35 protein-coding genes and 2 pseudogenes are annotated in these 47,885 nt (G+C 71.2%); 14 read left to right on the plus strand and 23 right to left on the minus strand.

The genetic code is table 11. The annotated features are described in order from the left end of the window. The 8 genes and pseudogenes from ACFSL4_RS24835 to ACFSL4_RS24870 form a co-directional block, all read left to right on the plus strand. Positions 1 to 1,430 (plus strand): annotated as a pseudogene (locus ACFSL4_RS24835) (nitrate- and nitrite sensing domain-containing protein); the annotation flags it as partial. 9 nt (positions 1,431 to 1,439) lie between these two features. After that, positions 1,440 to 1,853 (plus strand): roadblock/LC7 domain-containing protein, encoded by a 414-nt coding sequence (locus ACFSL4_RS24840; RefSeq protein ID WP_030382516.1) that lies wholly within the window; start codon positions 1,440 to 1,442, stop codon positions 1,851 to 1,853. A 111-nt stretch (positions 1,854 to 1,964) separates the two neighbouring features. Next, the gene (locus tag ACFSL4_RS24845) at positions 1,965 to 2,363 is read left to right on the plus strand and encodes a DUF742 domain-containing protein (RefSeq protein ID WP_381087049.1); all 399 of its coding nucleotides are present in this window, start codon (positions 1,965 to 1,967) and stop codon (positions 2,361 to 2,363) included. After that, a complete protein-coding gene (locus tag ACFSL4_RS24850) occupies positions 2,344 to 2,919 on the plus strand; it encodes a GTP-binding protein (protein WP_381087052.1) in 576 nt (191 codons plus the stop codon). The genes ACFSL4_RS24845 and ACFSL4_RS24850 overlap by 20 nt, the downstream gene beginning before the upstream one ends. 366 nt (positions 2,920 to 3,285) lie before the next feature. After that, positions 3,286 to 6,573: a sensor histidine kinase gene (locus ACFSL4_RS24855; protein WP_381087055.1), complete on the plus strand. Its 3,288-nt coding sequence runs from the start codon at positions 3,286 to 3,288 to the stop codon at positions 6,571 to 6,573. Between the two features lie 10 nt (positions 6,574 to 6,583). Further along, complete coding sequence (locus ACFSL4_RS24860) at positions 6,584 to 6,997, plus strand: roadblock/LC7 domain-containing protein (RefSeq protein ID WP_004983065.1); 414 nt, start codon at positions 6,584 to 6,586, stop codon at positions 6,995 to 6,997. Positions 6,998 to 7,091: 94 nt separating this feature from the next. After that, positions 7,092 to 7,655, plus strand: coding sequence for a DUF742 domain-containing protein (locus tag ACFSL4_RS24865; RefSeq protein ID WP_381087058.1), 564 nt, complete (start codon positions 7,092 to 7,094; stop codon positions 7,653 to 7,655). Continuing rightward, positions 7,636 to 8,217 (plus strand): GTP-binding protein, encoded by a 582-nt coding sequence (locus ACFSL4_RS24870; protein WP_121406158.1) that lies wholly within the window; start codon positions 7,636 to 7,638, stop codon positions 8,215 to 8,217. Before ACFSL4_RS24865 ends, ACFSL4_RS24870 begins: the two co-directional genes overlap by 20 nt. Positions 8,218 to 8,369: 152 nt before the next feature. Here the strand turns inward: ACFSL4_RS24870 and ACFSL4_RS24875 are convergent, their stop codons facing one another. The 4 genes from ACFSL4_RS24875 to ACFSL4_RS24890 form a co-directional block, all read right to left on the minus strand. Beyond that, on the minus strand, positions 8,370 to 8,567 hold the full coding sequence (locus ACFSL4_RS24875; protein WP_381087061.1) for an acyl-CoA carboxylase subunit epsilon: 198 nt from the start codon (positions 8,565 to 8,567) through the stop codon (positions 8,370 to 8,372). Positions 8,568 to 8,623: 56 nt separating this feature from the next. Then, positions 8,624 to 10,216 (minus strand): acyl-CoA carboxylase subunit beta, encoded by a 1,593-nt coding sequence (locus tag ACFSL4_RS24880; RefSeq protein WP_381087064.1) that lies wholly within the window; start codon positions 10,214 to 10,216, stop codon positions 8,624 to 8,626. A gap of 406 nt (positions 10,217 to 10,622) precedes the next feature. Beyond that, positions 10,623 to 10,835, minus strand: a complete 213-nt coding sequence (locus tag ACFSL4_RS24885; RefSeq protein ID WP_381087067.1) for a hypothetical protein — start codon at positions 10,833 to 10,835, stop codon at positions 10,623 to 10,625. Positions 10,836 to 11,007: 172 nt separating this feature from the next. Next, positions 11,008 to 11,286: a hypothetical protein gene (locus tag ACFSL4_RS24890; RefSeq protein WP_381087070.1), complete on the minus strand. Its 279-nt coding sequence runs from the start codon at positions 11,284 to 11,286 to the stop codon at positions 11,008 to 11,010. A gap of 206 nt (positions 11,287 to 11,492) precedes the next feature. Between ACFSL4_RS24890 and ACFSL4_RS24895 the strand changes: the two genes are divergently transcribed. Further along, positions 11,493 to 12,095 carry a YceI family protein gene (locus tag ACFSL4_RS24895; RefSeq protein WP_381087073.1) on the plus strand — a complete coding sequence of 201 codons (603 nt, stop codon included), beginning with the start codon at positions 11,493 to 11,495 and terminating at the stop codon, positions 12,093 to 12,095. Positions 12,096 to 12,177: 82 nt separating this feature from the next. On the opposite strand, the pseudogene ACFSL4_RS24900 reads toward ACFSL4_RS24895, so the two are convergent. The 3 genes and pseudogenes from ACFSL4_RS24900 to ACFSL4_RS24910 all read right to left on the minus strand — a co-directional run. Then, positions 12,178 to 12,441: pseudogene (locus ACFSL4_RS24900) on the minus strand (ATP-binding protein); the annotation flags it as partial. 349 nt (positions 12,442 to 12,790) lie between these two features. Beyond that, complete coding sequence (locus ACFSL4_RS24905; protein WP_381087076.1) at positions 12,791 to 14,110, minus strand: hypothetical protein; 1,320 nt, start codon at positions 14,108 to 14,110, stop codon at positions 12,791 to 12,793. 115 nt (positions 14,111 to 14,225) lie between these two features. Beyond that, the gene (locus tag ACFSL4_RS24910) at positions 14,226 to 17,252 is read right to left on the minus strand and encodes a glycoside hydrolase family 3 protein (protein ID WP_381087079.1); all 3,027 of its coding nucleotides are present in this window, start codon (positions 17,250 to 17,252) and stop codon (positions 14,226 to 14,228) included. A gap of 250 nt (positions 17,253 to 17,502) precedes the next feature. On the opposite strand from ACFSL4_RS24910, the gene ACFSL4_RS24915 reads away from it, so the two are divergent. Then, positions 17,503 to 19,371 (plus strand): lectin, encoded by a 1,869-nt coding sequence (locus ACFSL4_RS24915; protein ID WP_381087082.1) that lies wholly within the window; start codon positions 17,503 to 17,505, stop codon positions 19,369 to 19,371. Positions 19,372 to 19,450: 79 nt separating this feature from the next. Here the strand turns inward: ACFSL4_RS24915 and cimA are convergent, their stop codons facing one another. From cimA to ACFSL4_RS24950, 7 genes are all read right to left on the minus strand, one after another. Continuing rightward, positions 19,451 to 21,055, minus strand: coding sequence for a citramalate synthase (gene cimA / locus ACFSL4_RS24920; RefSeq protein WP_381087085.1), 1,605 nt, complete (start codon positions 21,053 to 21,055; stop codon positions 19,451 to 19,453). 577 nt (positions 21,056 to 21,632) lie between these two features. Beyond that, positions 21,633 to 22,721: a branched-chain amino acid aminotransferase gene (locus ACFSL4_RS24925; RefSeq protein ID WP_381087088.1), complete on the minus strand. Its 1,089-nt coding sequence runs from the start codon at positions 22,719 to 22,721 to the stop codon at positions 21,633 to 21,635. Between the two features lie 265 nt (positions 22,722 to 22,986). Further along, a complete protein-coding gene (locus ACFSL4_RS24930) occupies positions 22,987 to 24,030 on the minus strand; it encodes a 3-isopropylmalate dehydrogenase (RefSeq protein WP_381087090.1) in 1,044 nt (347 codons plus the stop codon). 85 nt (positions 24,031 to 24,115) lie between these two features. Beyond that, complete coding sequence (locus tag ACFSL4_RS24935; protein ID WP_381087093.1) at positions 24,116 to 24,247, minus strand: hypothetical protein; 132 nt, start codon at positions 24,245 to 24,247, stop codon at positions 24,116 to 24,118. A 293-nt stretch (positions 24,248 to 24,540) separates the two neighbouring features. Then, positions 24,541 to 25,080, minus strand: coding sequence for a GNAT family N-acetyltransferase (locus ACFSL4_RS24940; protein ID WP_381087095.1), 540 nt, complete (start codon positions 25,078 to 25,080; stop codon positions 24,541 to 24,543). Between the two features lie 105 nt (positions 25,081 to 25,185). After that, positions 25,186 to 26,817 (minus strand): L-glutamate gamma-semialdehyde dehydrogenase, encoded by a 1,632-nt coding sequence (gene pruA, locus ACFSL4_RS24945; protein ID WP_381087098.1) that lies wholly within the window; start codon positions 26,815 to 26,817, stop codon positions 25,186 to 25,188. Positions 26,818 to 27,055: 238 nt separating this feature from the next. Next, on the minus strand, positions 27,056 to 27,982 hold the full coding sequence (locus ACFSL4_RS24950) for a proline dehydrogenase family protein (protein ID WP_381087101.1): 927 nt from the start codon (positions 27,980 to 27,982) through the stop codon (positions 27,056 to 27,058). Positions 27,983 to 28,143: 161 nt separating this feature from the next. On the opposite strand from ACFSL4_RS24950, the gene ACFSL4_RS24955 reads away from it, so the two are divergent. Then, positions 28,144 to 29,403 carry a PucR family transcriptional regulator gene (locus ACFSL4_RS24955; protein ID WP_381087103.1) on the plus strand — a complete coding sequence of 420 codons (1,260 nt, stop codon included), beginning with the start codon at positions 28,144 to 28,146 and terminating at the stop codon, positions 29,401 to 29,403. Between the two features lie 214 nt (positions 29,404 to 29,617). Here the strand turns inward: ACFSL4_RS24955 and ACFSL4_RS24960 are convergent, their stop codons facing one another. Beyond that, entirely contained in the window at positions 29,618 to 30,220 is a 603-nt protein-coding gene (locus ACFSL4_RS24960; protein WP_381087106.1) for a TetR/AcrR family transcriptional regulator, read from the minus strand. 108 nt (positions 30,221 to 30,328) lie between these two features. On the opposite strand from ACFSL4_RS24960, the gene ACFSL4_RS24965 reads away from it, so the two are divergent. Then, a complete protein-coding gene (locus tag ACFSL4_RS24965) occupies positions 30,329 to 31,873 on the plus strand; it encodes an MFS transporter (protein ID WP_381087109.1) in 1,545 nt (514 codons plus the stop codon). A gap of 84 nt (positions 31,874 to 31,957) precedes the next feature. Here ACFSL4_RS24965 and serA read toward each other — a convergent pair whose 3' ends face one another. From serA to ACFSL4_RS24995, 6 genes are all read right to left on the minus strand, one after another. Further along, entirely contained in the window at positions 31,958 to 33,547 is a 1,590-nt protein-coding gene (serA, locus tag ACFSL4_RS24970; RefSeq protein ID WP_381087111.1) for a phosphoglycerate dehydrogenase, read from the minus strand. Between the two features lie 311 nt (positions 33,548 to 33,858). Then, positions 33,859 to 34,857 (minus strand): ketol-acid reductoisomerase, encoded by a 999-nt coding sequence (ilvC, locus tag ACFSL4_RS24975; RefSeq protein WP_381087114.1) that lies wholly within the window; start codon positions 34,855 to 34,857, stop codon positions 33,859 to 33,861. 144 nt (positions 34,858 to 35,001) lie between these two features. Then, entirely contained in the window at positions 35,002 to 35,526 is a 525-nt protein-coding gene (gene ilvN, locus ACFSL4_RS24980; RefSeq protein ID WP_381087117.1) for an acetolactate synthase small subunit, read from the minus strand. A gap of 20 nt (positions 35,527 to 35,546) precedes the next feature. Continuing rightward, positions 35,547 to 37,397 (minus strand): acetolactate synthase large subunit, encoded by a 1,851-nt coding sequence (locus ACFSL4_RS24985; protein ID WP_381087120.1) that lies wholly within the window; start codon positions 37,395 to 37,397, stop codon positions 35,547 to 35,549. A 230-nt stretch (positions 37,398 to 37,627) separates the two neighbouring features. Beyond that, positions 37,628 to 40,801 carry a putative bifunctional diguanylate cyclase/phosphodiesterase gene (locus tag ACFSL4_RS24990; RefSeq protein WP_381087123.1) on the minus strand — a complete coding sequence of 1,058 codons (3,174 nt, stop codon included), beginning with the start codon at positions 40,799 to 40,801 and terminating at the stop codon, positions 37,628 to 37,630. A gap of 344 nt (positions 40,802 to 41,145) precedes the next feature. Continuing rightward, positions 41,146 to 42,087 carry a 2-hydroxyacid dehydrogenase gene (locus tag ACFSL4_RS24995; protein ID WP_381087125.1) on the minus strand — a complete coding sequence of 314 codons (942 nt, stop codon included), beginning with the start codon at positions 42,085 to 42,087 and terminating at the stop codon, positions 41,146 to 41,148. A gap of 76 nt (positions 42,088 to 42,163) precedes the next feature. On the opposite strand from ACFSL4_RS24995, the gene ACFSL4_RS25000 reads away from it, so the two are divergent. Beyond that, complete coding sequence (locus tag ACFSL4_RS25000; RefSeq protein ID WP_381087128.1) at positions 42,164 to 43,162, plus strand: aldo/keto reductase; 999 nt, start codon at positions 42,164 to 42,166, stop codon at positions 43,160 to 43,162. 107 nt (positions 43,163 to 43,269) lie between these two features. Beyond that, a complete protein-coding gene (locus ACFSL4_RS25005; RefSeq protein ID WP_381087131.1) occupies positions 43,270 to 44,433 on the plus strand; it encodes a PQQ-dependent sugar dehydrogenase in 1,164 nt (387 codons plus the stop codon). 15 nt (positions 44,434 to 44,448) lie between these two features. Here ACFSL4_RS25005 and ACFSL4_RS25010 read toward each other — a convergent pair whose 3' ends face one another. Further along, positions 44,449 to 44,643, minus strand: coding sequence for a DUF6191 domain-containing protein (locus ACFSL4_RS25010; protein ID WP_381087134.1), 195 nt, complete (start codon positions 44,641 to 44,643; stop codon positions 44,449 to 44,451). Positions 44,644 to 44,679: 36 nt separating this feature from the next. After that, positions 44,680 to 47,757, minus strand: a complete 3,078-nt coding sequence (locus tag ACFSL4_RS25015; protein WP_381087137.1) for a helix-turn-helix transcriptional regulator — start codon at positions 47,755 to 47,757, stop codon at positions 44,680 to 44,682. Positions 47,758 to 47,885 lie beyond the last annotated feature (128 nt).

Consider the following 47,885-nt stretch of genomic DNA (forward strand, 5'->3'; position numbering starts at 1 on the left):
CGGGTGCGGGTACCGGCGCCTTCGGCCAGGGCGCGCCCGGCGCGCCGCAGGGACTGCAGTCGGCCCAGGCCTTCCAGGGGCCGGGCTCCCGCCAGGGCGGCTTCGGCGACGGCGGCTCGGGCATGCGCCCGGTCGGCTTCGGTGATGACGCGCCCGCGGCGGCACCGCAGCAGGGGACCCAGCAGCAGGCACCGCAGCAGCAGCCCAAGGGGCGCATCGGCCGCCGTCGGCCGCAGCTGCCCGGGCGCGGCGGTCCGCGTGCCGAGCTGCCCGGTGCCGGCCCGCAGCAGCAGCGCACGCCGAGCTGGAGCGACGAGAACGCGCAGCCGCCGGTGCCGCGCGCCTCGCTGGACGCTCCGCGCGGCCACGAGGAGCCGGACGCCCTGTCCGCGACCTCGCCGATGCCCCGCGTCGACGACCGCCAGGGACCCGGCTCGACCGCGGAGATCCCGCGCGTCGACGACCGCCAGGGGCCCGGCTCCACCGGCGGGTTCCACCGACCGGACTTCAACGCCCCGCGCCCCGGCGCGGCGGCGCCGAACAACGGAGGGCCGTTCGTCCGCTCGGACGTCTTCGGCGGCGCGGGCGGCGGAACGGGCCAGTTCCCGCCCGGCCGCGGTCAGGACACGGGTGGCTTCCCGGCACCCGGCCGTGCCCAGGACCCGTCTTCCACGGGACAGTTCGCCTCGCAGGGCTACGACAACTCCTCCACCGGCCAGTTCGCCGCCCCCGGCTACGACAACTCCTCCACCGGCCAGTTCGCCGCCCCGGGCTACGACGCCTCCTCGACGGGACAGTTCGCCGCCCCCGGCTACGACAACTCCTCCACGGGACAGTTCGCCTCGCAGGGGTACGGAGGCGGCCAGGACCCCGCCTCCACGGGCCAGTTCGAGCGCCCGCAGCCGGCCGGCGACGGCTACGGCGGCTACCGGCCGCCGGCCCAGCAGCAGCCCCCGCGCCGTCAGGAGTCCGAGGCCCTGCCGCCGGCGGGCCCCGGCGACGGGCGTACCCCGCTGTACGACACGCTGGAGACCAACTGGTTCCGCGGCGACCGGCGGCAGAACAACGGCTCCGCGGCGCCGTCGGCCCAGCAGCAGCCCTCCGGGGCGCCCCAGCGTCCGGCCTCCCCGCCTTCCCCGGCCTGGCGCAGCTCACCGAACGACGAGCTCGTCCGCCAGGCCGAGCGCGTACGGCAGCCCGCCGCCGGAGGCGTGACCACCTCCGGCCTGCCGCGCCGCGTCCCGCGCGCGAATCTCGTGCCGGGCACGGCCCAGCAGCAACAGCACCACAGTGGTCCGCAGGTCTCGCGTGCGCCCGACGACGTGCGCGGTCGGCTGACCAATCTCCGACGGGGCATCGCACAGGGTCGCCAGGCCGGTGGCCCCCAGACCGGCAGCTTCCCCAGCCCCTCTCACCAGCAGGAGCGTTAGTTGAGCCAGATGAGCCAGGCGGCACAGAATCTCAACTGGTTGATCACCAACTTCGTGGACAACACCCCCGGGGTGTCCCACACCGTCGTCGTGTCCGCCGACGGTCTCCTTCTGGCCATGTCGGAAGGCTTTCCACGCGACCGTGCCGACCAGCTCGCGGCGGTGGCCTCCGGGCTCACCTCGCTGACGGCCGGCGCCTCCCGGATCTTCGAGGGGGGCAACGTGGCACAGACCGTCGTCGAGATGGAACGTGGCTTCCTCTTCCTGATGTCCATCTCCGACGGATCCTCACTCGCCGTGCTCGCCCATCCCGAGTGCGACATCGGCCTCGTCGGCTACGAGATGGCCCTTCTGGTCGACCGCGCGGGAGCGGTGCTCACGCCCGACCTGCGCGCCGAACTCCAGGGCAGTCTCCTCCACTGATCGGCTCCGGTACCACCCACCTCACCAAATCACCGTCCGGCCGCCACAATCCCCCCACCGGCCCCGTCCGACGGCACGACTGACCGACTTGCTGTCCCGCCCGGAGGATTCATGACCCCGCCCACCGCCTCTCACGATCCGTACGCAGAGCCGTACGGGGACGAGGGCGACCAGCCGCTCGTACGTCCGTACGCGATGACGGGCGGCCGGACCCGGCCGCGCTACCAGCTCGCGATAGAGGCGCTGATCAGCACGACGGCCGATCCGGCCCAGCTGATGGGACTGCTCCCGGAGCACCAGCGGATCTGCCACCTGTGCCGCGAGGTGAAGTCGGTGGCGGAGGTGTCGGCGCTGCTGGGCATGCCGCTCGGCGTGGCACGGATCCTCGTCGCGGACCTCGCCGAGGCCGGACTTGTCGCGATCCACCAGCCGGGTGGCGACGAGAACAACGGCGGCGCGCCGGATGTGACACTGCTCGAAAGGGTGCTCAGTGGACTTCGCAAGCTCTGACGGAGGTCGGGCGACCACCTCCGCGAAGATCGTGGTGGCGGGCGGCTTCGGCGTGGGCAAGACCACGTTCGTCGGCGCCGTCTCGGAGATCAACCCGCTGCGCACGGAGGCCGTCATGACGTCTGCTTCGGCAGGCATCGACGACCTCACCCACACCGGGGACAAGACCACCACGACCGTGGCCATGGACTTCGGCCGCATCACCCTGGACCAGGACCTGATCCTGTACCTGTTCGGCACGCCCGGCCAGGACCGCTTCTGGTTCATGTGGGACGACCTGGTCCGCGGCGCGATCGGCGCAGTGGTACTCGTGGACACCCGGCGCCTGGCCGACTGCTTCCCCGCGGTCGACTACTTCGAGAACAGCGGCCTGCCCTTCGTCATCGCCCTCAACGGCTTCGACGGGCACCAGCCCTACGCGCCCGACGAGGTGCGCGAGGCACTCCAGATCGGCCCCGACACCCCGATCATCACCACCGACGCCCGCCACCGCGCCGACGCCAAGAGTGCGCTGATCACGCTGGTGGAGCACGCCCTCATGGCACGCCTGCGGTAGGGCAAGTCGGCGGAGCCATACGGAAGTTGTCGTAGATCCCGGGGAGCCGGCTGTGGCGTTTGACACGGTCGGCCCCGGTGTTCATAACGTTTCGACAGAGAAATCCGATGGTACCGCCACGCGTCGCGGTCGACCGGTGCCGCTGCGCTCACAAATGCCCCGCCTTTTGGCGGGGCTCGCTCTTTATGACCGATTTATCTGGGGCTTACATCGACGGAACCACCGCTTCCGAGTGTTTGGAATCGTGCAGGCTGACGTGCTGGAATGCCTGAACTGCCCAATCGTCAGAGACGTACTGGTCGGGGACAAGGCCCTGGAGACACCGCGGCACGACGTAGGTGCCGTCGCCGAGAGGTTGTTGGTCGAGTGAGGCGAAGCAAGAACGGTCCCGAGCCGTCGGCACGGGGCAACTTCACCCCGCCGCCGCGCGGAGCGGCACCGGCGCACGTGCCCGGCCCGGAGGCAACGGCTCTCCCGCCGGGCGGCGGCCGCTTCTCCCCGCGCAACTGGCGCGTGCCGACCAGACTGAACGCCATCCTGCTCATACCCGTGCTGGTCGGCCTGGTCATGGGCGGCTTCCAGGTGAAGAGCTCCATCGACACCTGGAAGCAGGCACGGGACGCGGAGAGCACCGCGCGTCTCGTGCAGGCGTCCCTGACCTACGCCGACCGGCTCTACCAGGAGCGCGACGCCTCCGCCGCCCCTCTGCTGTCCGGCAAGGGCGACAAGAACTCCATGGTCGTCCAGGTCCGCGCCGCCACCGACGAGGCCGCCAACGCCTTCGACCGGGCCGCGCAGAACATGCCGGACACCGCGAGCCTGCAGCGCCGCCTCGCCATCTTCCGCAAGGCCGAGACCAAGCTGCCGACGCTGCGCCAGGTCGCGTACACCTCCCGGCTGACCGGTGTGCAGACCGAGGAGGGCTATGTCGAGGTCGCCCACCCGCTGATGGAGTTCGCCAACGAGCTCGGACTCGGTACCAGCAACATCACCAGCTACGGCCGCACCGTCTACGCCATCTCGCTCACCAAGGCCGCGCTCTCCCTGGAGCGCTCGATCGGCATGCACATGCTGGTCAAGCCCGGCCCCGACGACACGAGCCTCGCCAAGCAGCGCGTCGCCCTCTCCTCGTACGCCTACCTCGAGGGCGTCGCCGTCGAGGAGTACCTCAGCGGTGGCACCCCGGAGGACGCCGCCAAGCTGGAGGCGGCCAAGAAGAAACTCAAGACCGACGGCGCCGCCGAGGCGGAGAAGGCCGCCGCGCGGGCGAAGGCCCAGGGCAAGACGTACGTGCCGCCGCCGTCCGACCCCACCAAGATGGTCACGGCCGTGGCCACGCTGCAGTCCACCGACGACGCCGCCCGCGCCGAGATCGCCCAGCAGGGCGTCACCCCGCAGAACTGGTGGGCGGTGAACACCCTCAAGTACGACGCCTACCGCACGATCGAGTCGGACATGGCGGACAAGGCCGTGGCGGAGGCGTCGAAGATCGCCGACGACGCCAAGCAGTCCGCGTTCGTCACCGGTGCCGCCGTCCTCGTCGCCCTGCTCGCCGCGTTCGTCCTGGCCGGCCTCATGGCCCGCCAGATGAGCCGCTCGATGCGCCGGCTGCGCAACGCCGCCTTCGGTATCGCCGAGCAGCGCCTGCCGATGCTGGTCGACCAGCTCTCGCGTACCGACCCCGGCCGCGTCGACACCCGTGTGGCACCCATCCCGATCTCCTCCACCGACGAGATCGGCGAGGTCGCCCGCGCCTTCGACCAGGTTCACCGCGAGGCTGTCCGGCTCGCCGCCGAGCAGGCCCTGCTGCGGGGCAACATCAACGCGATCTTCACCAACCTCTCGCGCCGCAACCAGTCGCTGATCGAGGGCCAGCTGACCCTGATCACCGACCTGGAGAACAACGAGGCCGACCCGGACCAGCTGGAGAACCTCTTCAGGCTGGACCACCTCGCGACCCGTATGCGCCGCAACGGCGAGAACCTCCTGATCCTCGCCGGCGAGGAGCCCGGCCGCCGCTGGGACCAGCCGGTCCCGCTGGTCGACGTGCTGCGCGCCGCCTCCTCCGAGGTGGAGCAGTACGAGCGCATCGAGCTGTCGGGCGTCCCGGAGGCCGACATCCACGGCCGCGCCGTGACCGACCTCGTGCACCTGCTGGCCGAGCTGCTGGAGAACGCCACCACGTTCTCCTCCCCGCAGACAAAGGTCCGTGTGACCGCCACTCGGCTGCCCGACGGCCGGATCATGATCGAGATCCATGACAAGGGCATCGGCCTGACGGCCGAGGACTTCGCGGACATCAACCACAAGCTGGCCAATCCGCCGACCGTCGACGTCGCGATCTCGCAGCGCATGGGCCTGTTCGTGGTCGGCCGGCTGGCCGACCGGCACGGCATCCGGGTCCAGCTGCGCCCCTCCGGCGAGCAGGCCGGCACCACCTCGCTGGTCATGCTGCCCGACGCCATCACCCACGGCGGTGGCGGCGAGCAGTCGCCGGAGCGCGACGACTTCACCGTCTCGCAGATCATCCCGGAGCAGCAGCCGTTCCAGGGGGAGAGCTTCGAGGAACCGTCGGCTCTGACGGCGGCGGACTTCGGCTTCGACGACAGCCGCTATGCCGACGTCCCGGACGACATACGGGAGTTGGACCCCGTCGGCCGCTCGCTGATGCGTGAGGGCCGCCGTGCGGCCCTGGAGGCCCAGACCCAGGAACAGGACCACAGCCGGCCGGAGGAGGAGGCCCAGGAGCCCGCCGCCGCGTCGTACCAGGACGAGTTCCAGGCGCAGCAGCCCGCCTTCGACAACGGTCAGGGTGCCTACGACGGCGGACAGCCCGTCTACGACAACGGACAGGTCGCCTACGACAACGGGCAGAGCCCGTACGAGGAGCAGCAGGCGTCGTACGACCAGCAGACGGCGTACGGGGAACCGCAGCAGCCGGCTTACGAGGAGACGTACCTCCCGTCGGGCGGCGGTCTGCCGCAAGGCGACGGCTTCCCGTCCGGCGGCTACCCGGAGTCCGGCTATGCGGAGCCCGCGCAGGACAACCGCGCCGCGGCCCAGGCCACCGCCTCGGAGACGTTCCCTGCCTTCGACGAACAGCCTTACCAGGGGGACTGGCCCCAGCAGGACGGCTACCAGAACCCCTACCACTCCGAGTACGCTCCCGAAGCGGAATCCGTGCAGGCCGCTGACGTGGAACAGGGGGACCGCGTAGGCTTCGACCGTCCGGGACCGGCCCCGTCCGCCGTCCACGAGCTGACGGACGCCGGACTGCCCCGCCGCGGCACCTCCGCGAAGGACGCCACCGGCCGGCCGCAGGCCGTGGCCCCGGACGCGCCGGCGGCCACGGAGACGGGCGACGACTGGCGCTCCGCCAACGACCAGCGGTGGCAGCAGGCGTCGCAGCTCCGGAAGCCCAAGGCAGGCGGGGTCACCTCCTCCGGTCTGCCTCGGCGGGTCCCCAAGGCGAACCTGATGGAGGGCGCCGCGGAGACCACCCCGCAGGGAGGCCCACAGGTCTCCCGTGCCCCGGAGGACGTCCGGGGCCGGCTGAGCAACCTGCGTCAAGGCGTCCAACGCGGACGCAGCGCAGGCAGTGAATCGAACGGCCAGGGCTTCGGTCCTGACAGCACCTACAACCAGGAGCGTTAGTGTGAGCCCGATGAGCCAGGCGGCACAGAACCTGAACTGGTTGATCACCAACTTCGTGGACAACACCCCGGGGGTGTCCCACACGGTGGTGGTCTCCGCCGACGGACTCCTTCTGGCGATGTCCGAAGGCTTTCCGCGCGACCGCGCCGACCAGCTGGCGGCCGTCGCGTCCGGTCTGACCTCACTGACCGCGGGTGCGTCCCGCATCTTCGAGGGCGGCAGTGTGAATCAGACGGTTGTGGAGATGGAGCGGGGATTCCTCTTCATCATGTCCATCTCCGACGGTTCATCGCTCGCGGTTCTCGCACACCCCGAGGCGGACATCGGCCTCATTGGGTACGAGATGGCCCTCCTGGTGGACCGTGCCGGTACGGTCCTGACCCCCGACCTCCGGGCGGAACTCCAAGGGAGCCTTCTCAACTAGAAGACGGACGGTGCAGGCCCGCGTTCCGGGGTCGTAAGGTTTCGGGACGCGGCGTCCAGCGATGGTGCCCGGCACAGTCGGAGGAGGAGAGAACATGGCGACACCCCCAGGCGGTTCGTCTGCCGGTAACTGGTCCTATGGCCCTGACCAGGGTGAGCAGAACCGGTACAACTTCCCCTCCGTACCCGGCCACCGGCGTCAGCCCCAGGGCCCTCAGGGTCCCGGTGCGTCCCCCTACGACCAGCCGCCGGCGCCGCGCATCCAGCCCGTGCAGCCGCAGCGCCACGCTCCCGAGCCGGCGCCCGCGGGGTCGTCGCACAACCCTCTGGTGCGTCCGTACGCCATGACGGGCGGCCGCACCAGGCCGCGCTACCAGCTCGCCATCGAGGCGCTGGTGCACACCACCGCGCAGCCGCACCAGATGCAGGGCCAGTTGCCCGAGCATCAGCGGATCTGCCATCTGTGCCGGGAAATCAAGTCGGTGGCCGAGATCTCGGCGCTCCTGACGATCCCTCTCGGCGTGGCCAGGATCCTCGTCGCCGACTTGGCGGAGGCGGGCCTGGTCGCCATCCATCAGCCCGGCGGCGACGAGAACGCCGGCGGCCAGCCAGACGTGACACTGCTCGAAAGGGTGCTCAGTGGACTTCGCAAGCTCTAGCGGCGGTCCTTCCCGCTCCACCACCTCCGCGAAGATCGTGGTGGCGGGCGGCTTCGGCGTGGGCAAGACCACGTTCGTCGGCGCCGTCTCGGAGATCAACCCGCTGCGCACGGAGGCCGTCATGACGTCTGCTTCGGCAGGCATCGACGACCTCACCCACACCGGGGACAAGACCACCACGACCGTGGCCATGGACTTCGGCCGCATCACCCTGGACCAGGACCTGATCCTGTACCTGTTCGGCACGCCCGGCCAGGACCGCTTCTGGTTCATGTGGGACGACCTGGTCCGCGGCGCGATCGGCGCAGTGGTACTCGTGGACACCCGGCGCCTGGCCGACTGCTTCCCCGCGGTCGACTACTTCGAAAACAGCGGCCTGCCCTTCGTCATCGCCCTCAACGGCTTCGACGGCAACCAGCCCTACGGCCCCGACGAGGTGCGCGAGGCACTCCAGATCGGCCCCGACACCCCGATCATCACCACCGACGCCCGCCACCGCGCCGACGCCAAGTCCACGCTCATCACGCTGGTGGAGCACGCGCTGATGGCCCGGCTCCGTTAGGCGCCGGCCGCCGCTCGCCCGGTACCCCGCGTCCCCGTCACGGGGCGCGGGGTTCTTCTTTCGCCGGGGCCGCCGCTCTCCCCGTGCGTGCGCACCACGAAGGGCCCCTCTTCGGCAGAGGGGCCCTTCGGCGAACGGGGGTGCGGCGCGCCCTAGCCGTGCCAGCTGTGCGGTGCCCGGAAACCGGGTTCGCGCTCCAGGCGACGCCAGCCGGCCTTCGGGCGGCCCCGGTGGGGGTGGGCGGTGGCGGGCGACTGGGCCGCCGCGCGGGCCAGGAGGATGGCCGTGATGGCGGCCACTTCCTCGGGCTCGGCGTGGCCCTTCTCGACGCGGATGTCAGGGGTGCTCATGGGATCAGTCTCCGTGAGAGAGGGGTCCGCGGGGTTGCCGCGGCGGGTCCGCTCGGTTACTGCGGGGGGTTGCCGTGCTTGCGGGAGGGCAGGTCCGCATGCTTGGACTGCAGCATCGCAAGTGACTTGATCAGGACCTCACGGGTCTCCGCGGGATCGATGACGTCGTCGACCAGGCCGCGCTCGGCCGCGTAGTAGGGGTGCATCAGCTCGGACTTGTATTCCTTGACCATCTTCTGCCGCATGGCCTCGGGGTCCTCCGCCTGGGCGATCTGACGGCGGAAGATGACGTTGGCGGCGCCCTCCGCGCCCATCACGGCGATCTCGTTGGTCGGCCAGGCGTAGGTGAGGTCGGCCCCGATGGACTGGCTGTCCATCACGATGTACGCGCCGCCGTACGCCTTGCGCAGGATCAGGGAGATCCGCGGCACCGTCGCGTTGCAGTACGCGTACAGCAGCTTCGCGCCGTGCCTGATGATCCCGCCGTGCTCCTGGTCGACACCGGGAAGGAACCCCGGCACATCCAGGAAGGTCACCAGCGGGATATTAAAAGCGTCACACATCTGAACAAAGCGCGCAGCTTTTTCCGACGCCTCGATGTCCAGGACCCCCGCGAGGGTCTGCGGCTGGTTGGCGATGATGCCCACCACCTGCCCGTCCAGACGGGCCAGGGCGCAGATGATGTTGCGGGCCCAGCGTTCGTGGACCTCCAGGTACTCGCCGTCGTCGACGATCTCCTCGATGACCTTGGCCATGTCGTAGGGCCGGTTGCCATCGGCCGGAACCAGGTCCAGCAGGGCCTCGCCGCGGCGGTCCACCGGGTCCGTGCACTCCACCCGCGGCGGGTTCTCCCGGTTGTTCTGCGGCAGCAGCGACAGCAGGTAGCGCACATCGGCGATGCACGTCTCCTCGTCGTCGTACGCGAAGTGGCACACGCCGCTGGTCTCCGCGTGGACGTCCGCGCCACCCAGGCCGTTCTGCGTGATCTCCTCACCGGTGACGGCCTTGACCACGTCCGGCCCGGTGATGAACATCTGCGACGTCTGACGGACCATGAACACGAAGTCCGTCAGCGCCGGGCTGTAGGCCGCTCCCCCCGCGCACGGACCGAGCATGACGCTGATCTGCGGGATGACGCCCGAGGCCCTGGTGTTGCGCTGGAAGATGCCCCCGTATCCGGCCAGCGCGCACACGCCCTCCTGGATGCGGGCCCCCGCGCCGTCGTTCAGCGACACCAGCGGCGCTCCGGCCGCGATGGCCATGTCCATGATCTTGTGGATCTTCGTGGCGTGGGCCTCGCCCAGCGCGCCGCCGAAAATACGGAAGTCATGGGCGTAGACGAAGACCGTACGGCCCTCCACCGTGCCCCATCCGGTGATCACCCCGTCGGTGTACGGCTTCTTGGCCTCCAGGCCGAACCCCGTCGCCCGGTGCCGGCGCAGCTGCTCGACCTCCTGGAACGACCCCGCATCCAGCAGCAGCTCGATGCGCTCCCGGGCGGTCAGCTTCCCCTTGGCGTGCTGCGCCTCGGTCGCCTTCTCGCCCGGACCCGCCAACGCCCGCGCACGGATCTCGTGCAGTTCGGCGACCCGTCCGCGCGCGTCCGTGGGCTCGCTCCCGGAATCTACAGCCTCGTCCAAAACGGTCATGTAGCGACCTTACGAAGTCCAACGAGGAAAGCGGGCCGTCGACTCCGTACAGTCTCCGGGCCGTTTTCCTGGTGCCACTGAACAGAATCCTGTCCCGTAGCAGCCCATCTGACTGCTCAAGGGGGCTGGGGATTGTAGGTGCCTGACAAAGTGGCCAGGTGAGAGCCACCCCACATTGACGGGTCGCACATGCCATCCCTGGGGTGACACGGAACCCCGAACGGCCGCCCCACGACACGACGTCGACGGTCGGGTCGGGGTGGAGGACGGCCCCCGCCGGGCGGTCCCAGACGATCTCCAGGCACTCCCCCGTTCGGAGCGGCTCGCTCACGCAGATCGTCGCCGTGCGCCGCCGGCGGCGCACGGGCACGCCTGCCCCCGTCGATGCCGTCAGCCCGTCAGCCCGTCAGCCCGTCAGCCCGTCAACCGTACCGGCCACCCGGAAGTTGACCGCCGTCAGGCCCAGGGAGGGCGCGCGGACCGCCTGGCGCCGGGCGTCGTCGGCCGGCACCGCGCACCACCGGTGGTCGGCGGCACGGGCGGCGACCTGCCGGCGCGACTCCACGCCCTTCAGGTGCCGGCCGACGGCCGCGTACGTGCCGTCGGTGGTGCCGCCCACCCACCGCACGTCCGGCTTCGGCTCGCCCCACTCGCCGCCCGCCCGGTCGGCGAGTGACTGCGGCGGACATGCCCTCGTCGCCGGTCGAGCCGGTGCCGTCCTGGACGTAGGCGCGGGTCATCGTCCACAGCCGGTCGAGACTCTGGGTGATACCGGCGGGCGGGGCGGAGGGTCACTGCGGCCGCAGCGAGCCGGGCGCCGCGGTCATGGTCGCGCGAAAGCCGCGGGCGAGGCCGCCGGTGCGGGCGAGGCGGGCGGCGCAGGGCTCGGCGGCCGGGTCGTAGCCTGCGCCCAGGGCCAGGGTGGGCCAGCGGCGGCGCAGGGTGTCGAACTCGTCGATGGTGGACGGGACTTCGCCGACCGGGGCGAGGACGAGGACAGGGACGGGGACGACTCCGGCAGCGGTCGCCGAGAGGGTCGCGGCGAGGAACGTACGGCGGTCGGACGCCATGGGCGAACCTCGCTTTCCGCGAGGCGGCCGCGCCGAGGCCACACCGGCTACGCACTGCAATGGAGCCGACACTCTATGGATGATGTTGAAACTTGAATGGAATAGGGCTACGGTCACTCCCGTTCACCTCGTTGAACGTTAAACAGTTGTGCGGCCTCCGGCGGCTCCCGCCGCAGTCCGCGCACCCGTCCTCCAAGGAGCACCCCATGGGCATCTTCGGCCGCAAGACCGACACCGACACCGCCGCGGCCACCGGCGTGAGCCCCGGCCTCGCCGAGCTGACCGGCGACTACACGCTGGACCCCGCGCACACCACCATCGGCTTCGTGGCCCGCCACGCGATGGTCACCAACGTCAAGGGCAGCTTCCAGACCTTCGAGGGCACGCTGCACCTGGACGGCTCCGACCCCTCGAAGTCGACCGCCTCGATCGACGTCACGATGGACAGCATCGACACCGGGAACTCCGACCGCGACGGGCACCTCAAGAGCGCGGACTTCTTCAAGACGGACGAGTTCCCCACCATGACCTTCCGCTCGACCGAGGCCGAGGCCCTGGGCGGCGACGACTACCGCATCACCGGCGACCTGAGCATCCTCGGCGTCACCAAACCGCTCACCATCGACCTGGAGTTCAACGGCGCCGCGAAGGACCCCTTCGGCAACGAGCGCGTCGGCTTCGAGGGCAAGGCGGAGATCCTGCGCTCAGCCTGGGGCCTGACCTGGAACGCGGCACTGGAGACGGGCGGCGTGCTGGTCTCCGACAAGATCAAGCTGGTGTTCGACGTCTCGGCGGTCAAAAAGGCGTGACCCCGGCCCCGGGGAGGGCGCCGGTGCGCCGGGAGTCACCGGCTTCCCCGCACGTCGAACTCTCACCACACGGCCTTGCCGGGGTCCCGCCGTCGTGCACCTCGACGCGCAGGACCCCGTCGCCGTACAGGCGCAGATACAGGGCGAAGCCCCGGCCCGGCGGGACGCCATGGAGCAGCGCGTTGGTGGCCAGTTCGCTCGCACAGAGCAGTACGTCCTCGGGGTGGGGGCCGGCGGCCCAGTCGGCGAGGGCGTTGCGCGTGAACTCACGGGCGAGACGGATCGACCTGCGGTCCCGGCGGTAGAACGCCTCGCGGGTGCGGGGGTGTTGGGGTTGTGCCTTCACGAGGCGACTGTCACACCGCACGCTTGCCTCGACGGCCCCATGGTGCTGCTGGAGACGCCCTGGCACGAGGCCGCCTCCTCCGCCCGCCGGGTCGGCCCAGTGGTCGATCTGCATCCGCTCGGAGTGCTGCCGGGCCGCGCCCTCCTTGAGCTGCTCCCACTCGTCCCACACCATCAGCGCTTTCCTCCTCCTGCCTGTGGTGGCGATGCGGCGTGTGCCGTGTCGAACCGTGCCGCTGCGGAGGCCGCCCCATGGGGGCGGCTCAGGGAGCACATGAGTGCGGGTCCTCAACTCCCGCCCCTGGTACCCGCGTCGGCCGGTGCACTGAGGCTGGAGTCGCGCGGCGGGGTCAGAACCCGCCGCCGAAGTCCCCTCCCCCGCCGTCCCCGAAGCCGCCGCCGAAGTCCCCGGGGTCGAAGTCGGCGCCCGACACGTCCCCGCCCTCGTGACCGCCGAAGTCGCCGTAGCCCGCGCCGTAGCCGGCCGCGTACGACGGGGTGGCCATCATGCTGCCGAGCAGCGTGCCGACCAGCAGGCCGGGCAGGATGCCGCCGCCGAAGTAGCCGCCCGCCCAGGGGCCGTAGGCGGGGCCCGCCTCCCAGTACGGGCGGCGGCCGTGGTCCGTGTCCACCTCGCGGACCAGCGGGTCGCGGCCGTCGGCCAGCCGGGCCCGGTCCGCCGCGCACACCGGGACCTCGCGCGGGGTGCCGCCCGCGGGCGTCCAGGTCGCGTCGGCGACGGACGGGCCGTGGCGCGGGTCGAAGAAGCAGGGCGGCCTGCGCTCGGGCAGCGGCCGGTGCTCGCGGCGGGCGGCGAGCAGGGCCAGCGAGAAGCGTCCGTCCTCCAGGGCCTGGGTCACCGCCTTGACGTCCTCGGGGCGCCGGGCGGCCGCCATGGACGACTTCGCCTGTTCGTACGCGTCCAGCGCCCGCTCGTAGTCCGCGCGCATCGCCTCGTCCGCGCCCGGTTCCGCGGGGTGGAAGTCGAGGCGGTCCAGTTCCTCACCGAAGGCGGTGATGTCCTCGTCGACCACGACCCGCAGCCTCTCCAGCGCGGCCCGCTGCTCCTCCTCCCGCCGGCGCCGGCCCCGTCGTACGAGCGCGAAGGTGCCCACGCCTGCGGCCAGCAGCACCGCGCCGGCCGTGATCAGCCCGGTGTACGAGACGCCGCCCGAGGTGCCCCAGGTGGACGGGGCGTGGCCGCCGACATCGGCCAGGGCGCGGTCGGTGAAGTCGTTCAACTGGGCGGTGGCGCTCTCCCCCTGAACGCTGGAGACCAGGTTCCGGACGGCGGTGCGGGGCATGACCGAGGAGTCGGCCCTGGCGTCGAAGCGGTCGCCGAGGCGGATCGCGTACAGGCCGGTGATGCCGGTGGCCGTGCGCAGATCGGAGAAGAGGTTCCGGGTCGGGTAGCCGGCGGGCAGGACCGTGATGAAGACCGGCTTGCCGGCGTCCTTGATCTTCTTCGCGAGGGCGTCGGCGTCCCGCGCGGACACCTGCCCGGAGGCGGCCGGATCGACGTACACGGGATCCTTGCGCAGCGCCTCGGCGATCACCGAGACGTCCGTGACCGCGTGGGCGCGGGGCGCGCCCACGGACAGCACCGTCAGGGCCGCCGTGACCAGGGCGATCAGCGGAACGGCGATTCCTCGGACCAGCACGGCCTTCATACGTCGAAACTACCCGAAACTATGTGAAACCGGCCATCACGCCTGATATACGTACATTCGGCGGGTGGTGCGTATCGTGCGCACGCACCACCCGCCGGGATCGGCCCCCGGAGCGTCACGCCGCCCGGTATGCCTCCGTCAGCTTCGCCACCGCCGCCGCGTACCTCCCCGTCAGCAGCAGATGGTCCGCGTCCGCGAACGGTCCCGCGAACGCCTCCGTCATGGCGGAGCCCGCCTTCCGCTGGACGATCAGCCGGGCCCGGGTCACGATCGCCCGCCCCGCGCGTGCCGATCCCGTCCGCTCGGCCGCGGCGGCCGCGCGCGCGAGTGCCTTGAGCGTCGCCGTGCCGCCCTGCGGGACCCCGGTGAGCGTGGTGAGGCCCCAGCCGTAAGGGAACTGAGGGTCGTAGGAGGCGTCGCCGACGTTGATCGGCAGCTGGTCCTGCGACCTGGGCCAGGTGACGGGGAGCTGGCCGGTGAAGGGACGCCTGCCGTACAGGACGTCCGCCACGCCGTCGCCCTCGGTGCCCGGCAGCCAGGAGGCCACGAGCGCGTCGATGCCGCCGAGCCGGTCGCCGATGAGCTGCGGGCGCCCGGAGACGATCAGCACGGCGCACCGCATGGCGCCGCACACCCGGTCCACGGCGGCCTTGTCGGCGGCGGACAGCTCCAGGTCGTTGCCGTTGCCGACGTCGCCGACGCCCTCGGCGTACGGGGTCTCCCCGACGACGACCACCCCGACGTCGTAGCCGTCCAGCGGCGCCGAGGCGTCCTTGGAGTAGGTGATCGTCGCGTCCGGGGCCGCCTTGCGCATGCCCTGGAGGACGGTCGTGCCCTGGGTGTGGGTGCCGGAGGCGCCCTGCCAGGTGATGGTCCAGCCGCCGGTCTGGTTGCCGAGGTCGTCGGCGTTGGACCCCGCGACGTACACCTTCTGGTCCTTCTTCAGCGGCAGCACGCCGTGCGCGTTCTTCAGCAGCACCTGGGACTCGGCGGCCGCCCGGCGGGCCACGGCCCGGTGCGCCGGGGAGCCGATCCGCGCGGCCCCGCTCGTGTCGGCGTAGGGGTGCTCGAAGAGTCCCAGCCGGAACTTCTGCGTGAGGATGCGGGAGACGGCGTCGTCGATCCGCCGCTCGCTGATGCGGCCCGCCTTCACCTCGTCGGTCAGGGTCGTCAGGAAGTCCTTGTACGCGTACGGGACCATGATCATGTCGAGGCCCGCGCCGACGGACGTGCGGACGTCGCTCGCGTAGTCGCCCGGGAGCTGGTCGATGGCCGCCCAGTCGCTGATGACGAAGCCGTCGAAGCCCATGCGGCCCTTGAGCACGCCGTTGATCATGTCGGCGCGGGCGTGCATCTTCACCGGGCCCCGGCCGTCGCCGAGGACGTCGAGGGACGAGTACGACGGCATGACCGAGCCGATGCCGCGGTCGACGGCCGTCCGGTAGGGCGCCAGGTGGACGGCCTCCAACTGCTGCCGGGTCACCTTGGTGACGCCCTGGTCGATGGTGTACGAGCCGGTGGTGGAGGAGCCGTACTCCGTTCCGCCGTCGCCGACGAAGTGCTTGGCGGTGGCGAGGACCTTGTCGTCGCGGCTCAGGTCCTTGCCGTTCGCGCGCCCCTGGAGGCCCTGGATGATCGTCTCCATCGACTCCACGAGGGCCGGGTCCTCGCCGAAGGACTCGTAGCTGCGGCCCCAGCGCTCGTCCCGCGAGACGCACAGGCAGGGTGCGAAGTCCCAGGGGACACCGGTGGCGCGGACCTCACTGGCCGTCACCTCTCCGGTCTGCTCGGCGAGCCGGGGATCCCTCGTGGCCCCGATGCCGATGTTGTGCGGCATGATCGTGGCGCCGGCGAGGTTGTTGTGGCCGTGGACCGCGTCGACGCCGTAGATCAGCGGGATCTGGAAGCGGGTCGCCCGCGTCCTCAGCTGGAACGAGTCGACCATCTTCGCCCATGCCTCGGGGGTGTTGGGCGTCGGGGTCGAACCGCCGCCGGACAGGAGCGAGCCGAGGCCGTAGGCCGCGATGTCGCCCTGTGAGGTGAGGGCGGCGCGCTCGGCCTGGGTCATCTGGCCGGCCTTCTCCTCCAGGGACATGCGGGACAGGAGGTCGGCGACGCGCTTGCGCACCGGAAGCCTGCTGTCGAGGTACGGCAGTCCGTGGGCGTCGATGACGGCCTGTGGGATCTCGGCGGGGGCCTTGGCGCCGGTGACGGTCAGCTTCAGCGGGACCGTCTCGGCGGGTTCGGCGGCCTTGTCCCGCAGGGTGGGAACCTCGACGGTGTGGGTGGTCCCGGAGGCCGTACCTGCCGGGAAGGTGAGGGTTCCGTCGACGGGGGTGTAGTCCGTGCCCGGCTCCGCGGTGCCGCCGGCCGTGGCGTAGGTGACGGTGACCGGCTCGTCGAGGGGGACGTTGCCGGTGGTGGCGACGGTGACCTTCACCTGCGCCGTGCCGCCCTCCTCCACCGGGTAGACGGCGGAGTCCGTGGTGACCGAGGCCCGCAGGGACTGGTCGGCCCTCCCGTACAGCTCGACGTCGTCCATGGCGAAGCGGCCCTTGACGCCGACGGGCAGGGTGACGGCATAGCCCCACATCTCCGTGAGGCCGAGGACGTGGTCGATGCCGCCGACGGGCTGGTAGTCCGTGCGATACGTGAAGTCGGTGAAGGGGATCTCGATCTGTTTCCAGCCGGTGAAGTCGTCGGTGAAGGAGGTCGTCCACAGCTCCGACGCCTCACCGTTCGCGCCGCCGTCCTTGATCTCGAAGGCGATCTCCTTGCCGTTGTCCTGGCCGTCCCACCACAAGCGGATGCCCTTGTGGGCGGACCAGTCGTGGGCGGGCCGGTCGGCCGCGAAGTCGTGGGTGAAGCCGCCGTAGCCGCTGATGTCGTAGCTGCCGCTGAGGACCTTGGCGCCCTCGGGGGCGTCCGCGCGGTCGGCGAGCTGCAGCGCGGGCGGGTCGTCAGCGTCTCCGCCCCAGGTGAAGATGCCCTCGGCGGGCTGGCCGGCGAAGGGCACCTCTCCCTCGAAGCGGTCGACCGGGGCGGGGGGCGGGTCGTCGGCACCGGACGCGGTGGCGGCGGTGGTGAGCGGGAGCAGGGCGGTGAGCAGGGCGGCGGAGGCGAGCAGGGCGGTTCTTCGCATGGGCCTTCCCTTTGGCTGTCGTGGTCCACATGCTTGACTTACGACTTAGATCACGGCGTGAGTTAACTGGGGGCCCTCGAAGCCGTCAAGACTTCACGTCAGAACAGGTACAGAGTCAAGTTCCGGCAGGAACGGGACTGTTGTCCCTTCGGAAGCTGAACGCGCACCCTCTTGACGCCGTGTCGGTGCCGTCATTCACTCACGCACCTCGCACGCCTCCCGACCCCCACCCCCAGAAGGGCGGCGCACCATGAAAAGGCCCCTCCGCGCGGTCCGTGCGCTCCTCGCCGGACTGCTGACCACCGCCGGGCTCACCGCCGCAGGCAGCCTGCCCGCGCACGCCGCCGGCGAGCAGATCACCGCCTGGCTGACCACGACCGACGACGCCGGCGGGCGCCATGTCGTGCGCGGTCTCCAGGCTCAGGCCCCGTTCGCCTTCCAGCCGGGAACCGGCGGCGACGGCGAGTACATCACGGTCGACGAGAACACCCGGTACCAGACCTTCACCGGCGGCGGGGCGTCCTTCACGGACACCGCGGCCTGGCTGATGAACGGCAGCGGGGCGCTCTCGCAGGCGACCCGGGACGCGACCATGCGGAAACTGTTCTCGCCGGCGGACGGGATCGGGCTGTCGTTCCTGCGCAACCCGATGGGCGCCTCCGACCTGGCGCGGTACGGCTACACGTACGACGACGTGCCGGCCGGGCAGAGCGACCCGGGCCTGACGCGGTTCTCGATCGGGCACGATCTGGCGGACGTGGTGCCGCTGACGCGGCAGGCACTCCAGCTCAACCCCTCGCTCACAGTGATGGCCACGCCCTGGACGGCGCCGGCCTGGATGAAGGACAGCGGACAGCTGAACGGGGGCTGGCTGAAGGCGGAGGACTACGGTGCCTACGCGTCGTACTTCGTGAAGTACCTCCAGGCGTACCGGGACCAGGGCATCCCGGTTGCCTACGTCACGGCCCAGAACGAGCCGACGTGCTGCTCGGGCTATCCGTCCATGAGCTGGAACGCCTCCGGGCTCGCGTACTTCACCAAGAACGAACTGCTGCCGAAGCTGCAGACGGCGGGCCTGGCGACGAAGGTGCTGGCGCACGACTGGAACTGGGACACCTACGACTCCTACGCGGCGCAGACGGTAGACGACGCGGCGATCCGTTCGCACCCGAACTTCGGCGGGATCGCCTGGCACGGCTACGGCGGCGACGTGACGAAGCAGTCGGCCGTGCACGACCGGTACCCGGTGCTGGACGCGTTCGGCACGGAGCACTCGGGCGGCACCTGGATCGCGAACCAGCAGCGCGAGGACATGATCGACATCGTCGACTACACGCGGAACTGGGCGAAGTCGGTGACGAAGTGGTCGCTGGCGGTGGACCAGGACATGGGCCCGCACAACGGCGGGTGCGGCACCTGCACCGGACTGATCACCGTCCACAACGGGGACGGGGCCGGCGGGACGGTCGACTACACGATCGAGTACTACACGATGGGCCATCTGACGAAGTTCGTCCGGCCGGGCGCGCAGCGCATCGCGTCGACCGCGAGTTCGGCGGTGCCGAACGTGGCGTGGCGCAATCCCGACGGTTCGAAGGCCCTGATCGCCTACAACGACGCGTCATCGGCGAAGACGGTGACGATCGGCTGGGGCGGGCAGCACGCGACGTACACGCTGCCCGGTAAGACGTCGGCGACGTTCACATGGTCGGGCACGCAGTCGGGCGGCGGTGACCGGTCGGGGGCGTTCATGGGTCTCGCGGACAAGTGCCTGGACGTGGCCGGGGCGTCGAGCGCGAACGGGACGGCGGTGCAGCTGTACGACTGCAACGGCACGGACGCCCAGCGGTGGACGGTGAAGGCCGACGGGTCGGTCCAGGCGCTCGGGAAGTGCCTGGACGTTTCGGGGGGTTCGACGGCGGACGGGGCGAAGGTGCAGCTGTACGACTGCAACGGGACGGAGGCACAGCGGTGGTCGTACAGCACTTCGACCGGTGACGTGGTCGACCTCGCGGCGGACAAGTGCCTCGATGTGACGGACGGGTCGTCGGCGAACGGGGCGCGGGCGCAGATCTGGTCGTGCACGGGGGCGGCCAACCAGAAGTGGCGGCTGCAGTAGTCCGTCGCCGGGGGCCGGGTCGCGGGGGCGGTGTCCCGTCCGGTGAACCGGCCCCCGGCGACCCTGGCCGCACGGGTGGCTACTCCGCCGGTTCCACGCCCGCGCGCAGCAGCCCGTATGTGTAGGCGTCCTCCAGCGCCTGCCACGACGCCGCGATCACGTTCTCCGCCACGCCGACCGTGGACCACTCGGCCTTGCCGTCCGACGTGGAGATCAGGACGCGGGTCGTGGACTGCGTGCCGTGCCTGCCCTCCAGGATGCGGACCTTGTAGTCGACCAGGTCGAGGGCGGCGAGCTGCGGGTAGATCTTCTCCAGGGCGACGCGCAGGGCGCGGTCCAGGGCGTTCACCGGGCCGTTGCCCTCCGCCGTCGCGACGATGCGTTCGCTCTTCGCCCACAGCTTGACCGTCGCCTCGTTGGCGTGGGTGCCGTCGGGGCGGTCCTCCACGATCGCCCGCCAGGACTCCGTGCGGAAGTAGCGCAGCGGCCGGCCCGCCGCCTCCTCGCGCAGCAGCAGTTCGAAGGACGCGTCCGCCGCCTCGTAGGTGTAGCCCTTGAGTTCGCGTTCCTTGACGCGTTCGACCACCCTGCTGACCAGCTCGCGGTCGCCGCCCAGGTCGACGCCCAGTTCCTTGCCCTTGAGCTCCACGGAGGCGCGGCCCGCCATGTCGGAGACCAGCATCCGCATGGTGTTGCCCACCAGTTCGGGGTCGATGTGCTGGTACAGGTCGGGGTCCACCTTGATCGCGGACGCGTGCAGACCCGCCTTGTGGGCGAAGGCGGACACGCCCACGTACGGCTGGTGCGTGGAAGGGATGAGGTTGACCACCTCCGCGATCGCGTGGGAGATGCGCGTCATCTCGCGGAGCCTGCCCTCGGGCAGCACCTTCTTGCCGTACTTCAGTTCCAGGGCCGCCACCACCGGGAACAGGTTCGCGTTGCCCACCCGCTCGCCATAGCCGTTGGCGGTGCACTGCACATGCGTTGCGCCGGCGTCGACCGCGGCGAGGGTGTTCGCGACCGCGCAGCCCGTGTCGTCCTGTGCGTGGATGCCGAGGCGGGCACCCGTGTCCGCCAGCACCGTGGAGACGACCGCCTGCACCTGCGCGGGAAGCATGCCGCCGTTCGTGTCACAGAGGACGACCACGTCCGCGCCCGCCTGCGCCGCCGCGCGGACCACCGACTTCGCGTACTGGGGGTTCGCCCGGTAGCCGTCGAAGAAGTGCTCGCAGTCGACGAAGACCCGGCGGCCCTGTGCCCGCAGGTGGGACACCGTGTCGCGGATCATCTCCAGGTTCTCGTCGAGGGTGGTGCGCAGGGCCAGCTCGACATGGCGGTCGTGGGACTTGGCGACCAGGGTGATCACCGGCGCGCCCGAGTCGAGCAGTGCCTTGACCTGCGGGTCCTGGGCCGCGTTGCCGCCCGCCCGGCGGGTGGCGCCGAAGGCGACCAGCTGGGCGTGCTTGAACTCGATCTCCTGTTGCGCGCGGGCGAAGAACTCGGTGTCCCTCGGGTTGGCGCCGGGCCAGCCGCCCTCGATGAAGCCCACGCCGAAGTCGTCCAGGTGCCGCGCGATGGCCAGCTTGTCCGCAACGGTGAGGTTGATGCCCTCGCGCTGCGCGCCGTCACGGAGCGTGGTGTCGAAGACGTGGAACGAATCGTCGAGCTCGCTGGATGCGGTCATGGTCTCAAGGCTCCTGTGTTGAATCTCGGTCTTACCGGAATGACCGGCTCCACCGTCCCTCCAATGGTCCCTCGCGCTTCCCTCCTGGCGTGGGGTGGTCCAGGAAAACGAAAAACCTCTCGCGGGTGCGAGAGGTCTGCGCGCGGGTCGAGGACGACGGTGGCCGCCCGTACCTGGTCGTACGTGGCGGTCACTGCGGACCGGCGCGCCTGCTGCCAATAATCATGACGAACGAGAGCACGGGGACAGTCTGGCACAATCCGCCCCCGCGCTCACAGCCGTCTCAGGATGCGGTCGTCGACGCCGCGTTCCGCCGTGCCGTCCCAGAGCGCGCAGCGTGCCGCGCCCCTCACCGCCGCGCCGGCCGGTGAAGGCGGCCGGCGAACGGGGCCGGGCGGGGTGTCCGGCCGTCCCGGCACGGGATCCGGGGCGGCCCCGACGGTGTCCGGGGTCCAGTGCCCCGGCAGGCGACGTCTGCCCGTCGAGGAGCGGTGTCGTGGGGGCACCGCCCGCGCGAACGGAGCCGAGAGCACGCACCGGACACCGCGGGCACCGCACAGGACTTTCGAAACACCCCCTAGCCCAGCCGGTGCATCCAGCCGTGCGTGTCCTCGCGGGTGCCGCGCTGGAGGTCCAGGAGGGCCTCGCGGAGCCTGAGGGTGACCTTGCCCGGCCCGCCGTCCGCCTGCTTCCATTCGGCGCCCGTGCGCTTGACGGTGCCGACCGGGGTGATGACCGCCGCCGTGCCGCAGGCGAAGACCTCGGTGAGGGAGCCGTTCTCGGAGTCGGCCTGCCACTGGTCGACGGAGACGCGGCCCTCCTCCGCCTCGTAGCCCAGGTCGCGGGCGACCGTCAGCAGGGAGTCACGGGTGACGCCCTCCAGGATGGAGCCCGTCAGTGACGGGGTGACGATCCTGTTCCCGTACACGAAGTACAGGTTCATGCCGCCGAGTTCCTCGACCCACTTGTGCTCCACGGCGTCGAGGTAGCAGACCTGGTCGCAGCCCTTGGCCGCGGCCTCTGCCTGGGCGAGCAGGGAGGCCGCGTAGTTGCCGCCCGTCTTGGCGTCGCCCATGCCGCCGGGGACGGCGCGGACGCGGTCCTCGGAGAGCCAGATGGAGACCGGCTTGACGCCGCCCGCGAAGTAGGCGCCGGCCGGGGAGGCGATCACCAGGAAGAGGTACTCGTTGGCCGGCTTCACCCCGAGGCCGACCTCGGTGGCGATCATGAACGGGCGCAGATAGAGCGACTCCTCGCCCCCGTGCGCCGGGACCCACGCCTTGTCCTGCCGGACGAGCGCATCGCACGCCTCGATGAACGTCTCGACCGGCAGCTCCGGCATGGCCAGGCGGTGGGCGGAGCGCTGGAAGCGCCGGGCGTTCATCTCCGGGCGGAACGTGGCGACCGAGCCGTCGGGCTGCCGGTACGCCTTGAGTCCCTCGAAGATCTCCTGCGCGTAGTGCAGGGTCATGTTGGCGGGATCCAGGGAGAGCGGGCCGTACGGGACGAGCTGGCCGTCGTGCCAGCCCCGGCCCTCGGTCCACTTGATCGTCACCATGTGGTCGGTGAAGTGGCGGCCGAACCCGGGGTTGGCCAGGACCGCCTCCCGCTCGGCGTCGGAGAGCGGGTGGGCGGAGGGCTTCAGCTCGATCGTGGGCGTCGTCATGAATGGTTGTCCTTCACCGGTTGTTGTGACGGGCCGCGCTCACGCCCGTACTGTCAGTGGCCAGTGCTAGGACGTCCGAGCATTCCCTCATTCCGCGGCTCCGCGCTCGATTATCGCAAGCGGGGGGCAGCCGGAGAAACAGTGTGAATGCGGCCCTTGGTTGCGCAGGGGTGGGTTGATGGTGACACCCGGCGAGGGCATGGGAAAGCCGCCGGGTGCGGATGGCGACCCGGCGGCCTTCTCAGGAGGGGTGAGCGGCGCGGGGTCAGCCGGCTACTCGTACGGCGAGGGCGTCGCCGATCTCGTCGGTGGTGCGGGCGGGCCCGCCCACGCGCTCCGCGAGGTCCGCGGAGACGGCCTCCTCGATGCGCGCCGCCTCGGCCTCGTAGCCGAGGTGGCGCAGCAGGAGGGCGACGGACAGGACGGTGGCCGACGGGTCGGCCTTGCTCTGGCCCGCGATGTCGGGCGCCGAACCGTGCACGGGCTCGAACATCGACGGGAACGCGCCGGAGGGGTTGATGTTGCCGGAGGCGGCCACGCCGATGCCGCCGGAGATGGCGGCGGCCAGGTCGGTGATGATGTCGCCGAAGAGGTTGTCGGTGACGATCACGTCGAAGCGCTCGGGCTGTGTGACGAGGTAGATGGTCGCCGCGTCCACGTGCATGTACTCGGTGGTGACCTCGGGGAACTCCTCGCCGACCTTCTCGAAGATGTCCGTCCACAGGTGACCGGCGTGCACCAGCACGTTGTTCTTGTGGACGAGGGCCAGCTTCTTGCGGGGACGGGCCTGCGCGCGGGCGTAGGCGTCGCGCACGACGCGCTCGATGCCGAAGGCGGTGTTCAGCGAGACCTCGGTGGCGACCGCGTGCGGGGTGCCGGTGCGGATGGTGCCGCCGTTGCCGGTGTACGGGCCCTCGGTGCCCTCGCGGACCACGACGAAATCGATCTCGGGCTCGCCCGCGAGAGGGGTCTCGACACCCGGGAGCAGCTTGGAGGGCCGCAGGTTGACGTGGTGGTCGAAGGCGAAGCGGAGCTTGAGCAGGAAACCGCGCTCCAGGACACCCGACGGGACCGACGGATCACCGATCGCGCCGAGGAGGATGGCGTCGTGCTGCTTGAGCTGCTCCAGGTCGGCGTCGGTGAGGGTCTCGCCGGTGGCGTGGTAGCGCCGGGCGCCGAAGTCGTACTCCTTGGTCTCCAGCTTCACATCCTGCGGGAGAACGGCGGAGAGGACCTTGAGCCCCTGGGTCACGACCTCCTGGCCGATGCCGTCACCGGGAATCACTGCGAGATTGATGCTGCGAGACATGACGGCACCGTACTCCTTGTCCCATGGGATGACACGAGGCGTCCGGGATACGGACATGCCCCGGTCATCCGGATGAGGGTACGGCTCAGTGGCCCGTCTCGCCGCCGTTGTCCCGGCGGTCGAGGGCGCGCTGGAGGGCGGCGGCGGCGTTCTTGCGGTCGGACTCACTCGTCCGGGAAACACGACGGACTCGGCGGCGGGCGGTCGTCTCGGCCATGGGGGGATCGACTCCTTCGACAATCCTGGAGTGCGGGAAAAGAGGGGGGTGTGAGACTCCCCCACTGCCTGATGGGCGTGGGCGGTGCCCTCAAAGAGGCGGGGAGCGGTGCCGCAGGGGTGGCCTGCGCGGGGCCCGGCTCACGACCGCCATTCGCTTGGTCGAGCGAGACGTTCGGCTCCTACAAAGCTAAGCGAGGACCGCGTCCGTGTCTCCACAATTACTCGGACTTCCTACTATCTGAGACAGCCGATCCGGTCACACCGCCGTGAACTGCGGAAACTTCGGGACCGTCAGAGGACGTCCCCGTCCCTCCAGTCGAAGACCAGCTCGTGCGCCGGGTCGAGGGGACACCCGGGCGTGGTGCGTACGAAGGTGCAGTCCTCCTCCTCGGGGAGGCGCACCACACCGCCGGGGCCGAGGGCGCAGACGCGGCCGCGCCACAGCCGCCAGCCGCGGGCGTGGTACAGGGCGGCACCGTCGTCGCTGGCGGAGAGCGCGCCGAGGTCGTAGGCGCGCTCGGTGATGCGCTCCAGCTCGGTCATGACGCGTCCGCCGAGTCCCCGGCGCCGCACGTCGGCGCGGACGCCCACGGCCTCGACGTGTCCGACGCGCAGCCACCGCCCCCGGTGACCGGCACGGCGCTGGACCACCGATCCATGGGCGGCGAGCCCCCGCTCGTCGTGCACGAGCACATGCAGCCCGCCCAGTGCGTGCTCCCAGTCCGGGTCGCCGAAGTCCCCCTCGAACACGGCGTCGAGAAGGTCACGGGCGGCCCGGAGCTCGGCGCGGTCGAGGTCGGCGGTGTGGACGGTACGGACCCGGACGGTCATCGGCCCAGTGTTCCGCACCGGAATGCCCCTCGTCGCCGGTGCGGCGCCGCCCCCGGCCCGGAGGGGAGTCCGGGGCGGGGGCGGGGCTTCACGGTCCGCTGGGTGTCAGCCCATGTGCGGGTACGTGTAGTCCGTCGGCGGGACCAGCGTCTCCTTGATGGCGCGGGTCAGGGTCCAGCGCAGCAGGTTCTGCGGGGCGCCCGCCTTGTCGTTGGTGCCGGAGGCACGGCCGCCGCCGAAGGGCTGCTGGCCGACCACGGCACCGGTCGACTTGTCGTTGATGTAGAAGTTGCCGGCCGCGTAGCGCAGCTTCTGAGCCGTGTACGCCGCCGCGGCGCGGTCGTTGGCGATGACCGAGCCGGTCAGCGCGTAGTCGGACACCGACTCCATCTGGGTCAGCATCTCGTCGTAGCGCGCGTCCTCGTAGACGTGCACCGCGAGGATCGGGCCGAAGTACTCGGTCCGGAAGACGTCGTTCTCCGGGTCGGCGCACTCGATGACGGTCGGGCGCACGAAGTAGCCGGCCGAGTCGTCGTAGGTGCCGCCCGCGACGATCGTGCAGGCCGGGTCCTCCTTGGCGCGGTCGATCGCCGCCTTGTTCTTCGCGAAGGCGCGCTCGTCGATGACCGCGCCGATGAAGTTCGACAGGTCGGTCACGTCGCCCATGGTCAGGTAGTCGACCTCGGCCGCGAACTCCTCCTTGAAACCGGAGTTCCAGAGGGACGCCGGGATGTACGCCCGGGAGGTCGCCGAGCACTTCTGGCCCTGGTACTCGAAGGCACCGCGGGTCAGCGCCGTCTTGAGGACCGCCCGGTCCGCGCTCGGATGCGCGACGAGGAAGTCCTTGCCGCCGGTCTCGCCGACCAGACGCGGGTACGAACGGTACTTCTCGATGTTCTGGCCGACCGTCTTCCACAGGTACTGGAAGGTCTTCGTCGAACCGGTGAAGTGGATGCCCGCGAGGTCGCGGTGGACCAGGGCGACCTTGGAGACCTCGATGCCGTCACCGGTCAGCAGGTTGACGACGCCCTTCGGCAGGCCCGCCTCCTCCAGCAGCCGCATCAGCAGCACAGCGGCGTGGGTCTGGGTCGGGGACGGCTTCCAGACCACCACGTTGCCCATGAGGGCAGGGGCGGTGGGCAGGTTGCCCGCGATCGCCGTGAAGTTGAACGGGGTGATCGCGTAGACGAAGCCCTCCAGCGGGCGGTGGTCGAGGCGGTTCCACACCCCCGGGGAGTTGGCCGGGGGCTGCTCGGCCAGGATCTGGCGGGCGTAGTGGACGTTGAAGCGCCAGAAGTCGACCAGCTCGCAGGGGCTGTCGATCTCCGCCTGCTGGGCCGTCTTGGACTGGCCGAGCATGGTGGAGGCGGCGATGGTCTCACGCCACGGTCCGGCCAGCAGCTCGGCGGCGCGCAGGAAGATCGCGGCGCGGTCGTCGAACGGCATCGCGCGCCAGGCGGGCGCGGCGGCCAGGGCCGCGTCGATGGCGTCCCGCGCGTCCTGCTGGGTGGCGTTGCGGTACGTGCCGAGGACCGCCGAGTGGTGGTGCGGCTGCACGACCTGGAAGGGCTCACCGCCGCCCATGCGCTTCTCGCCGCCGATGGTGCACGGCAGGTCGACCGGGTTGTCGGCCAGCTCCTTGAGGCGGGCCTCCAGCCGGGCACGTTCGGGCGAGCCGGGGGCATAGCCGTGCACCGGCTCGTTGACGGGGGTGGGGACCTGGGTCACAGCGTCCATCAGCTACCTCTTCCGAGTGAATCCCTGGCTTCAGCCCGGGAGAGCCGAAGCCGTGTGCGTATGTTGGGCGGCGGTCAGGGCTTGACCGTCACCAGCTCGCCACGGCGAGCGAGTGAGAAGCCCCCACGGGGGCGGAGTCACGGGTTCCGTAACTCCTTCCGGAACCGGGCCGGCTCAGCCGGCCGAGGGGCGGTAGCTGCCGACACCCAGGATGCGCTCGGATGCCGACAGCTACCGCTCACCCTTTGCCGACCATCGAGCGGGCGAAGAAACGAAGGTTGGCCGGCTTCTCCGCGAGGCGCCGCATGAAGTAGCCGTACCAGTCGGTGCCGTACGCCGTGTAGACGCGCATGCGATGGCCCTCGGCGGCCAGTCGCAGGTGCTCCTCGCTGCGAATGCCGTACAGCATCTGGAACTCGTACTCGTCGGGCTTGCGCCCGGCACGCCGGGCGAGCTCCTGCGCGATGGAGACGATCCGCGGGTCGTGGGAGCCGATCATCGGGTACCCCTCGCCCTCCATGAGGGTCTTCAGGATGCGGACGTACGCCCTGTCGATCTCGTGCTTGGTCTGGTACGCGACCGACGCGGGTTCCTTGTACGCCCCCTTCACGATACGCACCCGGCTGCCGTCGGCGGCCAGCCGCCGGGCATCGGCCTCGGTGCGGAGGAGATACGCCTGGATCACACAGCCGGTCCGCGGGAAGTCCTTCCGCAGCTCCTCGTGGATGGCGAACATCGAGTCGAGGGTGGTGTGGTCCTCGGCGTCCAGCGTGACCGTGGTGCCGATCGAGGCCGCGGCCTCGACGACCGGGCGCACATGGGCGAGTGCCAGCTCGTGTCCGTGCTCCAGCGCCTGGCCGAACATCGACAGCTTCACGGACATCTCGACTCTCGGGCCGAGTTCGAGGTCCTTGATGCGGTCGATCAGCTCCAGGTACGCGTCGCGGGCGATGGTGGCCTGGCCGGGGGTGGTGATGTCCTCGCCGACCACGTCCATGGTCAGCTCCAGGCCCTTGCCGGTGAGGTCCTCGATCACGGGGACGATGTCATCCACCGTCTCGCCGGGGATGAAGCGGTCGACGACCCGCTTGGTCACCGGGGCCGCCGAGATCAGGCGGCGCATCCGGTCACTGCGCGACGCGGCGAGAATCACGGGACCCAGCACGGGGCACCTCCACAAGGGCGACGGGAGGCCGAATCCCGACCACGCGGGTACGGCACGCAGAACCACCGTGAAACCTAGGGATCCCTCCGATCGTCGGCCATCGACAGCTGTCACGCATCCGTGCCCGGGATCTCAGACATCTGTATGAACGGGTGGGGATCGTGCGGGAGAATGGCCGTGTGGCGGATGTTTTCACGGCGGGGCGGGGCGACTACCAGGAACTCGTCGACGAGATCTCGGCCCTGCTCGGCGCCCCGGCGACCCTGGAGAACCGGGACTTCGAGCTGATCGCCTTCGCCGCGTACGACAGCGACGGCGAGTTCGACGAGGCGTCCCTCGACCCCGTCCGCACCCGCTCGATCCTCACGCGTCGCTCCACGGCCGCGGTGCGCACGTGGTTCGAGGGCTTCGGCATCGCGCGTGCCACCGGCCCCGTGCGTATTCCGGCCACTCCGGAGGCGGGCGTCTACCGGGGGAGGATCTGTCTGCCGGTACGCCATCGGGGTGTCGTCCTCGGGTATGTGTGGTTGCTGGCCGACGAGCCGGGCCCGACCGAGCGGCAGCTCTCGGCCGCGATGGAGGTCACCACCCGCATCGGGGCGCTGCTCGCGGACGAGGCGCAGGCGGGCGCGGACCTGACGCGCGAACTGCGGGCGGTCCTCGTCGCCCGGAGCGGCTGGCAGCGGGACATGGCGCTGGCCGAGCTGCGCATGGCGCTGGGGCCGAGGGGCGACGGCCTCCACACGGTGGTCTGCGTCGCCCCCTGGCCCTCGGCCGATCCGGACGACGCCCCCTCGGTCCGCACCCTGCCGGCGGCCACCGCGCTGTGCACCGTGCCGTGGGACGGGGGCGCATCCCCCGCCCCTGAGGCGGTGGCGGAGCCGGGCCAGAGCCTGGCCCTGCTGGTGCGGCTGCGCTCGACGGACGTCCTGGCCCCGGCGCTGACGGCGGCCACGCGCCTGCTGCGGGAGGCGGAGGGACGCGGAGGGCGCGGGCGGGCGGCGGCCGGGGTGGCGGGCGCGCGCCATGGTCTCGCGGAACTGGGCACCGCCTGGCAGGAGGCGTCCGCGGCGGCCCGCGCGGCCCTGGCGGAGGCCCGGCTCGGCCGGGTCGCACAGTGGTCTGCCATCGGGCCGTACCGCCTGCTGACGTCACTGCCGCCGCGGGCGGCCCACGATCCGGCCGTGCGCGCCCTCCTGTCCCCCGCCCACCACGAACTGGCCCACACGGCCGAGGTGTTCCTCGACTGCGCGGGCCAGGCCGGGCGGACGGCGTCCGAGCTGGGCATCCACCGCCAGACGCTGTACTACCGCCTGTCCCGGGTCGAGCAGCTCACGGGGCTGGACCTGGACGACGGGGAGGACAGGCTGCTGCTGCACATGGCGCTGAAGGGGGCACGGCTGCACGGGGCCTGGGGCTAGCCAGGGCCTGTTCCGAGTTCCCCGTCGTCCACGCGGAGCGCGGGCGCGGCGGCGTCGTGGGGGCACCGCCCGCACGAGCGCGGCCGCGCATGGGGGAGCGTGCGATCGGCGTGCGGCGCCGCAGGTCACGTGGCGCAGCCACCTGTCCTGCGGCACCGTGCGGCGAGCGTGCGTGCCGGGCGCCGGGGCGCAGGCGGGGAACTCGGAACAGGCCCTAAGGTGCCCCGGTACCCTCCGCGGCTCCCGCGATCACCCGGCGCAGCCCCTCGGTGAGTTGCGCCGCGTCGGTCGCCGCGTCGGCGTCGAAGACCCACTGGACCATCAGTCCCTGCAGAAGGGTCTGGTAGAAGCGGCCCTCGGTGTCGATGGCCTCCTTGGTCTGCGCCTCTTCCGGGATGTCGTTGAACAGGGGCAGTAGCCCCGAGCGGCCCTGCTCCTCGGCCTCGCCGAGCATGCGGCGCACCTCCGGGAGACGGTCGCCCTGGAGGACCAGCTCGAAGCTCAGCAGCCAGATCGCCCGGGACTCGGGCAGCGAACGGATGATGTTCGCCCACACCTCCTGGAAGCGCTCCAGCGAGCCCGCCGGCGACCGTGTCCCGCCACCGGCGCCCCAGCCGGGGGCGAAACGGTCGCCCATCCCTTCGATCAGCGAGACGTACGCCTGCACCAGCAGGGCGTCCTTCGAACCGTAGTGGTAGCCGATCGACGCCAGGTTGGTCCCCGACTCCTTGACGATGTCGCGCGCCGTCGTGCGCAGGAAGCCCTTCTCCAGCAGGCAGCGCTTGGCGCCCTCGAGCAGATCCTCACGGTGTCCCATGACGTCACCCTACCCGGATTTAGACGGACGTCCCATACGCATGATTTACACGCTCGTCATATACGTCCGTCCTAGACAGATGTTTAATACGTGCGTACAGTCGCTGCCATGACGAACCCGACGAGCACGAACGATCACCGGGGCGCGCACCGCGCCCCCGCCCCGGCTCGCGCCGGCCGCCGCGAATGGACGGCCCTGGGCGTTCTGGTGCTTCCGCTGCTGCTGGTCTCAATGGACGTCTCGGTCCTCTACTTCGCGATCCCCGCGATCACCGCGGACCTGGAGCCGAGCAGCACCCAGCAGCTGTGGATCTTCGACATCTACGCCTTCGTCCTCGCCGGACTGCTGATGACCACGGGCTCGCTCGGCGACCGCATCGGCCGCCGCAGGCTGCTGCTGATCGGGGCGGCGGCCTTCGGGACGGCCTCGCTGGTGGCGGCGTACGCAACCAGTGCCGAGACCCTGATCGCGGCCCGCGCCGTCCTCGGCATCGGCGGCGCGACCCTCATGCCGTCGACGATGGCACTGATCCGCACCATGTTCACGGACCCGGGCCAGCGGGCGAAGGCGATCGGGCTGTGGTCCGGCGTCATGACGGCCGGCATCGCGCTCGGCTCGGTGATGAGCGGGGTCCTCGTCGAGTACTTCTGGTGGGGCTCGGTGTTCCTGGTCAACCTGCCCGCGATGGTCCTGCTCCTGGTGCTCGGCCCCTTCCTGCTCCCGGAGTCGAGGAACCCCCGGCCCGGCCGCTTCGACCTGATCAGCGTGCCGCTGTCGATGGCGGGGGTGCTGCCGGTGATCTACGGCCTGAAGGAGATCCCGTCGCAGGGCTGGAACATCCGCTATGTGATGGCGGTGACGGTGGGCCTGCTGTTCGCGGCGCTGTTCGTGCACCGGCAGCGCACGGCGGCCTCCCCGCTGATCTCACCGGCCCTGTTCCGCGCCCGGGGCTTCACGCCCGCGCTCGTCCTCAACCTCATCTCGTCCTTCGCCATGCTGGGCTCCGCGTACTTCACCACGCAGTACCTGCAGTCGGTCCTGGGCAAGAGCGCGCTGGAGGCCGCCCTGTGGGCCCTGCTGCCGTCGGTGCTGATCGGCTTCGCCGCACCGTTGACGACCCAGCTGGTGCAGAAGGGTGTGAACAGGACCTACGTGGTCATGGGCGGCTTCGTGGTCGCGGCCTGCGGCTACGGCATGCCGGCGCTCGCCGGAACGGACTCGATGTGGCTGGTGCTGGCCGGGGCCGGCGTGCTGGCCTCCGGCATCGTCACCGTGATCTCGCAGACGACGGACCTCGCGATGGGCGCCGCGCCGGTGGAGAAGGCGGGCGCCGCGTCCTCCCTCATGGAGACCGGCGGCGAGTTCGGCGGTGCGCTCGGCATGGCGGTCCTCGGCTCCGTCGGCACGGCGGTCTACCGCCATGGCATCCCCGCCCCGGCCCCGGCCCCGGCGCACGAGACCCTGGGCGGAGCGCTCGCGGTGGCCCACGGGATGCCCGGGCGGGCGGCGGCCGAGCTGCTGGCCACGGCCCGCGAGGCGTTCACCCACGGCATGCAGGCGGCGGCCGTGACCGGAGCGGTCCTGCTGCTGGCCTCGGCGGCACTGGCCGGGGCGAGCCTGCGGGCCGTACGGGTGCGGGAGACCCGGGAGTAGGACGACGGACGGACGAGCGGGGCCCGGCCACCCCAGGTGGCCGGGCCCGACTGCCGTGTAGCCGTGTAGCCGGACGAACCGGACTCAGGCGAGGTTCACCGAGCGTGCCGAGGTCGCGCCGATCTCCTCGGCCACCTCCGTCAGGACGCTCTGCGACACCGTGTCGTCGACGGTGAGGACCGCGAGGGCCTCGCCGCCGGCGATCGCGCGGGAGACCTGCATGCCCGCGATGTTGATGCCCGCCTCGCCAAGAATGCGGCCCAGCGTGCCGACCACGCCCGGGCGGTCGGTGTAGCGCAGCACGACCATGTGGTCGGCCAGCGCCAGGTCCACGTCGTACTCACCGACGGCCACGATCTTCTGGTGGTGCTTCGGGCCGGCCAGCGTGCCGGACACCGAGACGTCCTCCCCGCCCGCCAGCGTGCCGCGCACGGTGACGACGTTGCGGTGGTCGGTGGACTCCGAGCTGGTGGTGAGGCGCACCTCGACGCCGCGCTCCTGGGCGAAGAGCGGGGCGTTGACGTACGAGACCGTCTCGTCCACCACGTCCTCGAAGACACCCTTGAGCGCGGACAGCTCCAGCACCTTCACATCGTGCTGGGTGATCTCGCCGTACACCTCGACATCGAGCCGGACCGCGACCTCGCCGGCGAGCGCGGTGAAGATCCGGCCGAGCTTCTCGGCGAGCGGCAGGCCCGGCTTGACGTCCTCGGCGATCACACCGCCCTGGACGTTCACCGCGTCCGGCACCAGCTCACCGGCGAGGGCGAGGCGCACGGACCTGGCGACGGCGATGCCGGCCTTCTCCTGCGCCTCGTCGGTCGAGGCGCCCAGATGGGGGGTGCACACGACCTCGTCCAGCTCGAACAGCGGGGAGTCCGTGCACGGCTCCTTCGCGTACACGTCCAGGCCCGCGCCGGCCACCCGGCCCTCCTTGAGGGCCGAGTACAGCGCCTCCTCGTCGATGACCCCGCCGCGCGCGGCGTTGACGATGCGGACGCCCGGCTTGACCTTGTGCAGCGCCTCGGTACCGATCAGGTTGACCGTCTCGGGGGTCTTCGGGAGGTGGACGGTGATGAAGTCGGAGACTTCCAGCAGCTCGTCCAGCGACAGCATCTTGACACCCATCTGCGCGGCCCGCGCGGGCTGCACGTAGGGGTCGTAGGCGACGACCTTCATGCCGAAGGCGGACATGCGCTGCGCGACCAGGGCGCCGATGCGGCCGAGGCCGACCACGCCGAGGGTCTTCTCGGCGAGCTCGACGCCCGTGTACTTGCTGCGCTTCCACTCGCCGTTCTTCAGCGCGGCGTTGGCCTGCGGGATGTGGCGGGCGGTGGCGACGAGCAGACCGCAGGCCAGTTCGGCGGCGGTCACGATGTTCGAGGTGGGGGCGTTGACGACCATCACGCCGGCCTTGGTGGCGGCGGAGACGTCCACGTTGTCCAGGCCGACGCCGGCTCGTGCGACGACCTTCAGCTTGCCCGCAGCCGCGATGGCCTCGGCGTCCACCTTCGTGGCGGAGCGGATCAGGATGGCGTCGACGTCGGCGATCGCCGGCAGCAGCTCCGCGCGGTCCGCGCCGTTGCAGTGCCGGATCTCGAAGTCGGGGCCGAGGGCGTCGACGGTCGCCGGCGACAGCTCTTCAGCGATGAGTACGACGGGTTTCGAGCTCACGTGAGTCCTCACATGTCCAATGCGGACGGCCGTCCCGACGGCCGCAGGCGGTGGAGGGGAGTGACACCGGGGCGGCGCGGGGCGTGCCTGCACTTCCTCGGTGTCGCTTAGCCGCGTGGAAGACGCACGACGCTGTGGGCCTGACGCGTTCTTAGTGCAGCAGTGTAGTGGCGTCGCACGCGTCGTTTTACGCCGCTGCGGAAGGATCACCCGTCCGTGATGGACGGGCTGGACAACGCCCGTCTCCAGGCGTTGTCCACAGTTCCCCGAAGGGGCCGGAGCGTTCGGCTCCGGCCCCTCGGGCGCAAGGCTTACGCCTCCTCGTTGACCCAGCTCATGAGCTTGCGCAGCTCCTTGCCGGTGGTCTCCAGCAGGTGCTCGGAGTCCTGCTTCTTGTACTCGTTGTACTTCTTCAGACCGCCGTGGTACTCGTCCATCCAGTTCTGGGCGAACGAGCCGTCCTGGATCTCCGCGAGGACCTTCTTCATCTCGGCCTTGGTGGCGTCCGTGATGATGCGCGGGCCGGTGACGTAGTCGCCCCACTCGGCGGTCTCGGAGATCGACCAGCGCATCTTCTCCAGGCCGCCCTCGTACATGAGGTCCACGATCAGCTTCAGCTCGTGCAGGCACTCGAAGTAGGCGATCTCCGGCTGGTAGCCCGCCTCGACCAGGGTCTCGAAGCCGGCCTTGACCAGCGCCGAGGTGCCACCGCACAGCACGGCCTGCTCGCCGAACAGGTCGGTCTCGGTCTCCTCGGTGAAGGTCGTCTTGATGACACCGGCCCGGGTGCCGCCGATGCCCTTGGCGTACGACAGCGCCAGCGCGAACCCGTTGCCGGAGGCGTCCTGCTCGACGGCCACGATGCAGGGAACACCGCGACCCTCCTCGTACTGGCGGCGCACCAGGTGGCCCGGGCCCTTCGGGGCGACCATGCAGACGTCCACGCCGGCCGGGGGCTTGATGAAGCCGAAGCGGATGTTGAAGCCGTGGCCGAAGAACAGGGCGTCGCCGTCCTTCAGGTTCGGCGCGATGGACTCCTCGTACACCTGGGCCTGCACCGGGTCCGGCACCAGGATCATGATCACGTCCGCCTCGGCGGCGGCCTCCGCCGGGGTCACCACGCGCAGCCCCTGCTCCTCCGCCTTCGCCTTCGACTTGGAGCCCTCGGGCAGACCCACCCGGACGTCGACGCCCGAGTCGCGCAGCGACAGCGCGTGGGCGTGGCCCTGGCTGCCGTAGCCGATGACCGCGACCTTGCGGCCCTGGATGATGGACAGGTCGGCGTCAGCGTCGTAGAACAGCTCGGCCACTTTGGGTTCTCTCCTTGGAGTGCAGGTGTTGCGTCCCACCGTATGACGGTGGGGGGAAGGGGCGTCTCAGGGTCTCGGAATACGGGCGGCCGGCCACCGGGGCGGCCGCCCGTTCCCGGTCGTACGGGAGATCTTTGCCGGGTCCTACGCCGAGCGGTCGAGGGCACGCAGCGAGCGGTCGGTGATCGAACGGGCGCCGCGGCCGATCGCGATCGTGCCGGACTGGACCAGTTCCTTGATGCCGAACGGCTCCAGCATCTTCAGCATCGCCTCCAGCTTGTCGCTGGAGCCGGTGGCCTCGATGGTGACGGCCTCCGGGGAGACGTCGACGGTCTTGGCGCGGAACAGCTGGACGATCTCCACGACCTGGGAGCGCGTCTCGTTGTCGGCGCGCACCTTCACCAGAACGAGTTCCCGCTGAACGGCCGACGACGGCTCCAGCTCGACGATCTTCAGCACGTTGACGAGCTTGTTGAGCTGCTTGGTGACCTGTTCGAGCGGCAGGTCCTCGACGTTCACCACGATGGTGATGCGGGAGATGTCGGGGTGCTCGGTGACACCGACCGCCAGCGAGTCGATGTTGAAGCCGCGACGGGAGAACAGGGCGGCGATCCGGGCGAGGATGCCGGGTGTGTTCTCGACGAGGACCGAGAGGGTGTGCTTGGACATGGTTCTCACTCAGCTCTCACTCAGTCGTCTTCGTTGTCGCCGAAGTCGGGGCGGACGTCCCGCGCGGCCATGATCTCGTCGTTGGAGGTGCCGGCGGCGACCATCGGCCACACCATCGCGTCCTCGTGGACGATGAAGTCGACGACGACGGGCCGGTCGTTGACGGCGTTCGCCTCCTGGATGACCTTGTCCAGGTCGTCCGGGGACTCGCAGCGGATCGCGTGGCAGCCCATGGCCTCCGACAGCTTCACGAAGTCGGGCACGCGGGTACCGGCACTCGGCTGGGTGCCGTCCGCCTCGGGACCGGAGTGCAGCACCGTGTTGGAGTACCGCTGGTTGTAGAAGAGGGTCTGCCACTGGCGGACCATCCCGAGGGCGCCGTTGTTGATGATGGCGACCTTGATCGGGATGTTGTTCAGGGCACAGGTGGTCAGCTCCTGGTTGGTCATCTGGAAGCAGCCGTCGCCGTCGATCGCCCAGACCGTGCGGTCCGGGGCGCCGGCCTTCGCGCCCATCGCGGCCGGCACCGCGTACCCCATCGTCCCGGCGCCGCCGGAGTTGAGCCAGGTGGCGGGCCTGTCGTACTGGATGAAGTGCGCGGCCCACATCTGGTGCTGCCCGACGCCCGCCGCGAAGATCGTGCCCTCGGGCGCGAGCCGGCCGATGCGCTCGATGACCTGCTGCGGGGAGAGCGTGCCGTCCTCGGGCAGGTCGTAGCCGAGCGGGTACGTCTCGCGCCAGCGGTTCAGGTCGTTCCACCAGGCGGTGTAGTCGCCCTTGTGGCCCTCGCTGTGCTCCTTCTGGACGGCCTGGATCAGGTCGGCGATCACCTCGCGGGCATCGCCGACGATCGGCACGTCGGCGATGCGGTTCTTGCCGATCTCGGCGGGGTCGATGTCGGCATGGACGACCTTGGCGTACGGGGCGAAGCTGTCCAGCTTGCCGGTGACGCGGTCGTCGAAGCGGGCTCCGAGGGCGACGATCAGGTCGGCCTTCTGCAGCGCCGTGACGGCGGTGACCGAACCGTGCATGCCCGGCATCCCCACGTGCAGCGGGTGGCTGTCGGGGAATGCGCCGAGCGCCATCAGGGTGGTGGTGACGGGCGCTCCGGTGAGTTCCGCGAGGACCTTCAGCTCGGCGGTGGCGTGCGCCTTCAGGACGCCGCCGCCGACATAGAGGACGGGCCGCCGGGCGGAGGTGATCAGCTTGGCGGCCTCACGGATCTGCTTGGCGTGCGGCTTGGTCACCGGACGGTAGCCGGGCAGGTCCATGACGGGCGGCCAGCTGAAGGTGGTCTGCGCCTGGAGGGCGTCCTTGGCGATGTCGACGAGGACGGGGCCCGGGCGGCCGGTGGAGGCGATGTGGAACGCCTCCGCGATCGTCCGGGGGATGTCCTCGGCGCGCGTCACCAGAAAGTTGTGCTTGGTGATCGGCATCGTGATGCCGACGATGTCCGCCTCCTGGAAGGCATCGGTGCCGATCGCCTTGGAGGCGACCTGGCCGGTGATCGCGACCAGCGGCACCGAGTCCATGTGGGCGTCCGCGATCGGGGTCACCAGGTTGGTGGCACCGGGGCCCGACGTCGCCATGCAGACGCCGACCTTGCCGGTGGCCTGCGCATACCCGGTGGCCGCGTGGCCCGCGCCCTGCTCGTGCCGCACCAGCACGTGGCGCACCCGCCGGGAGTCCATCAGCGGGTCGTACGCCGGAAGGATCGCACCGCCGGGAATACCGAATACCGTCTCGGCGCCGACCTCCTCGAGAGAGCGGATGAGGGACTGCGCACCCGTGACGTGCTCGGGGGCGGAGTGCTGTCCTCCGGATCGGGGCCGCGGCTGCGGATGGTGGGCCCCGGTGGCCTGCTCGGTCATCGGCATTCTCTTCTCGATGCTGAGGGTTTTGGCGAAGTTCGGGCGTTGTACGGCTGGTGCCTGTGCAACAAAAAACCCCTCGTGCCATGAGGCAAGCGAGGGGAGCGCGCCGGGTGTGGTCGCTGGGGGTTCCGGTGCATGTCCGGTCGGTCCAGCTCAGCCGACGCGCTGTCCAAGTACGAGAATTCGGGTGCGCATGGCACTGACCCTCCCCCCGCACGCCGCCGATGTCAAGTTGGTGGGACGGGAGTCTCATTATGTGAGCGTAGAACCGCTCCGCCTCCGAAGACGGCAGCCACACCGCTGGTGTACACCCCTGCGCCACCGCCGGCGAACGCCGGCTCCGCCGGGCCGTACGGCACCGGATAGTGGCCGGATGTCAGCGCCCGGCGCAGCCGGTACTCGTCCAGCGGACCGGAGAACGCCATGCCCTGGCCATGGGTGCAGCCCATCGCGCGCAGAGCGACGACCTGCTCGGGCAGGTCCACGCCGTCGGCGACCGACTGCAGCCCGAGGTCGGTGGCGATGCGCAGCAGCCCACTGGTGATCTTGTGCAGCCGTGCCGACTCGACGACCCCCTCGACGAGACCGCGGTCCAGCTTCAGGACGTCGACGGGCAGCCGGCGCAGTGCCGTGATGGCCGCACAGCCGCTGCCGAGGCCGTCCAGGGCGACCCGCACCCCGATCCTGCGCAGGGCCCCGAGCCTGCGCTCCAGATCGTCCAGGGAGATCCTCGGTTCGACGCCCGACAGCTCGATCAGGAGAGCGCCCGAGGCCAGGCCGTGCCGGGTGAGCAGGGCCTCCACCGAGCCGAGCGGCAGGGACCGGTCGAGGAGGCGGCGGGCGCTCATCCGGACGGCGACGGGCACGGCGAGCCTGGTGGCCGTGCGCTCGGCGGCCTGCTCGACGGCCTTCTCCAGCGTCCAGCGCCCCAGCTCGGCGGTCCTGTCGCCGTCCTCGGAGACGCGCAGGAACTCCTCGGGCGTGAAGACCACCCCCTGGGAGGAGCGCCAGCGCGCCTGGGCGCTGACCGATGCGATCCGGCCGTCCGCGAGAGACACCACGGGCTGGTGCAGCAGGGTGAACTCGCCTTCCTGCAGGGCGGACCGCAGCCGGGTGACCAGCTCCGTCCTCCGTACGGCGTCCTGCTGCATCTGGGGCCCGTACAGCTCGACGCGGCCCTTGCCCGCGGCCTTGGCCCGGTACATGGCGAGGTCGGCGTTGCGCAGCAGCTCGCCCGCGTCCAGGCCGGGCTCGGAGAAGGCCACACCGATGGACGCGGCGACCCGGACATCGTTGCCGTCGATGTCGTAGGGCTGGGAGAGGGTGACCCGTAGCCGGTCGGCGAGTTCGAGGATGTGGCGTTCGCGCGCCGCACGGTCGCGGGTGCCGTCGCCGACGATCAGGGCGGCGAACTCGTCCCCGCCGAGACGGGCGGCGGTGTCGCCCTGCCGCACCGCGTCCTGGAGTCTGCGGGCGGCCTGGACGAGCAGCTCGTCCCCGGCCTGGTGCCCGATCGTGTCGTTGACGGCCTTGAAGCCGTCGAGGTCGATGAAGAGGACGGCGGTGCCGCGGTCGGAGACGCGGCGGCCGGACAGCGCCTGCCGGACGCGCCTGGTGAACAGGGCGCGGTTGGGCAGGTCGGTGAGCGGGTCGTGCTCGGCGTTGTGCTGCAGCTGTGCCTGCAGCCGCACCCGCTCCGTCACGTCCCGGCTGTTGAAGATGAGGCCGCCCTCGTGGCGGTTGACGGTGGACTCGACGTTGAGCCAGCCGCCGGCGCCTGACCTGAAGCGGCACTCGATGCGGGTGGTGGGCTCCTCCGCGTGGCCGGCGGTGAGGAAGCGGCGCACTTCGTGCACCACGCAGCCGAGGTCCTCCGGGTGGATGAGCGCGGCGAGCTCGGTGCCCACGAGTTCCTCGGCGGGCCGTCCGTAGACGCCGGCGGCGGCCGGCGATACGTACCGGAGGATGCCGTTGGGGGCGGCGATCATGATGACGTCGCTGGAGCCCTGCACCAGGGAGCGGAAGTGGTTCTCCTTCTGCGCGAGTTCCTGGGTGAGTGTGATGTTGTCGAGCAGCATGATGCCCTGGCGCACGACGAGCGCGAGCACCACGGCGCCCGCGGTGATGAGCACCACGCGGTCGACCCGGTGGCCGTTGAGGACGTTGTAGAGGATCCCCAGGGTGCAGACCGCGGCCGCCAGGTAGGGCGTGAGCGCGGCCAGCGATCCGGAGATGGGGCGCGTGGCCGGATACCGGTCACGGTCGGGATCCTGCGGCAGTCCGCCGGCGGGGGCCGGGTCCGGGGCGGGCGGATGCGGGCACCCTCCCCGGTGGTCCTCTCCGCGCGGTGCCGTCTGCCGCCGGCCCGGTACGTGCTCGTGCACCACGCGCGTGTGGCCCCCGCCGTCCGGCCGCCCCGGCCGGGGGCCGACCCAGGGGGCATAGGCGAGGAGGAGCGAGCCGGAGAACCATCCCGCGTCCAGCAGCTGGCCGGAGTGGTAGCTGCTGTGCAGCAGCGGCGAGGTGAAGAGGGCGTCGCACAGCACGGTCAGGGCGAGCGCGCCGATGGCGGTGTTGACCGCGGAGCGGTTCACCGCCGAGCGCCGGAAGTGCAGGGCGACCACCATGCTGATCAGGGCGATGTCCAGCAGCGGGTACGCGAGCGAGAGCGCGGTGTGTGCCACGCTGGGGCCCTCGAACGTGGCCGCTTGGGCGAGCGCGAGGCTCCACGAGAGGGTGAGCAGCGAGCCGCCGATGAGCCAGGCGTCAAGCACGAGACATACCCAACCCGCCTTGGTGACGGGCCTTTTGGCGAGCACGAGCAGTCCTATGATGGCGGGCGGAGCGAAACAGAGGAAGAACAGGTCGGCGCAGCTGGGCGAGGGGACGGGACGGTCGAGGACGACCTCGTACCAGCCCCAGACGCCGTTGCCGAGCGCCGTCATGGCGGAGGAGAGCGAGAACAGCAGCCAGGCGGGTCGAAAACGGCCCTGACGGCTGCGCGCGTGGAAAAAGCACGAGACCGACGCGGCACCCGCAGCCGCGCTCAACCCGAAGTCCCCCATGAAGAGCGCGAGCCCTCGGGAGCCCCAGCCGAGCTCGGAACCGACGGCGTAGGCCGCGCACACCAGGGCCACGGCGAGCGGCGGCACCGGGCTCGTCCGGTTCCTCCGCGCCGAACGCCGGGCCAGCAGCGCTCCCGGGGAACTCACCGGGCGCTCCCGGTCCGGGGCACCGCCGCCTCCCGCCGGTCGCGGCGCACTGGGTGGGCAGGCATCTTGCGGCCGCCGGGCCGGCGGTGGTGATGGAGACGACCGCCCTGGCCGCCGTGACCGCGTCTGCGTGTCGCCGCTCGCCAGAGTCGCCGCCCGCGGCCTCGCCGCGTCGGATGGTTGGTCCATGGGCCGTGCATCGCCGTCGCCCCCCTCGCGTGTCTCAAAATTCCATCCCCGGCGCCGAACCGTCGCGGCGCCACCCCTGTCGGGACGATACACCAGTCTCGTCACTCAGGGACATAGTCTCTCTACGCTCCGTGACGAACAGGGGAGTTGTGCGCACATACCGCGTACGAGGGACTGCGGAGTGTGCCCGAGGCGCGGGCGGAGCGAACGGGATTCGACGTATGCGCCGGTGGTGCGACCGGAGGCCGGCCGAGGCAGGGGGCGCGGGCATGGCTGGAAACGTGCGCCGCGCAGGTCTTCCCACGCCTGCCGCTTCTTTGTGCGCCCGCCCGCGCCCACCCCCGTCATGAGCCGGTCGTCCGCACCACGTTCTCCAGCGGTTCTCCCCGTGCGAAACGGTTCAGCTGGGCGCTCAGGAGGCGCTTGGCCCGGGGCCAGAACGCCGAGGTGGGACCGCCCACATGAGGGCTGATCAGAACTCCCGGCGCGTGCCACAGCGGATGGCCCGCCGGCAGCGGTTCGGGGTCGGTGACGTCCAGGGCGGCCGTGAGCCGGCCGGTCTGCAGCTCGGCCAGCAGCGCCTTGGTGTCGACGACACCGCCGCGGGCCATGTTGACCAGCAGCGCACCGTCCTTCATACGGGCCAGGAACTCCGCGTCGACCAGGCCCCGCGTCGCATCCGTGAGCGGCGTGACGAGCACCACGACATCGGCGCCGGGAAGAAGTTCGGACAATCGGGAGACGGGATGCACAAGGCCGCGTGCCGTCTCCCGCTCGCGGCGCGCGACGCGCGCCACCCGCGCGAGTTCGAACGGTGCGAGCCGGTCCTCGATGGCGGCGCCCACGGACCCGTATCCGACGATGAGGACGGACTTGTCGGCGAGTGCCGGGCGGAACCCGGCCCGCCACTCCTCGCGATCCTGCCCTCGGACGAAGTCGGGGATGCCGCGCAGCGAGGCGAGGATCAGCGCCAGCGCCAGCTCGGCGGTGCTGGCGTCATGCACCCCCGCCGCGTTGCACAGCCGCGCCCCCCTGGGCAGCAGGCCGAGGCCCGGCTCGACGTGGTCGATGCCGGCGGAGAGGGTCTGCACGACGCGGACGGATGTCATCGCGGACAGGGGACGCAGCGCGACCTCGCCGCTCTTCATATAGGGCACGACGTAGAACACGCAGTCGGCGGGGTCGGCGGGAAAGTCCTCGTCACCGTCCCAGAAACGGTAGCCGAGGCCCTCCGGGAGTCCCTCTATCTCTTCGGCGCGGAACGGGAGCCACACATCATCGGTCATGGTCGGGAGGCTATGCGAAGGACCCCGCACCCCATTGGTTAGTTTGGGACGCCGGGACGAGGGAGGACACGGCCAGGTGGAGCGCAGGACGATCGGCGCGGCAACGCTAGAAGTGGGGGCCGTCGGACTGGGATGCATGCCGATGAGCTGGGCGTACTCCGGTTCGCGGCAGCGGGGCGACGAATCGCTGCGGACGGTGCACCGGGCACTCGATCTGGGGACGACGCTGCTCGACACGGCCGACATGTACGGGCCGTTCACCAACGAGCTGCTGGTCGGCCGGGTGCTGAGGGAGCGGCGCGCCGAGGCGTTCGTGTCGACCAAGGTGGGACTGCTGGTGGGCGAGCAGCACATCGTGGCCAACGGCCGCCCCGCCTATGTGAAGCGCGCCTGCGACGCGTCGCTGCGGCGGCTGCAGACGGACGTCATCGACCTGTACCAACTGCACCGCGCGGATCCTGAGGTCCCCGTCGAGGAGACGTGGGGGGCCATGGCGGAGCTGGTGCGGGCGGGCAAGGTGCGGGCGCTGGGGCTGTGCGCGGTGGGTGCACGGGGCGGGCGGCGGACGGGGACTCGGCTGTACGACGGCACGATCCGGCAGCTGGAGCGGGTGCAGCAGGTGTTCCCGGTGAGCGCGGTGGAGGCCGAGTTGTCGGTGTGGTCCGCGGAGGCGCTGGACACACTGGTGCCCTGGTGCGCGGCGCGCGGGATCGGCTTCCTGGCGGCGATGCCGCTCGGGAACGGCTTCCTGACCGGCACACTCACGCCGGGCGAGGGCTTCGAGGCGGACGACCTGCGCGCCCGGCACCCCCGCTTCACGGCCGAGATGATGGCGGCCAACCAGCCGATCGTGGCGGGGCTGCGCCGGGTGGCGCACCGCCACGGCGAGGACGTCACGCCCGCCCAGGTGGCACTGGCCTGGGTCCTGGCGCAGGGGCGGCACGTGGTCCCGGTGCCCGGCGCCAAGCGGGGGCGGTGGGTCGAGGAGAACGCGGGCGCGGCCGGGCTGCGGCTGACGCCGCAGGACCTGGCGGAGCTGTCCGGGCTGCCGCCGGCGCAGGGGTCGTGGGACTGACCGGGCCGGACAACGGTGGATGCGGCGGGTTCCGGCCGTCGTGGGGAGCCCCGCGGGCGCGAGCGGTGTAGGAAGGGAACAAGCCCCGCGTCGAAGGGACCTGGAACGTGCACCATCGAGCTGTGTGGGCCGTGTCGGCCGCGACCGCGCTCCTGCTGACGGCCGGCTGCTCGTCCGGCGGAGGCAACACGCCGGACGGCGGCAGGAGTGTCTCGTCGACGGGCACGGGAACGGCGTCGCCGTCCTCCGGGTCGCCGGCCGAGGAGACCCCGCCGGCGAGAGGGTCGGTCCGGGTGGTGCGTACGGTCGCCGGGAACCTCAGGACGCCCTGGGGCCTCGCCCCGCTGCCCGGCGGCGGGCTGCTGGTCTCCTCCCGCGACGACGGGACGATCACCCGGATCGACGAGAGGACGGGCAGGACGACGGAGCTGGGTTCGGTGCCCGGGGTCGCGGCCGCCGGCGAGGGCGGTCTGCTGGGCATCGCCCTCTCCCCCGGCTACGCCTCGGACCATCTGGTCTACGCGTACCTGACGACGGACTCGGACAACCGCATCGTGCGCATGCTGTACGACGCGAAGAAACCGGCCGGGCAGCAACTGGGCGCGCCGGACACGGTCTTCAAGGGCATCCCCAAGGGCCTCATCCACAACGGCGGCCGGATCGCGTTCGGTCCGGACGGCATGCTGTACGCGGGCACGGGGGAAACGGGCGATCGGGGTCTGGCTCAGGACAGGAAGTCGCTGGGCGGCAAGATCCTGCGCATGACCCCGGACGGACGGCCGGCCCCCGGCGATCCGTTCGTCGGCTCGCCCGTCTACTCCTATGGCCACCGCAACGTCCAGGGGCTGGCCTGGGACGGCAGGCAGCGGCTGTTCGCCTCGGAGTTCGGCCAGGACACCTGGGACGAGCTGAACGCGATCAAGCCGGGCGGCAACTACGGCTGGCCGGAGGCCGAGGGCCGCTCCGGCAATTCCGCCTACCAGAACCCGATCGCCCAGTGGCACACCGACGAGGCGTCCCCCAGCGGCATCGCCTACGCCGCGGGATCCATCTGGATGGCGGGCCTGCGCGGCCGGCGGCTGTGGCGCATCCCCTTGAAGGGGACCCAGGCCTCCGCGCCGCCGCAGGCGTTCCTGACCGGTGCGTACGGCCGGCTCCGCACGGTGGTCGCGGCCGGCGGCGACAAGCTGTGGCTGGTGACCAGCAACACGGACGGCCGGGGCAAGCCGTCGAAGAGCGACGACCGGATCCTGGAGCTGGAGGTGTCGTAGGGCGGGCGGCGCCGCTCAGGTCGCGTCGTCCTCGGGCTCGGCGGGAGCCGGACCGGGCAGACGGATGACCACCTTCCCCGACGCCAGGTCTATGGGTCCGCGGCCCGGGTCGCCTTCGGTCGTGTCCGCGCGGGTCAGTTCCAGGCGCCGCTTCTCGTCGTGGGTGTGCTTGCGGCCCGGTGCGAACAGTTCCTCGAACATGTTGAACACGGCGCCTCCTCGGCCCGGATCCCGACAGCCTATGCCCTACCCCGCCGCCTGGACAGCGGCCGTCTCGGGCGGGAACAGCCGCAGCCGGTGGGCCAGTGCCGCCGCCTCACCCCGGCCGGAGACACCCAGCTTCGCCAGGATGTTCGACACATGGACACTGGCCGTCTTCGGGGAGATGAACAGCTCCTCGGCTATCCCGCGGTTGCTGTGGCCGGCCGCGACCAGGCGCAGCACGTCCCGTTCGCGGCTGGTGAGCCCCAGGGACTCGGCCGGGTCGACGACGGCTGCCCGCTGGGCGGCGCACGTCAGTGTGAGACGGGCCCGCTGGGCCAGCAGGGCCACCGCCTCGGCGAGCGGCCGCGCACCCAGATGGTCGGCCACCGCACCTGCCAGCCGCAGCAGTTCCGCAGCGCGGTCCCTCGCATTCTCGTCGGCCCCGGCGGTCAGCAGGGACTCGGCGAGACGGTGGCGGACGCGGGCGAGGTCGTACGGGCGGTCCAGGGGTTCGAACGCGGTCACGGCGTCCGACCAGGCGCCGGGGTCCGCGCATCCCTCCGCGCGCATCAGCTCGGCGCGTACCCACCGTGCGTACGCCTGCCACACCGGCACGTTCGCGACGAGCGTCCTGGCGGTGTCCCGGATCCGCTCCAGGGCCTCGGTGCGGCCCGGCTCCGCGCCGGGCAGGCCCCGGGCGTCGGCCTCGGCGGCCGCGCCGGTGAGCAGCAGCGGCCAGCCGTAGCGCTGGGTGCCCGGAGGGAAACCGGCCGCCAGCACGCGGCGGAGGGCGGCGCGGGCGTCGGCGAGGCGCCCCTCGCCCGCGGCGATGGCGATCTCGACGCGGACCAGCGGCAGCTCGTGCTGCGGTGTCACGTCGTGTGTACCGAAGTACCCGCGAGCGGCGGCCAGTTGCCGCCCCGCCTCGACCAGGTCGCCCCGGGCGAGCGCGAGATGGGCGTGGATCGCGGCCCGGAGGCCACGGGGGCTGGCGCTGTTGCTGACGCGCTCGGCGTTGATGCCCGCCTCGGCGGCCTCGTCCCACCGGCCGAGGGTGAAGAGGGATTCGCCGATGTTGCCCCACACCCATGCCTCGGAGTCTCTCAGCCCCAGGTTCCGGGTGACCTCGACTCCCTGGCGGAGCACCTCGAGTGCCTCCCGGGAGCGGCCGATGCCGTCCAGGTGCGACGGCAGGTTCACATGGACGCGCCCCGTGACGGAGGCGTTGCCTGCGGCCGCCGCCTGCTCCTTGACCTCGTGTATCTCCGCGAGCCCGGTGTCGATGTCGCCCGACTCGACCATCAGCCCGCCGAGGGTGAGCCGTGCGTTCAGCTCGATGTCGCGAGCGTCCACCATGCGCGCGTACTCCACGGCGCGCTCGGCGGCCGTGACCGCCTCCGGACCCGGGACATGCACCATCGACCAGTTGGCGACCGCGGCGAGCACCTCGGCGTGCACCTCGGAGGGCGGCAGCCCGCGCACCAGCTCCTGGGCGGTGGCGAGCTCGTGCCGGCCGTCGCCGCGGGCCGTGTGCTGGACCAGCCGGGAGCGCTGCACCCAGAACCAGGCGGCGCGCAGGGGGTCCTTCTCCTCCTCCAGGAGACGCAGGGCCCGCTTGGTGATCTTCAGGGCGCGTTCCCGCTGCCCGCTCAGCCGGCCGGCGACGGCGGCCTCGGCCATCAGGTCGAGATAGCTCAGGGGTGTGGTCGCCGGGCCGCAGCCGCAGGCCGGATACGCCTCGGCGTAGTCGATGGGACGCAGGTCGGCCCGCACGGCGTCGGGGGCGACGTCCCACAGCTCCATCGCCCGCTCCAGCAGCCGCAGTTGCTCGGAGTGGGCGTGCCGGCGGCGGGCCTCCACGGCGGCGTGGAGGACGGCGGGCAGGGCCTTGGCGGCGTCGTGCGCGTGGTACCAGTAGCTGGCCAGGCGGGTGGCGCGCTGGTCGGCCGGCACGAGGGTGGGGCCGGCCTCCAGCACCTCGGCGTACCGCCGGTTCAGGCGGGAGCGTTCGCCGGGCAGCAGGTCGTCGCTGACGGCCTCGCGGACCAGGGAGTGGCGGAAGCGGTAGCCGTCGCCGTCGGGCGTGGCGAGCAGGATGTTGGCTCCGACGGCCGCGCGCAGGGCCTCGATGAGGTCGTCCTCTGCGAGCCCGGCGACGGCCGCGAGCAGGCGGTACTCGACGGTGGAGCCGCCCTCGGCCACGATCCGGGCGACGCGCTGCGCGATCTCGGGCAGTTTCTCGACGCGGACGAGCAGGAGGTCGCGCAGGGAGTCGGTGAGTCCCGTGCAGCAGCCCTCGTGGGCGGCCACCGCCAGTTCCTCCACGAAGAAGGCGTTGCCGTCGGAGCGGGCGAAGATGTCGTCGACCTGGGCCGCGTCCGGTTCGGCGGCGAGGATGCCGGCGATCTGGCGTTCGACCTCGGCGCGGGTGAACCGGGCCAGTTCCATGCGGCGGACCGTGCGGAGGCGGTCGAGTTCGGCGAGGAGGGGGCGCAACGGGTGGCGGCGGTGGATGTCGTCCGAGCGGTAGGTGGCGACGACGACCAGGCGGCCGCTGCGCAGGGTGCGCACCAGATAGGCGAGGAGGTTGCGGGTGGAGGCGTCGGCCCAGTGCAGGTCCTCCAGGGCGAGGACGACGGTGCGGCGGGCGGCGACCTTTTCGAGCAGCCGGACGGTGAGCTCGAAGAGACGGGCCATGCCCTCCTCGTCATCGCGGGGACCGCGGCGCGCCTCGCCCAGTTCGGGCAGCAGCCGGGCCAGCTCCTCCTCCTGCCCGGCGGCGGCCGCGGCGAGTTCCCCGGGAAGCTGCCGGCGCAGGGCGCGCAGGGCGGCGGAGAACGGGGCGAAGGGCAGCCCGTCGGCACCGATCTCGACGCAGCCGCCGAGCGCGACGACCGCGCCCGCGCGGGCCGCGGCGGCGGCGAACTCCTCGATCAGCCGGGTCTTGCCGACCCCCGCCTCGCCGCCGACGAGCAGCGCCTGCGGCTCTCCCCCCGTGCCGGACGCCCGGGCGGCGCCCCCGCCGGTGGCGCGGGCGAGCGCGTCGTGCAACACCCTGAGCTCATCGGCGCGACCGACGAACACGGGACTGACGGACCTGGTCTCCACGCCCCCGAGGATGACACGGGGGTCCGACAACGCGGCACCGAATATCGCCGGCCGGGTGCCCGGGACACCTCGCCGGGGCGCGATCCGTCCCGCCCTGTTCTCGGGCGCCGAACGCGGCACGGCGGCCGCGCCGGCCGATG

Origin of the sequence: Streptomyces caeni, from assembly GCF_042678285.1 — a bacterium.
GTDB lineage: Bacteria > Actinomycetota > Actinomycetes > Streptomycetales > Streptomycetaceae > Streptomyces > Streptomyces caeni.

Coding starts and splice junctions, on each gene's coding strand:
- ACFSL4_RS24840 (WP_030382516.1), top strand. CDS start 1,440: ATGAGCCAGGCGGCACAGAATCTCAACTGGTTGATCACCAACTTCGTG.
- ACFSL4_RS24845 (WP_381087049.1), top strand. CDS start 1,965: ATGACCCCGCCCACCGCCTCTCACGATCCGTACGCAGAGCCGTACGGG.
- ACFSL4_RS24860 (WP_004983065.1), top strand. CDS start 6,584: ATGAGCCAGGCGGCACAGAACCTGAACTGGTTGATCACCAACTTCGTG.
- ACFSL4_RS24865 (WP_381087058.1), top strand. CDS start 7,092: ATGGCGACACCCCCAGGCGGTTCGTCTGCCGGTAACTGGTCCTATGGC.
- ACFSL4_RS24875 (WP_381087061.1), bottom strand. CDS start 8,567: ATGAGCACCCCTGACATCCGCGTCGAGAAGGGCCACGCCGAGCCCGAG.
- ACFSL4_RS24880 (WP_381087064.1), bottom strand. CDS start 10,216: ATGACCGTTTTGGACGAGGCTGTAGATTCCGGGAGCGAGCCCACGGAC.
- ACFSL4_RS24890 (WP_381087070.1), bottom strand. CDS start 11,286: ATGGCGTCCGACCGCCGTACGTTCCTCGCCGCGACCCTCTCGGCGACC.
- ACFSL4_RS24895 (WP_381087073.1), top strand. CDS start 11,493: ATGGGCATCTTCGGCCGCAAGACCGACACCGACACCGCCGCGGCCACC.
- ACFSL4_RS24905 (WP_381087076.1), bottom strand. CDS start 14,110: ATGAAGGCCGTGCTGGTCCGAGGAATCGCCGTTCCGCTGATCGCCCTG.
- ACFSL4_RS24910 (WP_381087079.1), bottom strand. CDS start 17,252: ATGCGAAGAACCGCCCTGCTCGCCTCCGCCGCCCTGCTCACCGCCCTG.
- ACFSL4_RS24915 (WP_381087082.1), top strand. CDS start 17,503: ATGAAAAGGCCCCTCCGCGCGGTCCGTGCGCTCCTCGCCGGACTGCTG.
- cimA (WP_381087085.1), bottom strand. CDS start 21,055: ATGACCGCATCCAGCGAGCTCGACGATTCGTTCCACGTCTTCGACACC.
- ACFSL4_RS24925 (WP_381087088.1), bottom strand. CDS start 22,721: ATGACGACGCCCACGATCGAGCTGAAGCCCTCCGCCCACCCGCTCTCC.
- ACFSL4_RS24930 (WP_381087090.1), bottom strand. CDS start 24,030: ATGTCTCGCAGCATCAATCTCGCAGTGATTCCCGGTGACGGCATCGGC.
- ACFSL4_RS24935 (WP_381087093.1), bottom strand. CDS start 24,247: ATGGCCGAGACGACCGCCCGCCGCCGAGTCCGTCGTGTTTCCCGGACG.
- ACFSL4_RS24940 (WP_381087095.1), bottom strand. CDS start 25,080: ATGACCGTCCGGGTCCGTACCGTCCACACCGCCGACCTCGACCGCGCC.
- pruA (WP_381087098.1), bottom strand. CDS start 26,817: ATGGACGCTGTGACCCAGGTCCCCACCCCCGTCAACGAGCCGGTGCAC.
- ACFSL4_RS24960 (WP_381087106.1), bottom strand. CDS start 30,220: ATGGGACACCGTGAGGATCTGCTCGAGGGCGCCAAGCGCTGCCTGCTG.
- ACFSL4_RS24965 (WP_381087109.1), top strand. CDS start 30,329: ATGACGAACCCGACGAGCACGAACGATCACCGGGGCGCGCACCGCGCC.
- ilvN (WP_381087117.1), bottom strand. CDS start 35,526: ATGTCCAAGCACACCCTCTCGGTCCTCGTCGAGAACACACCCGGCATC.
- ACFSL4_RS24985 (WP_381087120.1), bottom strand. CDS start 37,397: ATGACCGAGCAGGCCACCGGGGCCCACCATCCGCAGCCGCGGCCCCGA.
- ACFSL4_RS24990 (WP_381087123.1), bottom strand. CDS start 40,801: ATGGACCAACCATCCGACGCGGCGAGGCCGCGGGCGGCGACTCTGGCG.
- ACFSL4_RS24995 (WP_381087125.1), bottom strand. CDS start 42,087: ATGACCGATGATGTGTGGCTCCCGTTCCGCGCCGAAGAGATAGAGGGA.